This window comes from Eubacterium multiforme (genome assembly GCF_030813415.1).
GTDB classification, from domain to species: domain Bacteria; phylum Bacillota; class Clostridia; order Clostridiales; family Clostridiaceae; genus Clostridium; species Clostridium multiforme.
The window spans coordinates 115,344-173,014 of the sequence record NZ_JAUSUF010000005.1; the positions used below are offsets into that span (position 1 = coordinate 115,344).

58 protein-coding genes, 1 tRNA gene, 3 riboswitches and 1 other annotated feature (1 of these 63 only partly in view) are annotated in these 57,671 nt (G+C 27.6%); of the genes, 50 read left to right on the top strand and 9 right to left on the bottom strand.

The window, feature by feature from the left end; translation table 11 throughout:
* Position 1: 1 nt before the first annotated feature.
* The 32 genes from J2S18_RS09015 to J2S18_RS09170 all read left to right on the top strand — a co-directional run bounded on the left by J2S18_RS09015 (position 2) and on the right by J2S18_RS09170 (position 28,280).
* Positions 2–1,162, top strand: a complete 1,161-nt coding sequence (locus J2S18_RS09015) for a flagellin N-terminal helical domain-containing protein (protein ID WP_307485973.1) — start codon at positions 2–4, stop codon at positions 1,160–1,162.
* Between the two features lie 91 nt (positions 1,163–1,253).
* A complete protein-coding gene (locus tag J2S18_RS09020; RefSeq protein WP_307485976.1) occupies positions 1,254–2,408 on the top strand; it encodes a flagellin N-terminal helical domain-containing protein in 1,155 nt (384 codons plus the stop codon).
* Positions 2,409–2,471: 63 nt separating this feature from the next.
* Positions 2,472–3,635, top strand: coding sequence for a flagellin N-terminal helical domain-containing protein (locus J2S18_RS09025; RefSeq protein WP_307485979.1), 1,164 nt, complete (start codon positions 2,472–2,474; stop codon positions 3,633–3,635).
* Positions 3,636–3,709: 74 nt separating this feature from the next.
* Positions 3,710–4,873 (top strand): flagellin N-terminal helical domain-containing protein, encoded by a 1,164-nt coding sequence (locus tag J2S18_RS09030; RefSeq protein ID WP_307485982.1) that lies wholly within the window; start codon positions 3,710–3,712, stop codon positions 4,871–4,873.
* Positions 4,874–5,156: 283 nt separating this feature from the next.
* Positions 5,157–5,240, top strand: a riboswitch (cyclic di-GMP riboswitch).
* Between the two features lie 99 nt (positions 5,241–5,339).
* On the top strand, positions 5,340–5,663 hold the full coding sequence (locus J2S18_RS09035) for a flagellar basal body protein (protein WP_307485985.1): 324 nt from the start codon (positions 5,340–5,342) through the stop codon (positions 5,661–5,663).
* A gap of 5 nt (positions 5,664–5,668) precedes the next feature.
* Positions 5,669–6,073 carry a flagellar basal body rod protein FlgC gene (flgC, locus tag J2S18_RS09040; protein ID WP_307485989.1) on the top strand — a complete coding sequence of 135 codons (405 nt, stop codon included), beginning with the start codon at positions 5,669–5,671 and terminating at the stop codon, positions 6,071–6,073.
* Between the two features lie 12 nt (positions 6,074–6,085).
* On the top strand, positions 6,086–6,388 hold the full coding sequence (gene fliE / locus J2S18_RS09045) for a flagellar hook-basal body complex protein FliE (RefSeq protein WP_307485991.1): 303 nt from the start codon (positions 6,086–6,088) through the stop codon (positions 6,386–6,388).
* A gap of 25 nt (positions 6,389–6,413) precedes the next feature.
* On the top strand, positions 6,414–7,943 hold the full coding sequence (fliF, locus tag J2S18_RS09050; protein WP_307485995.1) for a flagellar basal-body MS-ring/collar protein FliF: 1,530 nt from the start codon (positions 6,414–6,416) through the stop codon (positions 7,941–7,943).
* Between the two features lie 12 nt (positions 7,944–7,955).
* On the top strand, positions 7,956–9,008 hold the full coding sequence (fliG, locus tag J2S18_RS09055) for a flagellar motor switch protein FliG (RefSeq protein ID WP_307485998.1): 1,053 nt from the start codon (positions 7,956–7,958) through the stop codon (positions 9,006–9,008).
* Entirely contained in the window at positions 9,001–9,753 is a 753-nt protein-coding gene (locus J2S18_RS09060; RefSeq protein ID WP_307486001.1) for a FliH/SctL family protein, read from the top strand. Before fliG ends, J2S18_RS09060 begins: the two co-directional genes overlap by 8 nt.
* A gap of 8 nt (positions 9,754–9,761) precedes the next feature.
* Positions 9,762–11,069, top strand: coding sequence for a flagellar protein export ATPase FliI (gene fliI / locus J2S18_RS09065; protein WP_307486003.1), 1,308 nt, complete (start codon positions 9,762–9,764; stop codon positions 11,067–11,069).
* Positions 11,070–11,082: 13 nt separating this feature from the next.
* Entirely contained in the window at positions 11,083–11,523 is a 441-nt protein-coding gene (gene fliJ / locus J2S18_RS09070) for a flagellar export protein FliJ (protein ID WP_307486006.1), read from the top strand.
* Positions 11,524–11,533: 10 nt separating this feature from the next.
* Complete coding sequence (locus J2S18_RS09075) at positions 11,534–12,979, top strand: hypothetical protein (protein ID WP_307486009.1); 1,446 nt, start codon at positions 11,534–11,536, stop codon at positions 12,977–12,979.
* 10 nt (positions 12,980–12,989) lie between these two features.
* Positions 12,990–13,460 (top strand): flagellar hook assembly protein FlgD, encoded by a 471-nt coding sequence (locus tag J2S18_RS09080; RefSeq protein WP_307486011.1) that lies wholly within the window; start codon positions 12,990–12,992, stop codon positions 13,458–13,460.
* A gap of 26 nt (positions 13,461–13,486) precedes the next feature.
* Positions 13,487–14,332, top strand: a complete 846-nt coding sequence (locus tag J2S18_RS09085) for a flagellar hook-basal body complex protein (protein WP_307486014.1) — start codon at positions 13,487–13,489, stop codon at positions 14,330–14,332.
* A gap of 16 nt (positions 14,333–14,348) precedes the next feature.
* Complete coding sequence (locus J2S18_RS09090) at positions 14,349–15,164, top strand: motility protein A (protein WP_307486017.1); 816 nt, start codon at positions 14,349–14,351, stop codon at positions 15,162–15,164.
* Positions 15,154–15,867 (top strand): OmpA/MotB family protein, encoded by a 714-nt coding sequence (locus J2S18_RS09095; protein WP_307486019.1) that lies wholly within the window; start codon positions 15,154–15,156, stop codon positions 15,865–15,867. The genes J2S18_RS09090 and J2S18_RS09095 overlap by 11 nt, the downstream gene beginning before the upstream one ends.
* A 33-nt stretch (positions 15,868–15,900) precedes the next feature.
* On the top strand, positions 15,901–16,284 hold the full coding sequence (locus J2S18_RS09100; protein ID WP_307486022.1) for a flagellar biosynthetic protein FliO: 384 nt from the start codon (positions 15,901–15,903) through the stop codon (positions 16,282–16,284).
* Positions 16,284–16,952 (top strand): flagellar type III secretion system pore protein FliP, encoded by a 669-nt coding sequence (fliP, locus tag J2S18_RS09105; protein ID WP_307486024.1) that lies wholly within the window; start codon positions 16,284–16,286, stop codon positions 16,950–16,952. Before J2S18_RS09100 ends, fliP begins: the two co-directional genes overlap by 1 nt.
* 10 nt (positions 16,953–16,962) lie before the next feature.
* Positions 16,963–17,232, top strand: coding sequence for a flagellar biosynthesis protein FliQ (gene fliQ / locus J2S18_RS09110; RefSeq protein ID WP_307486027.1), 270 nt, complete (start codon positions 16,963–16,965; stop codon positions 17,230–17,232).
* A 1-nt stretch (position 17,233) separates the two neighbouring features.
* Positions 17,234–17,986 (top strand): flagellar biosynthetic protein FliR, encoded by a 753-nt coding sequence (locus J2S18_RS09115; RefSeq protein ID WP_307486030.1) that lies wholly within the window; start codon positions 17,234–17,236, stop codon positions 17,984–17,986.
* 108 nt (positions 17,987–18,094) lie between these two features.
* Positions 18,095–19,165: a flagellar biosynthesis protein FlhB gene (flhB, locus tag J2S18_RS09120; RefSeq protein ID WP_307486031.1), complete on the top strand. Its 1,071-nt coding sequence runs from the start codon at positions 18,095–18,097 to the stop codon at positions 19,163–19,165.
* A 15-nt stretch (positions 19,166–19,180) separates the two neighbouring features.
* A complete protein-coding gene (gene flhA / locus J2S18_RS09125; RefSeq protein WP_307486034.1) occupies positions 19,181–21,235 on the top strand; it encodes a flagellar biosynthesis protein FlhA in 2,055 nt (684 codons plus the stop codon).
* A gap of 17 nt (positions 21,236–21,252) precedes the next feature.
* A complete protein-coding gene (locus J2S18_RS09130) occupies positions 21,253–21,960 on the top strand; it encodes a sigma-70 family RNA polymerase sigma factor (RefSeq protein WP_307486037.1) in 708 nt (235 codons plus the stop codon).
* A gap of 10 nt (positions 21,961–21,970) precedes the next feature.
* On the top strand, positions 21,971–22,744 hold the full coding sequence (locus J2S18_RS09135) for a flagellar hook-basal body complex protein (RefSeq protein WP_307486040.1): 774 nt from the start codon (positions 21,971–21,973) through the stop codon (positions 22,742–22,744).
* Positions 22,745–22,754: 10 nt separating this feature from the next.
* Complete coding sequence (locus J2S18_RS09140; protein WP_307486043.1) at positions 22,755–23,516, top strand: flagellar hook-basal body complex protein; 762 nt, start codon at positions 22,755–22,757, stop codon at positions 23,514–23,516.
* A 15-nt stretch (positions 23,517–23,531) separates the two neighbouring features.
* Positions 23,532–24,416, top strand: a complete 885-nt coding sequence (locus J2S18_RS09145) for a FliM/FliN family flagellar motor switch protein (RefSeq protein WP_307486045.1) — start codon at positions 23,532–23,534, stop codon at positions 24,414–24,416.
* A 3-nt stretch (positions 24,417–24,419) separates the two neighbouring features.
* The gene (fliN, locus tag J2S18_RS09150) at positions 24,420–24,683 is read left to right on the top strand and encodes a flagellar motor switch protein FliN (RefSeq protein ID WP_307486048.1); all 264 of its coding nucleotides are present in this window, start codon (positions 24,420–24,422) and stop codon (positions 24,681–24,683) included.
* A 127-nt stretch (positions 24,684–24,810) separates the two neighbouring features.
* The gene (locus J2S18_RS09155) at positions 24,811–25,638 is read left to right on the top strand and encodes an AIM24 family protein (protein WP_307486049.1); all 828 of its coding nucleotides are present in this window, start codon (positions 24,811–24,813) and stop codon (positions 25,636–25,638) included.
* Between the two features lie 87 nt (positions 25,639–25,725).
* Positions 25,726–26,022, top strand: a complete 297-nt coding sequence (locus J2S18_RS09160) for a YerC/YecD family TrpR-related protein (protein ID WP_307486052.1) — start codon at positions 25,726–25,728, stop codon at positions 26,020–26,022.
* A 97-nt stretch (positions 26,023–26,119) separates the two neighbouring features.
* Complete coding sequence (gene glmM / locus J2S18_RS09165) at positions 26,120–27,466, top strand: phosphoglucosamine mutase (protein ID WP_307486055.1); 1,347 nt, start codon at positions 26,120–26,122, stop codon at positions 27,464–27,466.
* Between the two features lie 307 nt (positions 27,467–27,773).
* A complete protein-coding gene (locus tag J2S18_RS09170) occupies positions 27,774–28,280 on the top strand; it encodes a GNAT family N-acetyltransferase (protein WP_307486057.1) in 507 nt (168 codons plus the stop codon).
* Positions 28,281–28,335: 55 nt separating this feature from the next.
* On the opposite strand, the gene thiT is transcribed toward J2S18_RS09170, so the two are convergent.
* On the bottom strand, positions 28,336–29,034 hold the full coding sequence (thiT, locus tag J2S18_RS09175; RefSeq protein WP_307486061.1) for an energy-coupled thiamine transporter ThiT: 699 nt from the start codon (positions 29,032–29,034) through the stop codon (positions 28,336–28,338).
* A 34-nt stretch (positions 29,035–29,068) separates the two neighbouring features.
* Positions 29,069–29,169, bottom strand: a riboswitch (TPP riboswitch).
* A 208-nt stretch (positions 29,170–29,377) separates the two neighbouring features.
* Between thiT and J2S18_RS09180 the strand changes: the two genes are divergently transcribed.
* From J2S18_RS09180 to J2S18_RS09190, 3 genes are read left to right on the top strand one after another with little or no spacing between them, the layout of a single operon-like run.
* Positions 29,378–30,214: a metallophosphoesterase gene (locus tag J2S18_RS09180; RefSeq protein ID WP_307486063.1), complete on the top strand. Its 837-nt coding sequence runs from the start codon at positions 29,378–29,380 to the stop codon at positions 30,212–30,214.
* A 32-nt stretch (positions 30,215–30,246) separates the two neighbouring features.
* Positions 30,247–30,870, top strand: a complete 624-nt coding sequence (locus tag J2S18_RS09185; protein ID WP_307486066.1) for an HAD family hydrolase — start codon at positions 30,247–30,249, stop codon at positions 30,868–30,870.
* A 45-nt stretch (positions 30,871–30,915) separates the two neighbouring features.
* Positions 30,916–31,548 (top strand): cyclase family protein, encoded by a 633-nt coding sequence (locus J2S18_RS09190; protein ID WP_307486069.1) that lies wholly within the window; start codon positions 30,916–30,918, stop codon positions 31,546–31,548.
* 34 nt (positions 31,549–31,582) lie between these two features.
* On the opposite strand, the gene J2S18_RS09195 is transcribed toward J2S18_RS09190, so the two are convergent.
* Positions 31,583–31,658: transfer RNA gene (locus J2S18_RS09195), tRNA-Met, on the bottom strand.
* Between the two features lie 201 nt (positions 31,659–31,859).
* On the opposite strand from J2S18_RS09195, the gene J2S18_RS09200 reads away from it, so the two are divergent.
* Positions 31,860–33,080, top strand: a complete 1,221-nt coding sequence (locus J2S18_RS09200; protein WP_307486072.1) for a collagen-like protein — start codon at positions 31,860–31,862, stop codon at positions 33,078–33,080.
* A gap of 132 nt (positions 33,081–33,212) precedes the next feature.
* On the opposite strand, the gene J2S18_RS09205 is transcribed toward J2S18_RS09200, so the two are convergent.
* From J2S18_RS09205 to J2S18_RS09215, 3 genes are read right to left on the bottom strand one after another with little or no spacing between them, the layout of a single operon-like run.
* Entirely contained in the window at positions 33,213–35,084 is a 1,872-nt protein-coding gene (locus J2S18_RS09205; protein ID WP_307486075.1) for an ABC transporter ATP-binding protein, read from the bottom strand.
* Positions 35,071–36,810, bottom strand: coding sequence for an ABC transporter ATP-binding protein (locus J2S18_RS09210; protein WP_307486078.1), 1,740 nt, complete (start codon positions 36,808–36,810; stop codon positions 35,071–35,073). Before J2S18_RS09210 ends, J2S18_RS09205 begins: the two co-directional genes overlap by 14 nt.
* 14 nt (positions 36,811–36,824) lie before the next feature.
* Positions 36,825–37,280, bottom strand: a complete 456-nt coding sequence (locus tag J2S18_RS09215) for a MarR family winged helix-turn-helix transcriptional regulator (protein ID WP_307486081.1) — start codon at positions 37,278–37,280, stop codon at positions 36,825–36,827.
* Positions 37,281–37,478: 198 nt separating this feature from the next.
* Between J2S18_RS09215 and J2S18_RS09220 the strand changes: the two genes are divergently transcribed.
* The 8 genes from J2S18_RS09220 (at position 37,479) to J2S18_RS09255 (ending at position 46,737) form a co-directional block, all read left to right on the top strand.
* Complete coding sequence (locus J2S18_RS09220) at positions 37,479–37,739, top strand: GIY-YIG nuclease family protein (protein WP_307486084.1); 261 nt, start codon at positions 37,479–37,481, stop codon at positions 37,737–37,739.
* A gap of 515 nt (positions 37,740–38,254) precedes the next feature.
* A complete protein-coding gene (glmS, locus tag J2S18_RS09225) occupies positions 38,255–40,081 on the top strand; it encodes a glutamine--fructose-6-phosphate transaminase (isomerizing) (protein WP_307486167.1) in 1,827 nt (608 codons plus the stop codon).
* Positions 40,082–40,153: 72 nt separating this feature from the next.
* Complete coding sequence (locus tag J2S18_RS09230) at positions 40,154–40,309, top strand: hypothetical protein (protein ID WP_307486088.1); 156 nt, start codon at positions 40,154–40,156, stop codon at positions 40,307–40,309.
* 184 nt (positions 40,310–40,493) lie between these two features.
* Positions 40,494–42,041, top strand: coding sequence for a leucine-rich repeat domain-containing protein (locus J2S18_RS09235; RefSeq protein WP_307486090.1), 1,548 nt, complete (start codon positions 40,494–40,496; stop codon positions 42,039–42,041).
* Between the two features lie 165 nt (positions 42,042–42,206).
* On the top strand, positions 42,207–43,622 hold the full coding sequence (locus J2S18_RS09240; protein WP_307486092.1) for a leucine-rich repeat domain-containing protein: 1,416 nt from the start codon (positions 42,207–42,209) through the stop codon (positions 43,620–43,622).
* Positions 43,623–43,822: 200 nt separating this feature from the next.
* Positions 43,823–45,355, top strand: a complete 1,533-nt coding sequence (locus tag J2S18_RS09245; protein WP_307486095.1) for an ATP-binding protein — start codon at positions 43,823–43,825, stop codon at positions 45,353–45,355.
* Between the two features lie 15 nt (positions 45,356–45,370).
* A complete protein-coding gene (locus J2S18_RS09250; RefSeq protein ID WP_307486097.1) occupies positions 45,371–46,072 on the top strand; it encodes a response regulator in 702 nt (233 codons plus the stop codon).
* Positions 46,073–46,164: 92 nt separating this feature from the next.
* Positions 46,165–46,737 (top strand): 5-formyltetrahydrofolate cyclo-ligase, encoded by a 573-nt coding sequence (locus J2S18_RS09255; RefSeq protein ID WP_307486098.1) that lies wholly within the window; start codon positions 46,165–46,167, stop codon positions 46,735–46,737.
* A gap of 41 nt (positions 46,738–46,778) precedes the next feature.
* Here the strand turns inward: J2S18_RS09255 and thrS are convergent, their stop codons facing one another.
* Positions 46,779–48,710, bottom strand: coding sequence for a threonine--tRNA ligase (gene thrS / locus J2S18_RS09260; RefSeq protein ID WP_307486101.1), 1,932 nt, complete (start codon positions 48,708–48,710; stop codon positions 46,779–46,781).
* 74 nt (positions 48,711–48,784) lie between these two features.
* Positions 48,785–48,995: a binding site (T-box leader), on the bottom strand.
* 43 nt (positions 48,996–49,038) lie between these two features.
* Positions 49,039–49,443, bottom strand: a complete 405-nt coding sequence (locus J2S18_RS09265) for an HNH endonuclease signature motif containing protein (protein WP_307486103.1) — start codon at positions 49,441–49,443, stop codon at positions 49,039–49,041.
* A 169-nt stretch (positions 49,444–49,612) separates the two neighbouring features.
* Between J2S18_RS09265 and J2S18_RS09270 the strand changes: the two genes are divergently transcribed.
* Positions 49,613–50,287 (top strand): hypothetical protein, encoded by a 675-nt coding sequence (locus J2S18_RS09270; RefSeq protein ID WP_307486105.1) that lies wholly within the window; start codon positions 49,613–49,615, stop codon positions 50,285–50,287.
* A gap of 122 nt (positions 50,288–50,409) precedes the next feature.
* A riboswitch (SAM riboswitch) is annotated at positions 50,410–50,581 on the top strand.
* 166 nt (positions 50,582–50,747) lie between these two features.
* Positions 50,748–52,073 (top strand): Na+/H+ antiporter NhaC family protein, encoded by a 1,326-nt coding sequence (locus J2S18_RS09275; RefSeq protein WP_307486107.1) that lies wholly within the window; start codon positions 50,748–50,750, stop codon positions 52,071–52,073.
* A gap of 168 nt (positions 52,074–52,241) precedes the next feature.
* Here J2S18_RS09275 and ispF read toward each other — a convergent pair whose 3' ends face one another.
* Positions 52,242–52,715, bottom strand: coding sequence for a 2-C-methyl-D-erythritol 2,4-cyclodiphosphate synthase (gene ispF / locus J2S18_RS09280; RefSeq protein ID WP_307486110.1), 474 nt, complete (start codon positions 52,713–52,715; stop codon positions 52,242–52,244).
* A 160-nt stretch (positions 52,716–52,875) separates the two neighbouring features.
* Here ispF and J2S18_RS09285 point away from each other — a divergent pair, with 160 nt between their 5' ends.
* From J2S18_RS09285 to J2S18_RS09300, 4 genes are all read left to right on the top strand, one after another.
* Positions 52,876–53,919, top strand: a complete 1,044-nt coding sequence (locus tag J2S18_RS09285; RefSeq protein ID WP_307486112.1) for an anti-sigma-I factor RsgI family protein — start codon at positions 52,876–52,878, stop codon at positions 53,917–53,919.
* Positions 53,888–54,694 (top strand): 23S rRNA pseudouridine(2604) synthase RluF, encoded by an 807-nt coding sequence (rluF, locus tag J2S18_RS09290; RefSeq protein WP_307486116.1) that lies wholly within the window; start codon positions 53,888–53,890, stop codon positions 54,692–54,694. The genes J2S18_RS09285 and rluF overlap by 32 nt, the downstream gene beginning before the upstream one ends.
* 210 nt (positions 54,695–54,904) lie before the next feature.
* On the top strand, positions 54,905–55,621 hold the full coding sequence (locus J2S18_RS09295) for a DUF3298 and DUF4163 domain-containing protein (RefSeq protein ID WP_307486118.1): 717 nt from the start codon (positions 54,905–54,907) through the stop codon (positions 55,619–55,621).
* Between the two features lie 30 nt (positions 55,622–55,651).
* A complete protein-coding gene (locus J2S18_RS09300; protein ID WP_307486121.1) occupies positions 55,652–57,028 on the top strand; it encodes an aldehyde dehydrogenase in 1,377 nt (458 codons plus the stop codon).
* An 80-nt stretch (positions 57,029–57,108) separates the two neighbouring features.
* Here J2S18_RS09300 and J2S18_RS09305 read toward each other — a convergent pair whose 3' ends face one another.
* A protein-coding gene (locus J2S18_RS09305; protein ID WP_307486123.1) for a cation-translocating P-type ATPase crosses the window boundary here: on the bottom strand, positions 57,109–57,671 show its end. The gene runs 2,077 nt beyond the window's last position; only the last 563 of its 2,640 coding nucleotides appear in the window; its start codon lies off the right edge, out of view — the gene reads right to left on this strand; it ends in the stop codon at positions 57,109–57,111.

Genomic DNA, 57,671 nt, shown 5'->3' on the forward strand with positions numbered 1-57,671 from the left:
TATGAGAATTAATACAAATATGAATGCTATGACAGCATTAAACGCAATGAGTAAAAATACAGCATTAGCTGGAACAGCAATGGGAAAAATATCTTCAGGATTAAGAATTAACAAAGCTGGAGATGATGCAGCAGGACTAGCAATATCAGAAAAGATGAGAAGTCAAATTAGAGGATTAGATCAAGCATCAAGAAATACTCAAGATGGAGTATCAATGATACAAACAGCAGAAGGTGCAACAGAAGAAATCGGAAACATTACTCAAAGAATGAGACAACTTTCAGTACAAGCATCTAATGAAACAAACTCAGGATCAGATAGAGCAAAGATCGTTGCAGAGTTAACTCAACTACATGGAGAAATAGACAGAATATCAGGTTCAACTCAATTTAATGGTAAAAACTTATTAAATGGAGAAACAAAAATTGGATCTAAAGGAAAATTCACTATAAATGATGGACATGTTATAGAAGGAATAGATGCAAGTGACATTAATAAAGCTGGAGATATTAAATTAACTTTGGCAAATGGAACATCAGGTGGTAAGAAAACTAAAGCTACTTTAACAATTAGTGGAATTGATTTTGTGAAAGATGATATTGATGTTACTACAGCAGGCAAACTTGATAAGGATATTAATATAACATTAACTTCTACAGGTGGAAAGAATATTGTACTTAAAGTAGGTAAGCAAATAGATTCAACTGGTAATATTGGAAAAACAGAATTGGTTGATGTTAAGGGAAAGCAAATCAACTTACAAGTTGGAGCTAACGAAGGACAACAATTAACAGTTCAAATTAATAATCTAGGAACAAAATCATTAGGAATAGAACAAACAGATATAGATGCAATGAAGGCTGATGGAGAAAAAGGAACTAAAGCAGCACAAAGCATGATAACTACTTTAGATAATGCTTTAGAAACAGTAAACACTTCAAGAGCTAACTTTGGAGCAGTACAAAACAGATTAGAAAGTGCTCAATCAAACCTAAGCACATCAAGTGAAAACTTAACAGCAGCTGAATCAAGAATAAGGGACGTTGATGTTGCAAAGGAAATGATGACATTATCAAAATTCAATTTATTAACACAAGCATCACAAGCAATGGCAGCACAAGCTAAAAACCAACCAGAAGGTGTAATGCAACTTTTAAGATAATTAATAGTGAAAAATAGTTATTTAAGCTAAAAATAAAATATAAAATACGGACAAGGATGTCAAATCTAAAATACTAAGGAGAGTAAAAATAATGAGAATTAACACAAACATGAATGCTATGACAGCATTAAACGCAATGGGAAGAAATACAGCATTAGCTGGAACAGCAATGGGGAAAATATCTTCAGGATTAAGAATCAATAAAGCTGGAGATGATGCAGCAGGACTAGCAATATCAGAAAAAATGAGAAGTCAAATTAGAGGATTAGATCAAGCATCAAGAAATACTCAAGATGGAGTATCAATGATACAAACAGCAGAAGGTGCAACAGAAGAAATCGGAAACATTACTCAAAGAATGAGACAACTTTCAGTACAAGCATCAAATGAAACAAACTCAGGATCAGATAGAGCAAAGATTGTTGAAGAGTTAACTCAATTACATGATGAAATTGATAGAATATCAGGTTCAACTCAATTTAATGGTAAAAACTTATTAAATGGAGAAACAAAGATTGGTACTGTTGGAACAATGACTACAAATGATGGTCATACTATAGAAGGAATAGATGTAAGTAGTATTGATAAGGCAGAAGATATTAATGCTACATTATCAGCATCTAGTAGTAATACTAAAGTAAGTATAAGTATTAATGGTATTACTTATGAGAAGGATAATGTAACTAGTAAAGCAGGAGCAGGAAAACTTGATAAGGATACAAGTGTAATATTAACTTCTAAAGATGGGAAAAATATTACATTTAAAGTAGGTACTCAATTGGATAAAACTGGAAAGGTTGCACAGATAAAAGTAAGTGATATTCTTGGAAAACAAATTAACTTACAAGTTGGAGCTAATGAAGGACAACAATTAACAGTTCAAATTAATAATCTAGGAACAAAATCACTAGGATTAGAACAAACAGATATAGATGCAATGAAGGCTGATGGAGAAAAAGGAACTGAAGCAGCACAAAAAATGATAACGACTTTAGATAAAGCTTTAGAAACAGTAAATACTTCAAGAGCTAACTTTGGAGCAGTACAAAACAGATTAGAAAGTGCACAATCAAACTTAAGCACTTCAAGTGAAAACTTAACAGCAGCTGAATCAAGAATAAGGGACGTTGATGTTGCAAAGGAAATGATGACATTATCAAAATTCAACTTATTAACACAAGCATCACAAGCAATGGCAGCACAAGCTAAGAATCAACCAGAAGGTGTAATGCAACTTTTAAGATAATAAAATTAACATAAATATAGTGACAAGGATGTCAAATTTAAAATACTAAGGAGAGTAAAAATTATGAGAATTAATACAAATATGAATGCTATGACAGCATTAAACGCAATGAGTAAAAACACAGCTTTAGCTGGGACAGCAATGGGAAAGATATCTTCAGGATTAAGAATTAACAAAGCTGGAGATGACGTAGCAGGACTTGCAATATCAGAAAAGATGAGAAGCCAAATTAGAGGATTAGATCAAGCATCAAGAAATACTCAAGATGGAGTATCAATGATACAAACAGCAGAAGGTGCAACAGAAGAAATTGGAAACATAGCTCAAAGAATGAGACAACTTTCAGTACAAGCATCTAATGAAACAAATTCAGGATCAGATAGAGCAAAGATCGTTGCAGAGTTAACTCAACTGCATGGAGAAATAGACAGAATATCAGGTTCAACTCAATTTAATGGTAAAAATTTATTAAATGGAGAAACAAAGATTGGGGAAAATGAAACTTTTGTTCCTAAATCAGATTATGTTATAAAAGGATTAAATTTAAGTGAAGTTACTAAATCAGCAGATGTAAAAATAACTTTAACAAATGGATCATCTGCTAAACAAACTACTATTACTGTAGTAGCAAATGGAAAAACTTTTACAGGAACAGATCTTGCTATGTCTGTACAAGGAACTTTTGATGCAAATAAAGAAGTAACGTTAAAAGATACAAGTGGAAATGCTATTAAACTTGAAGTAAGCAAGGCAAAAACATCAGCAGATAATGGTGAAATTATAGAATCTAAAAAAATTGATATACTTGGAAAAGAAATTAATTTACAAGTTGGAGCTAATGAGGGACAACAGTTAAAAGTTCAAATTAATAATTTAGGAACAAAGTCATTAGGAATAAATCAACCTGATATAGATAAAATGAAGGCTGATGGAAAAGAAGGAACAGCTGCAGCGCAAACAATGATAACTACTTTAGATAAAGCTTTAGAAACAGTAAATACTTCAAGAGCTAATTTTGGAGCAGTACAAAACAGATTAGAAAGTGCACAATCAAACTTAAGCACTTCAAGTGAAAACTTAACAGCAGCTGAATCAAGAATAAGGGACGTTGATGTTGCAAAGGAAATGATGACATTATCAAAATTCAACTTATTAACACAAGCATCACAAGCAATGGCAGCACAAGCTAAGAATCAACCAGAAGGTGTAATGCAACTTTTAAGATAATAAATAAAAATACTTATTTAAGCTAAAATATCGACACGGATGTCAAATTTTAAATACTAAGGAGAGTAAAAAATATGAGAATTAATACAAATATGAATGCTATGACAGCATTAAACGCAATGGGAAGAAATACAGCATTAGCTGGAACAGCAATGGGAAAGATATCTTCAGGATTAAGAATTAACAAAGCTGGAGATGACGCTGCAGGACTAGCAATATCAGAAAAGATGAGAAGCCAAATTAGAGGATTAGATCAAGCATCAAGAAATACTCAAGATGGAGTATCAATGATACAAACAGCAGAAGGTGCAACAGAAGAAATTGGAAACATAGCTCAAAGAATGAGACAACTTTCAGTACAAGCATCAAATGAAACAAATTCAGGATCAGATAGAGCAAAGATCGTTGCAGAGTTAACTCAACTACATGGAGAAATAGACAGAATATCAGGTTCAACTCAATTTAATGGTAAAAATTTATTAAATGGAGAAACAAAGATTGGCGAAAATGAAACATTTAATCTAAAAACAGGTTACACTATAAAAGGAATAGATTTAAATGATGTTACTAAGGTATCTGATGTTAAATTAACAGTAGCGAATGGAACAGGTCTTAAACAAACTAATGTCACTTTAGAAGTTTCTGGAAAAACTTATGAAGCGAAAGATTTAAGCATGACTACACAAGGAGAACTTGATGCTAAAACTGAAGTTGTATTAAAAGATAAAAATGGAAATACTGTTAAACTACAATTGGATACCAAAATGTCAGCAGGAAGTAAGAGTGATATTGTAGAATCTAAAAAAACTGATATACTTGGAAAAGAAATTAATTTACAAGTTGGAGCTAATGAAGGACAACAATTAACAGTTCAAATTAATAATCTGGGAACAAAATCATTAGGAATAGAACAAACAGATATAGATGCAATGAAGGCAGATGGAAATAAAGGAACTGAAGCAGCGCAAAAAATGATAACTATTTTAGATAATGCTTTAGAAACAGTAAATACTTCAAGAGCTAACTTTGGAGCAGCACAAAACAGATTAGAAAGTGCACAATCAAATTTAAGTACTTCAAGTGAAAACTTAACAGCAGCAGAATCAAGAATAAGAGACGTTGATGTTGCAAAGGAAATGATGACATTATCAAAATTTAACTTATTAACACAAGCATCTCAAGCAATGGCAGCACAAGCTAAAAATCAACCAGAAGGCGTAATGCAACTTTTAAGATAATATTATAAAAAATTATAAAGGATAAGGCTTCTAGCTTTATCCTTTTTTATATTAAGAAAAATATAAATTTATGGCTATGTTTTAAATCGACACTTAACTAATAAATAACGAAACATTATTTGTTAATTAGTATAACTAATTAAGTTACAGAATATTAAACATAAGTTGTTAAAATGAACAAAAAAAGAATAAAATAGTATATATATGAAGTAGAAATGTATTAAATTTAAATAATAAGTAGAAAAATGTAATTTAATAGTATATAATATACAATATAATATAATTTAATAATTAGCAAAATTAGGGAAACTTAATGACGCAAAGCTATAGGGGCTAAGATCAAATATTATGCCAGCCAGTTGCACTAACAAAATAAGAAAAATTATCTTATTTTTTTTCTTGTTTTTTTGATTTTTGGCTGCTTCCTTTGTGAGTGGTTTTTTTTTGCGGTTAAAAGGAGGAATGTATGGAGATTTATGGATTAATAAAAGCAAGTTTAGATGTGGCTAAGTTACGGGGAGAAACAATAGCAAATAATATTTCAAATGTTAATACACCAGGATATAAAAGAAAATACGTTACATTTGAAGAAAGTTTAAATGAAACAAATAAAAAGAATAATATCCAAGTTAAGGAAGATAAATCAACAAGTATGAGAGCAGACGGGAACAATGTGGATTTAGAAAGTGAAAAGGTAGATCAAGCTGCAAATACTCTTATGTATAACAGTTTGATAAGCATTACAAACATTAAATTAGCCATGGCTAAAAGTGTAATAAGTGGAAGGTAATAAAAATGAGCATATTTAGTGGAATGAGAATAAGTGCTAGTGGATTAAGTGCTGAAAGATTAAGATTAGATGTAATATCATCAAATATTGCAAATTCAAGAACAACTAGAACTAAAAATGGTGGTGCATATGTAAGAAAGGTGGCTGTCTTTTCTGAAAATTATGATAGAAAGTTAGGAATGTTAGGTGTTAAGGCAGTTAAGTTAGAAAATGATAAATCACCACTTAAAAAAGTTTATAATCCAAACCATCCTGATGCAAATAAGGATGGATATGTAGAATATCCTAATGTTGATTTATTAGTTGAGATGTCTGATTTAATAACTGCAGCTAGATCTTATGAATCTAATGTTGATTCTTTAAATGCGCAAAAAAATATGATTTCTAAAGCTTTAGAAATTGGAAAGTAATAGGGGGATAAAATGAATATAGGATCAGTAGGAGCGTTAAATTCATTAGTAAATAACTTTGATGCACAAAAAGCAGTAGAAACTAAAGAAAATAGTGGAAACTTTTCTAAAGTGTTAGGTGATGCAATAAATAAAGTAAATGAGCTTCAAGTAACTGCAGATAATAAAGCTGAAAGCCTAATTAAGGGTGAGAATGTTAATATGCATGATGTTATGTTATCAATGCAAGAAGCACAAGTATCAATGCAATTACTTATAGAAACTAGAAACAAGGTTGTTGAAGCTTATCAAGAAATAAATAGAATGCAATTATAAAAGTCTTTAATAAAAGGAAGATAGTATGCAAAATAATTTAATAGATAAAATAAAAGGTTTTTCTAAAAATTCAGTAGAAAAGGTCAAAAATTTAAAACTTGGTACTAAAGTTGCCATAGGTATTGGAATAGTAACATTAATATTAGCATTAATGTTTACTATAAATTACAGCAGAAAAAATAAATATAAAGTATTATTTTCAGGACTAGATTCTGCAGATGCTGCAAATGTCACAAAGTCTTTAGAAGATAAAAAAGTTGATACAAAAATAGAGGGAGATTCAATTCTTGTACCTAAAGATCAAGTAGATAAATTGAGAATAGAATTATCTCCAAACATAACCAATGGTTCAAAGGGATTTGAATTAATGGATAAGGGTTCAAATCTTTCTATGACAGATGAAGAATTCAAAATAGAAAAGACCAGGATGATACAAGGAGAACTAGAAAAAACTATAAAAACATTTCCTGGTGTAAATAATGCAAGAGTACATATAACCCAAGGGGAACAGTCAGTATTTAATGGAAAAGGTAAAGATGGAAAAGCGGCTGTTTATATTTCTTTAAAAGATGGAGGAACATTAGATAAAAGCCAAATAAAATCCATAATAGCATTAGTTTCAGCTAGTGGAATTAATATTCCTAAAAAAAATGTAGAGGTAATAGATCAAAATATGGATTTACTATCAGAGGGAATATATGATGAGTCTGGAAAGGTTGCTAATGCAGCTGGTTTAACAGGAACAAAAAATGCTGAAAAGCAATTAAGTGAAGAATTAAAAAAGAGAGTAAAATCAATGCTTGAACCTATTTTTGGAGAAGGTAAGGTTGAAGTTGGTATAAATGCTACTTTAAATTCTAAAACTGTAGAAAAAAATGAGCTTAAACTAGATCCTAAAAAAGTTATTTCATCTTCTACAAAGAGTGAAAATTCAGCTACTGATGAAAATACTAAAGGATCACCAGTTGATAATAATATGAATAATACTGCAAATGCAAAATCTCAAGATAATAAATCCAAAGAAGAATCAATTAAATATGAAATAGGAAAAAGTGAAACAAAAACATTAGCTCCTCCAGGAGATGTAAATCGTATAACTGCTTCTATTGCAATTGATGGAAATATTACTAATGATGTAATGAGAAATGTAGAAGATATGGTAGAGTCTGCAATTGGGATGGATGCAAAAAGAGGAGATAGCATATCTGTTGTTGGTATGAATTTTGCTAAGGGCAAAGTAGATGATATTAATGATGGAAAAGCAAAAAAATTAAATATAACTCCTATAAAGATAGCAATAGCAGTAGTACTTATAATGCTTTTAGCTGCAGGATTTATAATATTTAAGAAAAAAGGTAAGAAAACAGACATAGAAGATGAAGAAGATATGTCAAAGGAAACAGAATACTTTGCTAATTTATTAAAAACAAAAGATAAGGAAAGTGAATTAGACAATGATGATTCTGAAGAAAATATTGAAGAAGAAGTTAAGAAGTTAGCCTCAAATAATCCAGATGAAGTAAGTGAATTAATAAAGAGATGGCTAAATGATTAGGGGAGGTATTAAGTGTACAAGAACGAAGAAAAAAATCAAAAACCGTATGATTTTAAAAGTTTAAGTTTAAAAAATATTAGTGGGCCTAAAAAGGCTGCTGTTTTACTTATGACATTAGGTGCTGATATATCCTCTAATATATTAAAGAAACTATCAGATAAACAAATACAAAAGATAGGTGTAGAGATAGCTAATATAAATAATGTTACAGCTGAAGAAAGAAAAATGATATTAAAGGAATTCTTAAATGAAAGAAAAAGCAAAAATTTCTCTATAGAGGGTGGAATTGAGTATGCAAATTCTTTATTAAGAGGAGCCTTTGATGAAAATAAGGCTAATAAGCTTATGGAAGGTATAAAATATGATGCCTATAATAAAGTATTTACTACAGCAAGAAAATCTGATGCTAAAACAATAAAAGCATGTATTGCAGGAGAAAGTCCACAAACTATTGCAATAATACTTGCTTACATTCAATCAGAAAAATCTGCTGAAATATTATCTGGATTAGATGAAAACTTACAAAGGGAAGTTGCACTGAAACTTGGAACAATTTCTAAAATATCACCTATTGTAATAAGAGCTGTGGATAATGTTTTAACTAAAAAGCTTAATTCTAAGAAAAATGGTAATATGGATGAATCAACAGGGGTTGATAATCTTCTAAATATACTTCCTAAAGTTGATGGAAAAACAGAAAAGAATATTATTAATTATTTAGAAAATGAAAATAATACATTAGCTAATGAAATTAAAGCTCATATGTTTACTTTTGAAGATATAGTAAACCTTGATAAGATTTCAGTACAAAAGGTATTAAAGTATGTAAATGTAAAAGATTTATCAATAGCATTAAAAGATGCTAATGATAGCATTATAAATACTATATTAGAAAACCAATCTATTAGGGCAGCAGAGGAACTTAAAGAAGAGATTGAATTACTTGGCAAGGTAAAAGTATCACAGGTAGATGACGCTAAGAGAAAAATTGTAAATGTAGTTAGAAAGCTTGAAAAAGATGGCGTTATAAGTAGTAGAAAAGGGGAGGAAGAAACCCTTGTCTAGATTTACTGGTGTATTAAGAAGTGAAAATGTTGAAGTAAAAGGTAAGGTAATTTTAAAGGAATCTCAAGAAAATGGTTTTTTAAATGCTGAACAAAAGATGATTTTAGAAAAAGAAAATATAGAAAATAAAATTATAGAAGCAAAAAAACAATATGAAAAGATAATTATTGAAACAGAAAAGAAAAAGGACAACATAATTAAGGAAGCAAATGAAAAGTCTAAGACTATTGAGAAAAAAGCCTATGAAGAGGGCTACAATCAAGGATTAAAAAATGGCTATGAAGATGGTTATAAGGAAGCTTATGAAGAAAATATAGAAAAAGCTATTTCTGAAAGTGAAAAGATTAAGGAAGATGGATATAATACATTACTTAAAATAAATGAAAGTATAGCTAAATATATTGAAGAAAAGAAACATGATATATTAAATATTTCTATTAAAATTGCAGAACAAGTTCTTAAAGAGAAATTTGAAGAAAGTGATTCTATGAATAAGATGCTTATAAAAATAATTGAAGAATATAGCCTTAAAAAAGACTTGATAATAAAAGTTAATCCTAATTACATAGAAAAATTACAAATAAGTATAGATAAAATGATTAATGAATCAAAATCAAATCAAAAAGTATTTGTTATTCCAGATAGTAGTATAGAAAAAGGAAATGCACAGATAGATATAGGTAATGGAAAGTTAACTGTAGGACTAGATGTGGTACTAGATAAAGTGAAAAGTGAACTGTTATAGGAGGGTATATGATATCTTTAGATTTTGATAAAGAACTAATAAAAATTTCAAATATAACTCCATTTATATCAGAAGGAAAAGTTGAGAAGGTAATAGGTCTTACTATTGAAGTGTCAGGATTAAAGGCATCTGTTGGAGAACTTTGTACTATATATAATGTAAGCAACACTCCAATAAATTGTGAAGTTGTTGGATTTAAAGAATCCCAAATAATACTTATGCCTTTAGGAAATTTAGTTGGAATTGGACCAGGATGCAAAGTAATAGCAAGTGGAAATCCTTGCAGCGTTAAGTGTAGTGACAAACTTTTGGGAAAAGTAATTGATCCTTTAGGGAATCCAATAGATGGAAGCAGAATATTAGGGGGAGAATTATGCAGCTTATTTAAGACTCCACCTGATCCTATGAAGAGAAAGAGAATTAAAAATGTTATGCCAACAGGTATAAAAGCTATTGATGGATTTATTACCTGTGGTGAAGGGCAAAGAATTGGTATTTTTGCAGGAAGTGGTGTTGGTAAAAGTACAACCCTTGGAATGATAGCAAGGTCTGCAGAGGCAGAAGTTAATGTTATTGCATTAATAGGGGAAAGAGGTAGAGAAGTTCTGGATTTCATAGAAAGAGATTTAGGGGAAGAAGGAATGAAAAAGTCAGTTGTAGTTTGCGCAACATCAGATAAGCCACCTTTAGTTAGATTAAAGGGAGCATTAACTGCAACATCTATTGCAGAATACTTTAGAGATCAAGGTAAAAAAGTAATACTTATGATGGACTCTGTTACAAGATTTGCAATGGCACAAAGAGAAATTGGATTAGCTATAGGAGAGCCGCCAGCTCAAAAAGGATATACTCCATCTGTTTTTGCTGAACTACCAAAGTTAATGGAGAGAAGTGGCTTATCAGATAAAGGTTCAATAACTGCATTTTATACTGTTTTAGTTGATGGAGATGATTTTAATGAACCTATTGCAGATGCTGTAAGAGGAATATTAGATGGGCATATAGTTTTATCAAGGGATTTAGCTCACAAAAATCATTATCCCGCAATAGATATATCAAATAGTGTAAGTCGTCTTATGAATGATATATGTGATGATGAGCATAAAGCTGTAGCATCTTATGCTAGAGATTTAATAGCTACATATAAAGAGGCTGAAGATTTAATTAATATAGGAGCCTATGAAAATGGATCAAATCCTAAAATTGATAAATCTATAGAATTTATAGATGACATTAATAACTATTTAAAACAGGGAGTAAATGAAAGTAATACTTTTGATGAAAATATAAGCAGTTTAAAAAATATATTTAGATAAGAGGTAATTAGCATTGGATAATTTTAGATTTAAACTTCAAAAAGTATTAGATATAAAAATTAAAAATGAAGATGAAAGTAAAATTAAATATTCAAAAGTGCAAAATGAAAAAAGGTTTATAGAAAGAAAATTAGAGAATCTTAAAGCTAATTATGAAAAATATTCAGAGAATATAAAGTGCGAGGATACAATTTCAAGAAAAATAGTTTCTAATTATTTATATTCTTTATCAAGGTCAATTGAAGAGACTAATGAGGATTTAAATGATAAAAATAATTTATTAAAGGAAGTTAAATTAGAACTTTTAAATAGGCAAATAGAAAGAAAGTCATTAGAGAAACTTAAGGAAAATAAGCATAAAGCATTTGTAAAAGAAGAGGAACATAAGGAACAAATAGCAAATGATGAGTTTGGAATGTATGCATTTTTAAGAAATAGAGCTCAAATTGTTTAGGAGTTAGATTATGAAAATAGACATGTTAGAAATGAAAGTTAATTATAAAAATAGTGACATTGTAAAAGATTCGAAAAGTAAAGATGAATTCATATCTATTTTAGATGAAAAAGCTTTAGATAGTATAAATATTCAAGATATAAATATTCTTCATAAGGGTAAGCCTGATGAAGATGAAAAAATAGATGACAAATTAAATGAAATCCTATCTTTATTATTAAATAAACTTAACATAATTAATGGGAACATTTTACAGGAAGAAGAGAGTAAAGGTATTACTGAAGATGTTAAAGAAGATCCTAAAAAAGTTATAGATACCATAAATACAATAAAAAGTTCTTTAAATAATGATATAAAAGCTAATGAAAGTAATAAGGATTTAAAAAACATATTTAATGTTAAAAATATTAGCACATATAAACTAGATAAAATAGAAAAGATATTTGAACTAATAGAAAATAGGGATATTAAAAAAATTAGTGAATTAATAAATATAGATAATACCAACATAGAAGATTTTAAAGAAATCTCTAAAAATAAACAAAGTGATATTAGCTTAAATAATTTAAAAGATTATATTTTAAATATTTTTAATGAAGCAAAGGCTGATACTAAATTATTAAAGGATAATAAGGATTTAATGGTTAGTAGAAATATAGTTAAAGTTTCCAAAGATGATATGGATATATTAAATTATATAGCGTTAGATAAAAATAAATTTAATAAATATAACAATTTGAATTTAAACACAGAGGAAACTACTAAAGAAAATAATGTAACACCATTAAATCAAAATGGACATTTAGAAGAAGATAGGGAAATTATAAATAACAAAACCTTTAATAATGTTAATGTAACAAATAATGATTTAAATAACTTAGATTATAAAAAGGAAGATTTGAAAAGCAAAATAGATAATGGATTAGAAATAAAACCTAATAATAATCTAGATAAAAATGGGATAACTTCTAATATAACGAGCATAGAAAACAACAATTTAAATAATATATCAAATGATAATAGAACTATTGTTGTTAGGAGAGAATTTATTAAAAATGATGTTGTTCAGGGAATAAATTATCTTAAAAATCATAAGTTAGAAAAAATAAATGTAATTATGAATCCTAAAGAATTAGGAACTATGAAAATAAGTGTTATAAAGACTTTAGATAAAAGTAATTATCTTATTAATGTAACTAACAAAGATACTTTACTTATGATTAAGGATAATTTAAATGAAATAAAGAATCATCTTATTAATATGAACTTAGATAGTAGAGATGTGAATGTTGAAGTTAAATTAGGTAACTTTGAAAATAGTTTTAATGAAGATAATAATAGACAATTTAATGAAAATAATAGAGAAGAAAAAAGAGAAAAAACTTTTATTAAAGAAAATGATAGTGAATTAGAGAATACTTTTGTAGAAGATACAAATATCAATTTATTAATATAGGAGAATAAGTATGAAAATAACTAGTGTAAAAGATATAGGTAATAATAGAACTGAAAATGGAACAAAAATAGTTGAAAAGGGAAAAGAAATTAATAAAGAAATATTTCTTAAGATGTTAGTAGGTCAAATGACTAATCAAGATCCATTAAACACTCAAGATCCATCACAATATATTACTCAGTTATCACAATTTTCTTCCTTAGAACAAATGATGAGTTTAAATGATTCTATAAAAAATTTAATAAACATGAATAATGGAATTTTAATTAATAGTTCACTTCAAACAGCATCATCATTAATTGGGAAAAATGTAGAGGTAAATTCTTCAACAGAAGATGGAAGTATTAAAAAATTTGTTGGGGATATAAAAAGTGTATCTGTGGAAAATAATACAGTATTTTTAGAAGTTTCTCTAGATAATACCAAAGAAATAAAAAAGTTTAAGTATTCTGAATTAGTAAAAGTAAATTCAAGTAAATAACATAAGATTATAAGGAGGATATACAAATGTTAAAATCAATGTATTCTGGAATAAGTGGTATGAAAGCTAATCAAACTAAGATGGATGTAGTAGGAAACAATGTTGCAAATTCAGGAACTACTGCTTTTAAAAAGTCTGGAGTTAGATTTAGTGATGCATTAAATCAAACAATAATATATTCAAGTGCACCAGGAAAAAATGTAGGTGGAGTTAATCCTGGACAAGTTGGTATTGGAGTTAAAGTAGCAAGTGTAGAAAAATATATGACTCAAGGTGCTATTCAAACTACAGGAAGACCTACAGATTTAGCAATAGATGGAGATGGATTTTTTATAATTCAAATGGATAAGAAAGAAGCTGTAATTGTTGAAGGATATACTAGAGATGGTTCCTTTTCTTTAGATGCTAATGGTAATTTAGTAACATCTAAAGGATATAAAGTATTAAATACAAAGAATGAACCTATAACAATTCCAAAGGAATATGGGGCAGCACCTGATGGTGTAAAAAAGAAGGTTGTTTCTTTTAATATTTCAACAGAAGGTAATTTAACATATCTTTTAGAAGATGGAACTAAGGTAGAAAATCTTCAAACTCTTAAACTTGCAGTATTTCAAAATGATGCTGGATTAGAAGCTAAAAATGGAAACATTTATTCAGAAACTGCAAATTCAGGAAAGCCTATGTATAACACTGGAGAAAAGTCAGCAAAAATTGGACTTATAAATCAAGGAGCTATAGAAATGGCTAATATTGATTTATCAGAAGAATTTACAGATATGATAGTTGCAACAAGAGCTTTCCAAGCATCAGGTAAAGTAATAACAACTAGTGATGAATTATTACAAGAAATATTAAATCTTAAAAGATAAATAAGAGGGTAAGGATATGAAAAGACAAGATATATTAACACCTATTGGTATATTATTAGGAATAGGATTTATGATTTTTGCTATATCTCAAGGATCTGTTGGGATAAATGCATTTTATGATTTTATATCAATAATTATAACTGTAGGAGGTTCTTTTGCAGCTGTATTAATTACATTTCCATTAGATGATATTAGATTATTTCTTCGCATGAATTCAAAGTTATTTACAAATCCTTCTATGTCAAAGGTTAAAACAATTGATATGTTTAAAGATTTATCTATAAAGGCAAGAAGAGATGGGCTACTTAGTTTAGAAAATGAACTTGGAGGCATTAAAGATGACTTTCTAAAAAGTGGTTTAGAATTAGTTATTGATGGAATTGATGATAAATTAATAGAAGAAGTAATGAATAATAAAATAACAGAAATTGAAAACAGATACAATAAAGGAGCAAAAATATTTAAAACATGGGGATCATATGCTCCTGCATTTGGTATGTTAGGTACCCTTATTGGACTTATTCAAATGCTTGCAAAACTTGATAATCCAGATGTTATAGCAAGTGGAATGGCAAAGGCACTTATTACAACTTTCTATGGTGCTTTATTAGCTAATTTAATATTAAATCCTTTAGGATTTAACCTACAAAATAAGGCTGAAAAAGAAGCTGAAAATAAAGAGATGATGTTAGTAGGTATTTTATGTATTAAAAATTCTGAAACAACAAGAGTTTTAGAAGAAAAATTAATGAGTTTTTTAACAGAAAAAGAAAAGAAAAAATATATGAATGAAAAAAATAGAAATAAGAAGGTAGAGATGAATGTCGCGTAAAAAAAGAAAGACAGATGATATTAATTCAAATGGCTGGATGGATACATATGCTGATACAATAACTTTGCTTTTAACATTTTTTATATTACTATATTCCTTTTCAACAACTGATAACAAGAAACTTAAGCTTATTGCTGCTGCCTTTGAAAATAACATGCTAGGAAAGACAACTAATCAGGCAACTGGTGGAGGAAATGCTGAGGCAGCAATTAAAACAGAGTATGAAAATCTTGTAGATAAAGTAAATGAAATAATAAAGAAAAATGATTTGGAGAAAGTTATTAAGGTTAGAGAAGAAGATTCTGGAGTAGTTCTTCAGCTTAGTGATAGTATTTTATTTGATTCAGGAAGAGCAGAACTTAAAAAAGATAGCACAAAGGTATTAGATGTAATAAGTAATATTATTCCTAAGATAACCAATGAAATTAGTGTTCAAGGACATACGGATAACGTTCCAATACATAATAGTAAATATGAGTCAAACTGGGAACTATCTACAGCTAGAGCTGTAACTGTACTTCAGTATTTTATTGAGGTTAAAAAAATTAATCCTAAGAGATTCTCTGCAAATGGATATGGAGAATATAGACCATTAGTATCAAATAGTAATGATAAAAATAGATCAATTAATAGAAGAGTTGATATAGTAATTATGCAACAAAGAAATGTTAAAAAGGTAAGTGCTAAGGAATTACAGAAATAAGAAAATTAAAAAAGGGAAGGAAGTTAAGGAAATATGGATAAAACAATCATACAGTATTTAATAAATTGTATTGTATTTATACCAATTGGGGTACTATTAATGGTTATTTCTATAAGACTTAGCAAAAAAAATTTAAATAAAATAAATTCAGGTATATATGTTCAAGTTATTGAAAAATTTAATTTAAATAAAGATTTAAGTCTTTATTTTATAAAGACAGGCTCCACTGGATGTGTGCTAATAGCCTCAGCACATAATACAGAGAAAATAAAAGAGTTAGATGAAGATGAAATGGATGAAATAATGAGTATGAAAGCAAAAAGTCAAAATTCTATAAACTTATCTAAAATATCAAGTATATCTAATATAGATTTTAAGGATATTTTAAATAAAAAATTCATTGGGAAAAAAAGATAATGGATGTATTAAATAGGCTTCTTACAAATAACGCAAGTATGACACCAATGATGAAGGTGTTTTTCTTAATGACAGCTCTTATGTTTATAACAGCAATAATCTTTATGATGACAAGCTTTGTAAGAGTAATAATTACATTTTCATTTATTAAATCAGCCTTAGGAGCTCAGCAGATAATTCCAAATCAAATACTTATTGGACTTGCATTGTGTATAACTATGTTTATAATGACTCCAGTAGTTAATGATGTTGTGGATAAATCTATACAACCGTACATAAAAAATGAAATTAAGCTACCAAAGGCAGTGGAAGAGGCAAAAAAACCAATTGTAGGATTTTTATTAAAACAAACAAGAGATAAAGACTTAGAGTTATTTATAAATAACTCACCAAAAAAAATAGTTGTAAAAGATAAAAAAGATTTACCTTTAACAATAATAGTACCCGCATTTGCTATAAGTGAATTAAAAACAGCATTCCAAATAGGATTTATTATTTATATACCATTTTTAGTTATAGATTTAATAGTGTCCAGTGTGCTTATGTCTATGGGAATGTTTATGCTTCCACCGGCAATGGTATCTCTCCCATTTAAGTTATTATTATTTGTAATGGTTGACGGATGGGGATTATTGGTGAAATCTTTAATACAAAGTTTTACAGGATAGGAGAAAAGCTATGAGTGAAATGGCAATAATGACAATAGTAAAAAAAGCTCTATCAACAGGTGTTATGGTGGCAGGTCCTATTTTAGCTATATCATTAATTGTAGGATTAATAATAAGTATATTTCAAGCAACAACACAAATTCAAGAGCAAACTTTAACTTTTGTACCTAAGCTTGTTGCAATTATATTAGTTTTAATTATAGGTGGACCATGGATGTTTAATAAACTAATAATGCTAACAAATGAGCTATTTAATATTATAGCTACTATAAATAAGTAATATGTTTATTTATATAGTTATTAGAATAGCTGCCTTTTTTGTAGCTACTAATATTATATTTCCAAATGGAACGCCGCAAGTTTTTAAAGTATGTTTTTCAATATTTTTATCAATTATAATCGGAATAAATGTTGATAGTAATATTGTAGTAGAAAATGCCTTTGAATTATTAAGGCTTGGCTTTTTAGAAACAATAAATGGATTAGTGTTAGGATATATAGTTAATATATGTTTTTATAGTTTAAGGTTAGGTGGGAAATTAATAGATAACCAGTTAGGATTGTCTATGGCAAGCATATATGATCCTAATGTCCACAGCCAATCTACAATTATGGAAAATATGATGTACTTCATTGGAATAGTAGTATTTTTTGGATTAAATATACATCACATTCTAATAGGATCTATACAAAAGAGTTTTGAAATAATACCAGTTGGTCAATGTATACTAAAAAATAATTTAAGTTATATTTTAAAAATATTTTCAAGCTACTTTATTTTAGGAATTAAATTAGCTATACCAATAATAGTTGTTCTTATAATAACAGATTTAATAACTGGAATAATATCAAGAAGTATTTCAGGATTAAATGTAATGATAATTGGAATGCCTTTAAAGATGCTAGTTGGATTAGTATTCTTTTTAAGCATGTTGCCATTTATAATAAGTGGAATGCATGAGATGTTTAAAGGGTTAATAGGTGTTTTAGATGGAACATTTGGATTTAATATAACTAGTATAATTTTGATTTAAAAAAGCCTATGTTTTAGGTTAAAGCCTTATTAAGATGGGGTTATAGTTTTAGCTAAAATAAACATTAGTTTAAAAGGTAGTATAAAAATTAAAAATAAAGATTTGGAGGTGAATAATATATCTGAAAAAACCGAAAAAGCCACCCCTAAAAAAAAGAAGGATGAACGGAAAAAAGGTAATGTTGCAAAAAGTAAGGAAGCTATAAATGCATTAACACTAATAGGTTCTGTAATGTCTATATTTTATATGTCTAATTTTGCAATAGGGGAATTAAAAACATTAATAGCATCATTTTTAAGACTTGATTTTAATACAGATTTTAATAAAGAAATAGTCAAAACATTACTTAATAATGGTATAGTTATTTTTCTTAAAATATTTTTACCAATTGGACTTATTATATTGTGTATTGGAGTTATAGGAAATGTAATGCAAACAGGATTATTATTCACAAAAGAATCAATAAAACCTAAATTTTCAAAAATAAATCCAATTAACGGATTTAAAAATATGTTTTCTCAAAGAGCTTTTGTTAGCTTATTAAAAAATACACTTTTATTAATAATACTAAGTTATATAGGATATTCTTTTGTTAAAAATAATTATGGAGAAATATTAAGAACAGGAGATATTTATTTTCCAAACCTTATATATGTAATATTTTTAATAGTAAAAAAATTATTTTATATAGCTATATTAATAGCAGTTGTAATTGGAATTTTAGATTTTGCATATCAATTTTATTCTCATAATAAGAAGATGAAAATGAGTAAGCAAGAAATAAAAGATGAATTCAAACAGGCAGAAGGTGACCCACAAGTAAAGGGTCAAATAAAACAAAAGCAAAGGGAAATGGCAAATGCAAGAATGATACAAAGCACAAAAGATGCAACAGTTGTAGTAACCAACCCAACTCATTTATCTATTGCACTTAGATATGATAGGGAGATTGATTCTGCACCTGTAGTACTTGCAAAGGGTGCTGATGTTCTTGCTATGAATATAAGAAAAATAGCTAAAGAAAATGATATACCAATAATAGAAAATAAACCTTTTGCTAGATTTATATACAAAGAAGTAGAGGTTAATGAAGAAGTACCAGAAGAAATGTACTCAGCAGTTGCTGAAGTTTTAGTAGCTGTATACAAGATAAAGAATAGATACAAGAAAAATAGGTAGAGGAACTAAAAAAATATGGTAAATATGAGTAAAAAAAATAGATTTGAAATAGCTGTTGGATTTGGAGTTATTGGAATAATTTTAATGATTATAATACCACTACCTCCATTTATATTAGACATGTTATTAGTATTAAATATTAGTTTATCAGTGTTGATTTTATTAATGACACTTTTTTCAACTAATATACTTCAACTATCAATATTTCCAACTATATTATTAATAACAACTCTTTTTAGGCTAGGATTAAATATTTCCTCAACGAGGCTTATTTTAGGAGAAGGTTATGCAGGAAATGTAATTGAATCTTTTGGTAGTTTTGTTGTTAGAGGAAATTATGTTGTTGGAATAATTATTTTCTTAATTATTATAATAATTCAATTTGTAGTTATAACTAATGGTTCAGGTAGAGTTTCAGAAGTATCAGCAAGATTTACATTAGATGCTATGCCAGGAAAACAAATGAGTATTGATGCAGATTTAAATGCAGGTATGATTGATGAAATTACTGCAAAAAGAAGACGAAGAGAACTTCAACAAGAGGCAGATTTTTATGGTTCTATGGATGGTGCATCTAAGTTTGTTAAAGGTGATGCCATTGCAGGGATAATTATTACAATAATTAATATTATTGGTGGAATAATTATTGGTGTTGTAATGCTTAATATGGATTTTGTACAAGCAACTCAAACCTATGTAAGACTAACTATAGGAGATGGTCTTGTTAGTCAAATACCAGCATTATTAATATCTACATCAGCAGGTATACTTGTTACTAGAGCTGATAGTGATGAAAGTTTTGCAAGTTTAGCTGGTCAGCAGCTTACATCTATACCAAAAGCAATGATGATGACTGGAATAGTTTTATTTATTTTAGGAATTATGCCAGGGCTGCCAACATTAACCTTCTTCACTTTAGGTGTTGGACTTCTTTTAATTGGAGTTGTTTTAAGAAATAATGAAAATAAAGCTAAGGAAGAAGAGAATAAATTAGAAGAAGGAACTGAAGAGCCAGTGGCAGCAAATGATGTTGAGGATGTTACTGAACTTATTAATGTAGAAGTTTTAGAAGTTGAAATAGGATATGGTCTTATTCCCCTTGCAGATGAAAGTAGTGGAGGAGATTTACTCCAAAGAATATCTTCAATAAGAAGACAATGTGCAATTGATATGGGAATAATATTACAACCTATTAGAATAAGGGATAATCTTCAATTAGAGCCAAATGAGTATTGTATAAAAATAAGAGGTAATAAAGTAGCTACCTATGCATTAATGCCAACAATGCTTTTATGTATGGATCCTATGGGGTTAGGATTAGATATAGAAGGGATAAAAGCTGTAGAGCCAAGTTTTGGATTAGAGGCTAAATGGATAAGTAGTGATAAGGTTGAAGAAGCAGAACTTAGAGGATATACAATAGTAGATCCATCAACTATATTAGTTACACATTTATTAGAAATTATAAAAGATAAGGCTTATGAACTTATAGGAAGAGAAGAAGTAAAAGCTATAATGGATGCAACTAAAGAAAAATATGGTGTAGTTGTAGATGAATTAATACCAGATTTAATGACATTAGGAGAAGTACAAAAGGTATTTCAAAATTTACTTAGAGAAAAAGTTTCAATTAAAGATAGAGTAACTATTCTAGAAACTTTAGCAGATAACGCAATAAATACTAAAGATATTGAGCTTTTAACAGAGTATGTAAGAATGGCATTAAATAAAAGTATTTGTAATGGACTTGTAGATGAAAATAATTATATAACAGTAGCTACATTATCTAGTGATGTTGAAAATTTAATAGCAAATAATCTTCAAAAGTCTATGAATGGAACTTATCCAGCAGTAGATCCTGAGAGCACAAATAAAATATTTACAAGTATTAAAGAAATTATAGAAAGTGTAGATTTTTATAATAATATACCAGTAATTTTAGTATCTCCTAAAATAAGAGCTCCCTTTAGAAAACTTGTGGAAATGGTATTTCCTAATGTATCAATATTATCACTTAATGAAATTCCAAATGATATTCAAATAAGGGCAAGTGCAGTAGTAAATATTTAACTAGGAGGTAACTTAAAATGGATAAGGAAAAGTACATATTAGAAAATATTAACCTTGTTAGATATATTGCAGCTAAATATAAAAATAATAGTATTGGAATAGAGTATGAAGATTTAGTAAGTTATGGAACTATGGGTCTTTTGGAGGCATTTAATACTTTTGATGATACTAAGGGCTGTAAATTTTCAAGTTATGCTAGTTTAAAAATAAAAGCTGCAATAATAGATGAAATAAGAAGACAATCACCTATATCAAGAAATGATGTTACCAAAATAAATAATTATAATGATGCAGTTTTTAATTTGCAAAATAAATTATTTAGAGAGCCAACGGATATTGAAGTTTCTAAGTATTTAAATATAAATTTAGATGAAGTAAAGAAAATTGAAAATAGTATTTATAAAATGAGTATTACCTCTTTAGATAATATTATTTTTGAAGGAAATACTGATATTAGTTTAATTGATACTATAAAAGATGATGAGAAGAAAACTCCATCAAGTATTGTTGAAGATGAAGAAAAAATAGAAATTTTAGCAAAGGCTATAGATAGTTTAAAGGAACGATATAAATTAATTTTATCTTTATATTATTATGAAGAACTTACCTTAAAAGAAATAGGAAGAATATTAGAAATATCTGAATCTAGAGTATCTCAATTACATAGTAAGGCAATTGTTAATTTAAGAAATGTAATAAAGAAAATGAATTATAACATAAATTAGGAGGACTAATATGCTAAGAGGAATGTATTCATCAATATCTGCTATGCTTAACCTGCAAACAAAGCAAGAAGTATTAAGTAATAATATAGCAAATATAAAAACAACAGGTTATAAAAGCGAGGATGTTATATCAAAGGCTTTTGATGATATGGTATTAAGCAATAAAGATAGATATGTAAATGGAAAAGGTAGAAGACAAAATTTAGGAACTTTAAATCCTGGAGTTAGAGTTGATAATATAAATACTGATTATTCTCAAGGATTAATTGTTGAAACAAATAATGATACAGATTTTTCAATAGAGGGAAAAGGTTTCTTTACTATAAGAGATGAAAAGGGAAATACAAAGTATTCTAGAGATGGTGGATTTAGAATAGATAGGGATGGATATTTAGTTAATAGTTCAGGATATCAAGTTATTGGAATAAATCAAAATAACAATAATGTAGAACCAATAAGAGTTGGAAGAGCTAAAATCACTATGGATAAAAATAATAATATTTTATTAGATTCAAAGGTGAGTTATAAGTTTAATATAGTAGATTTTAATGATTATAAAACTTTAAAAAAAGCTGGACAAAACTTAATAGAAGGGGAAAATCCAACTAAAGTTAATAATTATAAAATACAAAATTGTCATAAAGAAAGATCAAATGTTGATATTATTGATGCTACAACATCATTAATGGTTAATTTAAGAGCCTTTGAAGCAAACCAAAAGGTGGTTCAAATAATGGATTCCACTTTAAGTAAAATAGCTAATGAAATAGGGAATGTCAGGTAGGTGAATTTATATGTTCGATATAATTAATATTGCTAGAAATGGTATGGGAGCAAACCAAGATAATATAGATGTAATATCAAATAATATTGTAAATGTTAATACTGTAGGTTATAAAAAGTTAGATACCAAATTTGAAGATTTAGTTAGAAAAAGTATGAAGGGAGATTCCTTTCCTATAAATGATAAAAATACAAATATAGGGACAGGTTCTAGGGCAACTGAAGGGGTTAGATGTTTTAATCAAGGAAGTGTAATTAAAACTGATAAAAGTAGTAATTTAGCAATAGACGGAAATGGACTATTTAGAGTAATTAAAAATGATAATACATATGCTTATACTAGAAATGGTAAATTTGATATAGATTCTAGTGGACAATTAGTAGATAGTAATGGAAATATATTAGATATGCAGTTTATCGGAAATAATAATTATTCTAATATAGGGCTTAAAGATAATAATTTTATTATTAATAAATTAGGAGAAGTATTTGTTAATGATAATAAGGTTGCTGATATTAATACATATAAATCTGATGGAAATATGGATTTTTTATCAATTGGTGATAATTTATATTCTCCTAAAAACGGAGCAAAAATAAGTATAGAAAAAAATCGTAATATTATGCAAGGATATACTGAAATGTCAAATGTTAATCTAGGAGAAGAAATGACTAATTTAATGACAACTCAAAGAGCATTTCAATTAACTAGTAAAAGTTTTAAGGTAGCAGATGATATGTGGTCTATGATAAATAATTTACAATCAAGATAAGAAAGAGGATAAAATATGAATGATGTACGATTATATGACTTTAAGAAAAGTGAAAAGTTTTCTATAGAAAATATAAGACATCTAGTAATGATGAATGAAGAATTTTGCAAAACTTCAAACTTACAAATAAGCTATGAAACAAAAAAAGAAGGATTTAAATTACAGTTAGAAACAAGCAATCAAGTTAGTTATGATGATTTTTTAGAAATAACAAAAAAAGATGATATTATAATTGAATATAATATTGATTCTAATGTTCAAAATTTAACTTTGTTTATAGAGAAAAGTGTTGTACTTAGTTTAGTAGACTTACTTTTAGGTGGAAGTGGTATTGTTAATGATAATGATAGAGAACCTACAAGTATAGATTTAGAACTTATAAGATACTTATTACAAAGTCTATTACAAAGAATATATTTACCATATCAATATAATAGTGTAGAAATATCAAATATATATACAACTCCAGCTCAATATCAAAGACTTACAGGTAAAGATATTGTATTTGAATCAATAATTGGAGCTACAGTTAATAATAACAATATTGGTAAAATGAAATTTTGTACACCTTATAAAAGCATGGAATCTGTTATAAATACTTTAGTAAATATAAATGTTATTTCAGAAGAGGAAGAAAACTTAAATGATATTTTTTCTAATGAAATTTTTGAGTATGTAAAAAATGTTAATATGGATATACAAGCTAAACTTGGAACTATAAATATAAATATAAGTGATTTATTAAAGCTTCAAGAAGGAGATGTAGTCCTTTTAAATCAACAAATTAATGATGATATTATAGTTAGTGTAGGTGGAGCAGATACATATAAAGCAAAGTCTGGAATAGTAGGTGTTAAAAAAGGTGTTCAAATAACTGATATTATTAGTAGGGAGAGATAAAATATGATAGATAATATAGCTAGAATACTAGATATACCAATAGAAGTAACGGCAGTATTAGGAAGAACAAAAATGTCATTAAATGAAGTTTTGTCACTTGGAAAAGGATCTATAATTGAATTAGATACTTTAGAAGATGCAGAGGTGGAAATACTTGCAAATGGTAAAAAAATAGCATATGGAAAAGTTGTAGTTTCTAAACAAAACTTTGGAATTAGAATAACTAAGGTTTTAGATTCAGAAAACTTAGTTAAAACATTAAAATAAATCATGAAGAAATTTTAAGAGCTATACATAATTAGTAATTTATTGAATAATTAAAGGAGATATGTCTATAATTTAGATATATCTTTTTTTTATACATATTAAATTAGAAATGATGAGAGGTTTTATTATGAGGACAAGCTTAAAATTTGAAAATAAATTAACAATGATTGCACAAATGACAAATGATTCAAGGTTTCAAGTTTTAGAATATGATGAATTAAAAGGAGCTACTGAAGTAGATACAGCCTTTGATTTAAATACAATAAATGAATCTGGTATTAAGCTTAAACAAATAAGAATATTATTAGATGATAGCAGAGTTAAGATAGAAAGTGGAGCCTTAAGTTATATGAAAGGTGATATTGACATAATTAATAAAACAGGAGGGGTTTTTGGTTTATCTAAAAAATTCATTTCAAGTAAATTAACAGGTGAAGAAATGTTTAAACCAACTTATTCAGGTAGGGGAGAGATATTTTTAGAACCTTCTTTTAAACATTATGCATTAGTTGAACTTGAAGATGATTGGATAATTATTGATGATGGACTTTTTTTAGCTTGTGAGAAAGGTATTGAAATTTCTCCAATTAGTCAAAAAAATATTTCATCAATGCTTTTTGGAAAGGAAGGCTTATTTCAAACTAAAATATATGGATCTGGAATAGTTGCATTAGAACTTCCTGTTCCAGAAGATGAGATTTTTAGATGTAAGTTAAATAATGATACATTAAAAGTTGATGGAAGTTTTGCAATACTTAGAAGTGGAGATATTGAATTTTCAGTTGAAAAATCAGCAACAACAATAGTTGGAAGTACAACAAGTGGAGAAGGCTTCTTGAACGTTTATAGAGGTACTGGTGATGTATGGCTTGTTCCCACTAAAGTGGTATATGACAAAATGAGAGAACTTAATATAAAGGAAAATTTTAAAGATGAAGATTTTAACGAAAAGTAATGAATGTTACAGTTATATGATAAAGAAATGAATTAATAAAGTAAAAATGATATAATGTTAATAGAATATATCATGGAGGATTTTATTATGAACTCAGTTAATTCAAAGATAAAGAGCAAAGAGATGGATATTCTTTTTGAAGCTATTTTAAAATTGGAAAATAAAGAGGAGTGCTATAAGTTTTTTGAGGATGTTGCAACAATAACAGAAGTTAAGGCTTTAGCTCAAAGAATGTATGTAGCTAGACTTTTAAAGGAAAAGAAAACATATACTGAGATTGCTGAGATTACAGGAGCAAGTACGGCTACAATAAGCAGAGTTAATAGATGCTTAAATTATGGAAGTGATGGATATAATCTTGTTTTAGACAGGATTAACCTTTAAAAGTTGTCAATAAATAAATAAAATATTATACTATATAGTAGTTAAAAAAGTTAGAATTTTAAATGTAAAACGAAATAGAAGAAAGAGGTAAAATTTTATGGGTAGAATGTTTGGAACTGATGGAGTAAGGGGAGTAGCAAATACTGAACTTACAGCAGAACTTGCATATAATCTTGGAAGAGCAGGAGCATATGTATTAACAGAAGCAGCGCACAAGCCAAAGATATTAGTTGCAAAGGATACAAGAATATCAGGAGATATGTTAGAAGCTGCTTTAGTTGCAGGTATATTATCAGTTGGAGCAGAAGCTGTTATTTTAGGAGTAATACCAACTCCAGCAGTAGCACATTTAACTAGAGAATATGGAGCAGATGCAGGAGTTATGATTTCAGCATCACACAATCCTGTAGAATATAATGGAATAAAATTTTTCAATAGTAATGGATACAAACTTTCAGATGATTTAGAAGATGAAATACAAAGAGTAATAGAAACAAACTTTGAGGGAGTACCAAGTCCAACAGGTGTGGATCTTGGAAGAGAAGTAGTTGAAGTTTCAGCATTAGATGATTATATTGAATTTGCAAAAAACACAACATCAACAAGCTTAAAGGGAATGAAAATAGCTCTAGATTGTGCAAATGGTGCATCTTATGAAGCATCAGTTAAGGCATTTAGAGATTTAGGTGCTGATGTATATGTAATAAATGATAATCCAGATGGTACTAATATTAATGAAAAATGTGGATCAACTCATCCAGAAGAATTAATGGACTATGTAGTTAAAAAAGGCTGCGATTTAGGTTTTGCCTTTGATGGAGATGCTGACAGATGTTTAGCTGTAGATGAAAAAGGAAACTTAATTAATGGAGATTTTATATTAGCATTATGTGCAAAACATCTTAAAGATATTGGAAGACTAAAAGATGATACTTTAGTTGTTACAGTAATGAGTAATTTAGGATTAAATATTGCATGTGAAAAATTAGGAATTAAAACTTTAAAAACTAAAGTTGGAGATAGATATGTACTAGAAGAAATGAGAAATGGTGGCTATGTTCTTGGTGGAGAACAATCAGGTCATATAATATTCTTAGAATGTAACTCAACAGGAGATGGGTTAGTTACTGCACTTCAAGTTGCATCAATAGTTAAGAGAAATAATAAAACTTTAAGTGAATTATGCTCAATAATGAAAGAACTTCCACAAGTATTAGTAAATGCTAAAGTTCCTAATGAAATGAAGGATATTTATTTAAAGGATAAAGAAATAATAGAAGAAATTGAAAGAATGGAAAAATTAATGGATGGAAAAGGAAGAGTTTTAATAAGACCTTCAGGTACAGAACCATTAGTTAGAGTTATGCTAGAGGGAGAAGATCAAGAGGAAATTGATAAATTAGCTCATAATCTAGCAAATATGATATTAGAAAAATGTAAGTAATTTTTTATAATAAGGACTACTAATAAGTGAAATAATCATTTATTAGTAGTCTTTTTTTGCAAAAAATATAATAAGAAATTATTTTTGTAAATAAAATCAATTTAATTACATTTAATTCATTTTTATTGATTTTTATTACAGCTATAAGATAAATGTAGGTAAACAAAGATAAAATGAGATAAACCTTATTAAATTATATGGATTAGGATTGAATTAATTACAAAATTTAACTGAAAGGTTACAATAAAAAAGGTTGAGTTTTTTTGAAGATTAATTAAAACTACTATAAATTTAAGAGGTGAAACAAATGAAGGGGAACAATATATCATTAAGGCAGGAAGTTTTTAGGAATGATGCATTAATGATTGTTGATTGGTTAAATGATTTTGAAATTATTAGATATTTAAATGAAGAAAGCCAAATTTGTAGGCATATTAAAAATATGGTTGAAAGTTGTAATAATCCAGTTCTTACTCCAATTTTTAATCAAAGAGGAAGTTTTTTTATGATTGATAAAAGAGAAGAACCAATAGGATTTTTAAAGCTAGTTCCTAAAGGAGATAAGGCAGAGATAGTAATTGCAATAGGAAATAAAGAGGAATGGGGAAAGGGTATAGGTCCAAATGCAGTACTTCAAGGATTAAAAACTGCATTTTTTGATTGGAGAGTTGATGAAGTTATAGCTAAAGTTAAGTATGATAATAATAGATCTAGGAGAGTATTTGAAAAGATAGGTTTTGAATTGGAGAAAAATTTAGATAAAGAAGTACAGTATAATTTAACTATGATGGACTTTTTCAAACAGATAGCTTAGATTTAAAAGTAAATAAATTAAAAAATCCCCTAAAAAGGGGATTTTTATTTTAAGTTTAAGCACTTACAGGCTTAAAACTAACATAGTCTGGATTTACCATTCTAATGATTCTTTCTGTTGGTATTAATTTTAGTATAACCATACAAATAACCATTTCTGCTCCAATTAATGGAAGATTTACTGAAAGTGAATAAAGCACAACTCCCATTCCAGCAGGAGCATAGGAACCAAAGAATACAACTCCTGAAATAAAGTGACATAAAAATTTAGCAAAAAATGCTACAAATACACCAAGCATCCTTCTATTTTTGAAAAACTTAAATCCAGCTAGTCCCATTGCTAATGATGGTAGTGGATAGTCAAATAACATTTGTAATGGATGGATTATAAATGGGTCTGTTAATAAATTTATTAATCCATACAAAAATCCAGTTAAAAATCCAATTTCTTTACCATAAGCAAAGGCTATAATTAATATTGGAACCATACAACCTAAAGTAATGCTACCTCCTTGAGGGAATCTATAAAGTCTAAATACATTAAGTATAGTTGCAAGGGCTAGTGCAATTCCAATATGAGTTATAATTCTAGCATTAAGTTTAATTTTTTTAATTTTAAATAATGCAATAAATATAACTAAACAAGCTATTATTGTAAGTATTGTCATAGGATCCTTAATAATAGTTTCAAATTTCTTTGGGAGATTAGTATATAATTTACTAAATCTTGCACCCCAGTCTGTAAAAAATTCCATAAAAAAAACCTCCTATACTGTGCTAGAAGGACGTATGAAAACTTAATTGCTTTCCTACGCTGGTATTAACCAGATCAGGTTAAAGGGTTAATGCTTAAAGCATCTCTCAGCCAAATGGCACCCCTAGCACATTTATAAATTAATATTATATTTTATATTATCTATTGTAGTCTTAATATATTAAAGTGTCAATAAATTGAAATTATGTAAAGACAAAATTTTAAATTTAAAAATAAAATATATAGTTTATTATTGAATAAAATATAAGTATTGGAATTTATATTATAAAATTTAACTTATAATGATAGTATTATAAGGAGAAGATATCTTTAGGGGGAATTAAATGGGGTATTATAAAAGTGAAACGAAGGTGAAAAAAGTGATTTATATTTTAATATTTATAATAATGTTAATAATAGTTTTTCTATATACTCAAAATAATTGGTTATCTATAAATGAAATAGATATAAAAGAACATAAATTAGAATTAAATAAAGATTATAAAATTGTGCATTTAAGTGATTTACACAATAAAATGTTTGGGAAAAATCAAAAAAGATTAGTTAAGAAAATAGAACAATTAAAACCAGATATTATAGTTTATACTGGGGATATTGTAGATAGTTATGATTATAATGAAGAGCCAGCTTTTATACTGATGGAAGAGATATCTAAGATTGCACCAGTTTATTATGTAAGTGGTAATCATGAAATTAGAATAGGGAATTATGATTACTTAAAAAAGGAATTAATAAAAAGAGGAATTAATGTACTTGATGATGAATTAGTTAAATTAAAGATAGGGAAAAATACTGTAGATTTAATTGGGTTAAAAGATGATATGATTTATAATCTTCCTGTTAATCTTAAAAGTATATTAGAAAATAATATTAGTGATAATTATAAAATTTTACTTTGTCACAAACCAGAAATTTATAAGTTTTACGATAATAGTAATGTAGATTTAGTTTTTACAGGTCATGCCCATGGCGGTCAGATAAGAATACCATTTGTAGGAGGGATAATTGCACCAGAGCAAGGTCTTTTCCCTAAATATACAGAAGGTGCTCATAAGTTTAAAGACACAACTCTTGTTATTAGTAGAGGACTTGGAAATAGTGCATTTCCTTTTAGAATATTTAATAGACCAGAAATAGTATTAGTAAATTTAAAGGCATAGAAATAAATTGTGTATAGATGGGGGAGAGTAATTTGAAGAAGTATAAATATATAATATTTGATATAGATGGTACTATATTAGATACAGAAAAGATGAATTTAATTCCACTTCAAAGATTAATTAAAGATGTTAAAGGAATTGATATAAAATATGAGGATTTAATTTTTGCATTAGGACTTCCAGGAATTAAGACTTTAGAAAAATTAAATTTTGACAATATTGAAGATAATTATTCAAAGTGGGTTCAGTATGTAAATGAGTATGAGTTAGGAGCAGAGCTTTATAAAAATATTGATAATGTAATAAGTAAACTATATAAAAATAAAATTAAAATGGCAATTGTAAGTTCAAAGACTAAAGAGCAATATGATATAGATTTTATGGATAAGGGCTTACATGATTTTATGGAATCAGTAGTATTAGCTGATGATACAAAAAATCATAAGCCAAATCCAGAACCAATATTAAAGGCAATAGATGAGCTACATGCTAAAAAGGAAGAGTGTATTTATATTGGAGATACATTTTCAGATTATATGTGTTCAAAAAATGCTAATATTGATTTTGGACTAGCTTTGTGGGGATGTAAAAATAAAGATGGAATAGATGAAGCAATAGAACTTAAAGAGTCTGAGGATTTATTAAAATTAATATAAATATATTTTCATAAATAAATAGTAACTCTTAGAGGAGAATGTAAAATGGATATTTTTGATTTAACTCATTTTATAGAAGATAAGATGACTGCTTATTCAGAAGAAGAAAAAGCAAAAATAACAACTTTGGCAACTATAAAAGAAGATGGATATAATGTATTAAAGATTAAATTAGCAACTCATACAGGAACTCATATAGATTTGCCAAAACATATATTTGAGGATGGAATTGGACTAGATGAAGTTAATTTAGAAAAATTTATAGGTAGAGCTATTATTATTGACTGCAGAAATGTAAAAGTTATAGATAAAGAGTTTTTGATTAATTATATAAAAGAAATAGAAAATGTAGAATATTTAATATTAAAGACAGGATGGGAAAAATATTGGAATAAAAATGAGTATTTTAGTGAATATCCTATATTAAGTGTTGAAGGAGCCAATTTCCTAGGAAATATTGAAAGTTTATGTGGAATTGGAGTAGATTGTATATCAATAGATGAAGAAAATAATGAAGAACTAATAAATCATAAAATATTATTATCTAAAGGGAAAATAATAATAGAAAATTTATGTTCATTAAATAAAATAAATTCTAAGTTTAAAATAATATTAGCGCCATTAAAATTAAAAAATGTTGATGGTTCACCAACAAGAGTATATGGAATTGTAGAATAAAAAAAAGATAGTTTAAAAAAACTATCTTTTTTTATGGTTGCGGGAGCAGGACTTGAACCTACGACCTTCGGGTTATGAGCCCGACGAGCTACCAACTGCTCCATCCCGCGATATTATATTGTGCTTTTTGCCATGAGTTAACTATACTCTTAATAAATATCTTTGTCAACTTAATTAATAAAATAATTGTTAATTATATTTTATTAATCTATTTAAAGAGGGTGTATTTTTATATTCTTGTCAACCTTATATTAATCTTTTTATATATTAATAATAAGATATTAACTTTAAGATGAATAAGGAGGGTAACTATGAAGATTAAAGTCACACCCATTGAAGAGAGACAGTTTTTAAATGGAGATAGTAAAGAAATATGTGACAGATTAGTAGTTTGCAATTGTAATAATAGATGTAATTGTAATTCAACCAAATGCTGCTTTTTATTGAGATTTGATATAGATAAAAAATTTTCATGTATTGATAGAAATTTAATTAGACTTTATTTGTTTTTTGATAATTTAAGATTTGTAAGAAGTATGCTAATTAAATTACGTGTAAGAATTTTAGATGAAAGGAAAGCTGTTATAGTTGAGAGATGTGTTAGAAGTAGAATAAATGAATTTGATGAAGGAAGATATATATCTATAGATTTATCAGAATTATTTAGAGATAGTTGTATTAATAGAATTGATGAAATTCTAATAGATGTATCAGCTGATAGCAATGGTGTTGCTATATTTAGTTCTAGCAATACTCGTCATAAACCATTCTTATATTTAAGAGATTTGTGTTGCTCAACAGGACCAACAGGACCAACAGGGGCAACAGGAGCGACAGGAGCAACAGGAGCAACAGGGCCAACAGGAGCAACAGGAGAAACAGGAGCAACAGGAGAAACAGGAGCAACAGGACCGACAGGAGTAACGGGATTAACAGGGCCAACAGGAGCAACAGGGGCAACAGGAGTAACAGGAGCAACAGGAGAAACAGGACCGACGGGACCAACAGGACCGACAGGAGCAACAGGACCAACAGGAGTAACAGGACCGACAGGACCAACAGGAGCGACAGGGCCAACAGGAGCAACAGGACCAACAGGAGCAACAGGAGCGACAGGAGCAACTGGAGAAAATGATCCTGCTGAATTTGCTTCTTATGTTAAGCGAAGTAGCATTAGACAAGTAAATGGAAAATTAGAACTTTTTAATGATATAGTAGTTAATAATTCATCAATTATAACTAATACAAATAATACCTTAACTGTAAGTGAAGCAGGGGATTATAGAATAACTTTTAGTATTATAATTCCTCAATGTGTGCTGCTTTCTTTCTTAAGAATAAATGGAATAGAAGAAGGAAATATTATACCTTTATTTGGTAGAATGAATTTTCCATATACAGCTGTATTTGATAGGATTGTAAGGTTAGAAGCTGGGACAGTAATATCAGTTACTATGAGTAATCAGGTAACTTTAAATCTTCCAGTAGCAGGAGAAAATATAGCTTATTTTTCAATTATTAAAGTTGTATAAGAAGATTTTAGGTAGTCTAATATAAAAAATAAAAGAGTGCCGAAATTTTATAGGCACTCTTTTTGTTGCTAAGTAAGTCTTAATAGATAGGTAAAATCATCACTTACTAAAATATAGGATTACATCTAAATATTAAGCCGTAATTTCATCTTGAGAAAACTGGCTATTATAAAGATCTGCATAAAAACCATTTTCTTTAAGTAATTCATCATGGGTACCTTGTTCTATAACATTACCATGATTCATAACTAAAATTAGATCTGCATCTTTAATTGTTGAAAGCCTATGGGCAATAACAAAGTTTGTTCTACCTTTCATAAGTCTTGTCATAGCATTTTGAATATAAGTTTCTGTTCTTGTATCAACAGAACTTGTTGCTTCATCTAATATTAATACTTTTGGATTAGCAAGTATTGCTCTAGCAATAGTTAATAATTGTTTTTGTCCTTGAGATATATTTGAAGCTTCTTCATTTAATATTGTGTCATATCCATTAGGTAATGTTCTTATGAAGTGGTCTGCATGAGCAGCTTTTGCAGCTCTAACAATTTCTTCAAAGGTAGCATCTTCTTTACCATAGCCAATATTATCTTTAATGCTTCCATTAAATAGCCAAGTATCTTGAAGAACCATACCAAACATACTTCTTAAATATCCACGACTGAATTTTGTTATATCAACACCATCAAAAGTTATTTCTCCACCATTTAATTCATAAAATCTCATCATAAGATTTATTAAAGTTGTTTTACCAGCACCTGTTGGACCAACAATTGCAATTGTTTGACCTTCTTTAGCAGATACTTGCATATCTTTCATTAAAATTTGATCTTTTTCATAACCAAATTTAACATGTTTAAAATCAACATTTCCTTTAGGGTTATCAAGAGTTAATGGATTAATAGGATCACTAACTACCTCTTCTTCATCTAATATTTCTAATACTCTTTCAGTTGAAGCCATTGTTGATTGTAGGATATTTGCAATGTTTGCAGTTTGATTAATCATTTGAGTAAACTGTCTTGAGTATTGAATAAATGATTGAATATATCCAACACTTAACTTATTTTTAGTAACTAATATACTACCAACAACTGCAATAATTACATAACCTATATTATTAATTAAATTCATTAAAGGCATAATTAAACCTGACATAAATTGTGCCTTCCAAGAGGAACTATATAGTTTATCATTAATTTCATCAAATTCTTTAATTGCTTTCTTTTCATGACCAAAAGCTTTAATTACAGTATGACCAGTATAAACTTCTTCAACGTGTCCATTAAGTTTACCAAGTTCCCTTTGTTGATTTGTAAAGAATTTTTGTGATTTACCAATTATAGGTCTAGTTGCAATAACACAAATAGGAAGAGTTAAAACACATATTAATGTTAATAAAGGACTTATTGTAAGCATCATAATTGTAATACCAATCATTGATATTATAGCTGTAATTAATTGAGTTAAACTTTGTTGAAGAGTACTACTTATATTATCAACATCATTTGTAACTCTACTTAATATATCTCCCTTAGAATTAGAATCAAAATATTTCATTGGAAGCCTATTTAACTTTTCATCAACATCACGTCTCATGTCTCTAACAGTATTTTGAGCAACTCCAGCCATTATATATTGTTGTAAATACATAAATGTAGCACTTAATATATAAAAGAATAAAAGTAGTAAGATATAATGTGTTAATTTTGAAAAATCAATTGAAGCTCCAGGAATTCCTTTAAATTTAGCAATCATACCTTCAAGTATTACATTAATAGTTTCTCCAAGTAATTTTGGACTAAATACAGTAAAGGCTGTACTTATTATAGCCATAAAAATTACAGAAATTAATTTAATTTTATGAGGTTTTAAATATTTTAAAAGTCTTATACCTGTTCCTTTGAAGTCTTTGGCTTTTTCGCCACCCATTGCTACTCTGTGGCCACCACCATTTCCTCCCATAAAGCCAGGTTGTTTTTTATTATTTTTATCTATGCTCATTTGAAAGTTCCTCCTCTGAAAGTTGTGATGAGGCAATTTCTTGATAAATTGCACAGTTTTTAAGTAATTCTTTGTGAGTACCTATACCAACAATTTTACCTTCGTCTAAAACTAATATTCTATCTGCATCCATTATTGTACTTACTCTTTGAGCTACTATAATAACAGCAGAATTTTTAGTTTCACTTTTTAAGGCAGCTCTAAGTTTTGAATCTGTCTTAAAATCTAATGCTGAGAAGCTATCATCAAAAAGATAAACTTCAGGTTTTCTAACTAAAGCACGGGCTATAGCAAGTCTTTGTTTTTGACCACCTGAGAAATTTTTACCACCTTGTTCAACTATTGAGTCAAATCCATTTTCCTTTTCAGAAATAAATTCATAAGCTTGGGCTATTTTAGCTGCGTGAATTAAATCTTCATTTGTTGCATCTTCTTTACCATATTTTAAATTCTCACTAATGGTTCCAGAAAATAGCATAGCCTTTTGAGGAACAAATCCAATTTTACTTCTAAGAGTATCTTGAGACATATTTTTTATATTAATTCCATCTACTAATATTTCTCCCTTTGAAACATCATAAAATCTTGTTATAAGATTTAATATAGTAGATTTTCCAGAGCCTGTACCACCAATAATTGCAGTAGTTTCACCTGGATTAGTTTTAAAGGATATATTACTTAATGCTGGATTTTCAGCACCAGGATAGAAGTAAGATACATCTTTAAATTCAACATATCCATTTTCAGTACTTTCATTTATTAGGTTATTAGAATCATTAATGCTAGGTTCCATTTTTAAAACTTCATTTATTCTTTCAGCAGAAGCAGAAGCTCTAGGAATCATTATAAATAGCATACTTACCATTATAAGTGAGAACATTATTTGCATTACATATTGCAAGAAGGCCATAAGATTACCAACTTCCATAACACCGCTATTTATTCTATTTGCACCAAACCAAAGTATTGCAACAGAGGTTAAGTTTAATATAAGCATTAATAAAGGCATTAGTAATGCAGTTATCTTATTTACTTTTATTGCATTATTAGTAAAATCATCATTTGCTTCATCGAATCTCTTCTTTTCAAAGGATTGTTTATTAAAAGCTCTTATAACTCTTATACCAGTAAGGTTTTCTCTTAAAATTTTATTTATTTTATCAAGTTTAACTTGCATTGCTTTAAATAGTGGCATACCTTTTTTACCTATAAATAGTATTGTAATAATAACAATAGGCATTGAAACTAAAAGTATTAATGAAAGTTTTTTATTAACTGAAACTGCCATTATAATACCACCAATACATGTAAGTGGAGCAGTTACCATCATTCTAAGAATCATAATAACAACCTGCTGTACTTGGTTAACATCATTTGTTGTTCTAGTAATAAGGGATGCAGTACCAATTGTATCAATTTCATTTAATGAAAAAGTTTCTGCTTTAGTAAATATATTTCTTCTTAAATCTCTACCAAGTCCCATTGAAACTTTAGATGAAATAAAACTAGCAAATATTGTACAGATACTTCCTATGAAAGCTATACCAATCATAATTCCACCAATTTTTAGTATATAGTTAACATCTCCATTTATTATGCCTGTATCTACAATTTTTGATAATAAGGTTGGAAGATATAATTGAGCCATAGTTTGAATAAATAAAAGTATTAATATAAATACTAATTGCTTGCTATAAGGCTTTAAATGTTTAAATAATTTCAACATATAAAATTCACTCCTTAAGTAATATTTTGTGTCTTTTCTTTATGATTTTTTAAGTTGTTTTTTACCTTATTTAATAGCTCCTTTAAAGAGTCTATTTCTTTTTCTGTAAAGTCGTTTAAGCAAATATTATCAATATCAGTGACTATAGCTTTAAGTTCAACACAAGCGTGTCTTCCTTTTTCAGTTAAATGTATCCTTGAAATTCTCTGATCATTCTCATCTGAAGTTCTTTTTATAAAGCCTGATTTTTCTAACCTTTTAATCATTACAGTTATAGTAGCAGGTTTTAAATTTAAATTTTTTGCTAGCTCTTTTTGACTTAAGCCATCATTAGCATATAATGCATATAAAAGAGGTGGTTGCCCAGGATATAAGCCTTCCTTTTCTAATGTTGTATGGCTTAAAGAAAAATGTAATCTTATTACTTCCCCTAGTAGTTTATGGAAAGAAAAATCAATTTTAGAATTCATAATAATACTCCTTTCTAAATTAGTTAGTCGTCTAATCATTTATTTATTGTAGTACTATTTTTTAGAAAAAACAAGTAGTAATTTTATGAATTTTATCTTATTAAATTTTATATTTACATATGTAAGACATTATCGACTTAAAAAAGTTTTTATGTTTTAATTTTAATAAAGAAATATTTATAAAAGGTGATAAAGTAAATGAATTATGTTTATATTATAAAGTGCAAGGATAACTCATTATATACAGGGTGGACTAATAATTTAGAAGAAAGATTTAAGGCCCATTCAGAAGGTAGAGGTGCAAAGTATACTAGAGGTAGAGGCCCATTAGAGTTAGTTTATTTTGAGGAATATGAAAATAAAATTGATGCAATGAAAAGGGAATTTAAAATTAAAAAATTAAATAGAAAAGATAAACTTATTTTAATTAATAATTTTAATAAAAGTGGAAAAAAATAATAGATTTTGTATCAATATCTCAATGACAAAATATTTTAATTATATAGACAAAGAAAAAAATTATGATAAAATAATCATAGGTATAAAGTTTTATAGAAAAAGGAAGTGAATGTTATAGAAATAAATTTTTAAAAAATAAAAAAGCGCCAGAACTTAAGTGGTTCCCTTAAGCAAATGGAAGATTTGAAGGGGAGTTAAAGAGGAAACTTAAAAAGAAAGCTATCGCATTCTTTTTGAGTAAGTTCATCTAGCCAAATCGAAGATTTGGAGACTCACTTAAGTTGACGAGGTTGGGAGTTATCGAAACTTTTCGGCGGGTGCCCCACGGTATCGCACTACCGTTAACAGCTAGCAAAACTATGAAGCAATTTATAGCACAAATCTAGCTTGGTGTTAAAACCTTCATTTTAAGGTTTTTATAGTCCTAGGATTATTGTACCTATTTTTACTTTAGCTAGGAGAAAACTTTAAAGAAGATGAAAATTAAATATTTAGATACGGAAGGAAGATTTTTTATGTGCGGAATAGTAGGATATGTTGGTAAAGGACAAGCAACAAATTTTTTAGTAGAAGGACTATCAAAGCTGGAGTATAGAGGATATGATTCAGCAGGAGTAGCTGTTATAGAAAATGGAGAAATTCAAATTAGAAAGCAAAAAGGACGTCTTGCTAATTTAGAAGGAAGCCTAAAGGAAAATCCTATGGAAGGAAGTATTGGAATTGGTCATACTAGATGGGCAACTCATGGAGAACCATCAGATGTTAATTCTCATCCACATTTAAGTTCAAAGGGAGATATTGCTGTTGTTCACAATGGTATTATTGAAAATTATATTGAACTTAGAGAATTCTTAAAAGGTAAGGGATGTAAATTTATTTCTGAAACAGATACTGAGGTTATACCAAACCTTATAGAGTACTACTATGAAGGAGACTTATTTAAAGCAGTAGTTAGAGCTTCAAAGGACTTACAAGGAAGTTTTGCAATAGGAGTTATTTCAAATAATGAACCTAACAAACTTGTAGCTGTAAGAAAAGATAGTCCATTAATAGTTGGATTAAAAGAAGATGAAAACTTTATTGCATCAGATATACCAGCAGTTTTAAATTATACTAAAGATGTTTATCTTTTAGAAGATAATGAATTTGTGGTTATTACAGAAGAAGGAGTAAAACTTCTTGATGAGAATGGCAATAATATAGATAAAGAAGTATTTAAGGTAACATGGAATGCAGATGCCGCTGAAAAAGGTGGATTTGATTCATTTATGTTAAAGGAAATTCATGAGCAACCAAGAGCTATTAAGGATACTATGACTTCTAGAGTATCAATGGAACATGGCATTTCTTTTGATGATTTTAAAATATCAAAAGAAGAATTAGAAAACATTGATAGAATTTATATGGTAGCTTGTGGAACTGCATATCATGCATGTCTTATGGGTAAAGCTTCAATAGAAAAGTTAGCTAGAATACCAGTAGAAGTTGATATAGCATCAGAATTTAGATATAGAGATCCAATAGTTACAAATAAATCACTTGTAATTGTTCTAAGTCAATCAGGAGAAACAGCTGATACTTTAGCAGTTCTTAGAGATTGCAACAAAATGGGAGCTAAAACTTTAGCTGTTACAAATGTTGTAGGAAGTACAATTTCAAGAGAAGCAGATCATGTTATATATACTATGGCAGGACCTGAAATATCAGTAGCTTCAACAAAGGCATACACTACACAAGTTGTTGTAATGCATACAATAGCAATGTACTTTGGAGAATTACTTGGAAAGATAAATAAAGAAGAAATAAATAACTTAAAGAAGGAATTATTATTAATTCCTGAAAAGGTTGAGGAAGTATTAAAAGATACAGAAAAAGTTAAAGAAATTGCAGAAGAAATAAAAGACGAAGATGATATATTTTTCTTAGGAAGAGGAATGGATTTTGCTCTTGCATTAGAAGGATCATTAAAATTAAAAGAAATATCATATATACACTCAGAAGCTTATGCAGGAGGAGAACTAAAACATGGACCAATTGCTTTAATAGAAAGTGGTACAAAGGTTGTTTCAGTTCTTACTCAAAAGAACCTAATTGACAAAATGATTAGCAATGTTGTTGAAATAAAATCAAGAGGAGCAATTAACTTTGGAATAACTTTTAAAGGTATGGAAAAGGTTCAAGAAGTTTTGGATAGAGTATTATTTATACCTGAAACTATTGATATGTTTGCTCCAATTCTTGCAGCTATACAGTTACAATTATTAGCTTATTATGTTGCAAGCCTTAAAGGATTTGATATAGATAAGCCAAGAAACTTAGCAAAATCAGTAACAGTTGAATAAAATCTAAAATTTAGTGGTATAATAAAAGTGTTGAATAGTAAAAATTACCATATAGGTTAGGAGATGTTTTTTGTGAGAGAGAAATTGATGAAGCTTATAAATGAGTATAAAGAAACAGGTGACAGTCTTAATAGTGGGTTAGAGTGGATGCCTGATAATGATTCAGCAAGGTCAAAAATCGAAGTCATCAACATGATTGTTGAAGATTTAGAAAATATAATAAAATAAATTATTTGAGATTTAAGCTTATACATTTTAATTAAAATGTATAAGCTTTTTTGTTTTTTACAAAAGTAAAATATTGATGAAATATATTAAAATAAAATATTAAAGAATTTTATGAACAAAATATTGTCTGAAAAATTTTTATATGTAAAATAGTAATTACTTTAAAAGATATTGGAGGATTAAAATGAATAAAAGAATAAAAGCAATTATATTAAGTGTTACTATGGTGAGTGTAATGGTTATTCCTAGTATTAAAGGATATGCAGATGAAATAAGAAATACTTCAACTAGTGTTTCAAGAGAAGCCAATATAGATTCAGTAACTAACACAGATATTAATTTAAGAAATAAATTAAATAGTATATTAAGACAACCTGAAGGGGCAAATATAACTAAAGCTCAATTAGCAAGTATAAAAGAATTAAATTTAAATAATTCTAATATAACTAGCTTAAATGGATTACAACATTGTACAAATTTGAAAAAGTTAGATATTAGTGATAATAAAATTTCAGATTTAACACCATTAGCAGGTTTAAAAAATTTAGAAGAAATATCAGGAGAATATAATAAAATTTCAGATTTAAATCCATTAAAGGGATTAACTAATTTAAAATTCTTATATTTAACTGGTAATAAAATAGAGAATGTTGATGCATTAAAAGGATTAAATAAACTTATAAATGTACATTTAATTTATAATAACATTAAGGATATTTCACCATTAAAAGGATTAAAAAATATAGGTGTTTTATATTTAAATGATAATAAGATAGAAAACATAGAAGCTTTAAGAAATTTAAAAGGTTTATCAACTTTAGAATTGAGTAGCAATAAGATAAAAAATGTAGAACCTTTAAAAGAATTAAAAGGTGTATATGTATTAAATCTAGCAAATAATGAAATAAGCGATGTTAGTCCACTTAGAGATTTAAATAAATTAGGTAGACTAGAGTTAAATAATAATAAAATTAGTGATTTTTCACCTCTTGAAGGAATGGATATAAAAACAAAGAATTTTTCAAATCAAAAGGTAGAAGCAGTTGTAAAACCAGTAGAAAAGAAGCCAGAAGCACCAAAGGAAACTAAGCCAACTACTCCTGTAGAAAAGAAAGAAGAAACACCAAAGGTAGTTGCAGAAGAGCCTAAAGTGGAAACTAATAAAGTAACTGAAACAGCACCAAAGGTAGAAAAAGAAGTTGTTAAGCCAGTAGTACCAGCGACTACAACAGAAAAGAAGGAAGATTCAAAGCCAGCTATAAAGCCTGTAGAAAATAAGGAAGAATCAAAGATAGTTGAATCACCAAAGACAGAAGACCCATCAATAAGCATAAAAGAAGAAAAATCAGAATCAAAAGTAGAGATCAAAAAAGAAGAAGTTAAAAAAGAAATTAAATCAGAAAAAGATAAAAATGGTGAAGTAGTACAAGGTAAAGAGGAAATTAAGAAAGAATTTTCATCAGTAAGAGAAGGCTATGAAGAATATAACTATGAAATTATAGATGAAAATGATGCACAAGAAGTTAAGGCAATAAAGGCTGAAAAGAAGAATGAAGCAGTTAAAACTGAAGTTAAGAAAAAAGAAGTTAAAAATGCTTCTGAAACATCAAAAAACAAGGAAAAGGAAGCAATAAAGTTACCAGCTACAGGAAAGATGTACAACACAGCTATTATAGGAGTTAGTGGATTATTAGCTCTAATAGGTGGAATGTTATTAAAGAAGAGAATGTAGTTAAGTTAAAATTAAATTTTAGAAAGACTAATGAAAATTAGTCTTTTTTTTATAAAATTTTAAATTTATATTAAAGATTTTAAAGATTTTTATGAACAAAATATTGTTTGAAAAAATTTTATATGCAAAAATATTAATTACTTTAAGATATATTGGAGGATTAAAATGCATAAAAGAATTAAAGCAATTATATTAAGTGTTACTATGGTAAGTGTAATGGTTATTCCTAGTATTAAGGGATATGCAGATGAAATAAGAAATACTGCAACTAGTGTTTCAAGTGAAGTGAATATAGATTCAGTAACTAATACAGATATTAATTTAAGAAATAAATTAAATAGTATATTAGGACAAGCACAAGGTGCAAAGATAACTAAAGCTCAATTAGCTAAGATAACAAAATTAGATTTAAGAAATTCTAATATAACTAGTTTAAATGGATTACAACATTGTATAAACTTAAAAAAATTAAATATTGATGGTAATTATATTTCAGATTTAACACCATTAAGAAATTTAAAAAATTTAGAAGATTTATCAGCAGAATATAATAAAATAAAGGATTTAACACCATTAAAGGGATTAACAAATATAAAATTCTTGTATTTAACTGGTAATAATATAAGTAATATTAATCCAATAAAAGGATTAAAAAAATTAATAAATTTACAATTAATGTACAATGAAATCTCTGATATTTCTGCATTGAAGGAAATAGGAAGTTTAGGTGTTTTATATTTAAATAGTAATAAGATAACAAATGTAGAAGCTTTAAGAAATTTAAAAGAGTTATCAATTTTAGAATTAGATAACAATAAAATAAAAAATATAGAACCTCTAAAAGGGTTAAAAGAAATATATGTACTAAGCTTACGTAGAAACCAAATAAGTGATATTAGTGCCGTTAGTGGATTAACTAAATTAACAAGATTAGACTTAGAAGAAAATAGAATAAAAGATTTTTCACCTATTCAAAATATGAATATAAGAGAGACATATTGTACAAAACAAATTGTATCTTTAAAGGAAACACCTATAAAAGAAAATAATGTAGCAACTATTAAACCAGTAGAAAATGTTTCAACAAAGCCAAAGACAGAAGAGAAAAAAGAAGTTGTTAAACCAGCTAAACCATCTAAGAACGTAGTTAAAGAAACTACTAAACCAGTAGTTGCTCCTGTAGAAAACAAGGAAGAGTCAAAAGTTGTAGAGACTCCAAAGACAGAAACAGAAAGCTCAGTAGTAAATGTAAAAGAAGAAGCTAAGAAAGAATTATCATCAGTAAAAGAAGAATATAATTATGAAATAATAAATGATAATGTTAACTTAGATGATGAAAATGATGCACAAGAAATTAAAGAAATCAAAGCTGAAAATAATAAAGAAGTAGTTAAAGCTGAAACTAAGAAGAAGGAAGCACAAAAGAAAGAAACTAAAAATACTTCTGAAGTATCAAAAAATAATAATAAAAAGAAAGCTATAAAGTTACCAGCTACAGGTAAGATGCAAAATGGAGCTATTATAGGAATTAGTGGATTACTAGCTTTAATAGGTGGAATCTTATTAAAGAAGAGAATGTAATAAACTTAAAATTAAATTATTATTTACAATAATGGAGAAAGACTAAATTTATTTAGTCTTTCTTTTTGTTAATTAAATATTATATAATAATAAAATAATAGAAATAGATTGAAAATAAATTAAAGTATTGTCAGAATATAAGATATAAAGTTATATAATTAAAAAAGGATGTGATTTTAAAGACTAAGAGTCTTTTTATTATGAAGTTAAGTAAAAAAATACGAATATTAACAGTGGTAATAGTATTAGGCATATTAGGTTTTTTAAGTGTTGCTTCAATAAATTATGTTGAAGATGAATTAAAAAGCCAAAAAACAAAAAGCTTAATAAAAATTGCTAATATAATATCTGTAAATAAAAGAATAGGTAATTATTTAGATACAGGAAATAAGAAAGAATTAAAGAAAACTTTAGAGGTTATAAAATCTAAAATAAAAGTGCAATTTATAATAATTACAAATAGCAAAGGAATAATACAAACCCATCCTTCAGGTTCTAAGATAGGTATAAAATCAAATTGCAAGGATATTGATAAAGTATTAAAAGATAAAAAAAGTATTATTTCAGAATGGAATAATGAATTTGGTAATTCATTAGTAGCCTTTGAACCAATATATAAAGAAAATAAATTTTTAGGGATTGCATGTGTAGGAATATCTATAAATGATTTAAAAAATGAGTTGTCAGACTTTTTAATTAATATATTACCAGTTTTCATAATGACAATAGTTCTAGCAGTTATAGGATCAGAGCTTATAGCAAGAAACATTAAAAAATCAATATTTGGATTAGAGCCTAATGAAATAGCTTTATTATTAAAGCAAAAAGAGTTAATAATAAATAATATTTATGATGGATTAATAGCTGTAAATGAAGTTGGTGATATAACATTAATAAATGATAGAGCAAAGGATATATTAAAGATAGAGAATGAAAGTGAAGTATATTTTAAGATTAAAGAATTATTAATGGAAGTATTAAGTAAGAAAAAGAATATACTTAATTTAGAAATGAGATTACCAAAGGGAATAACTATAATGAGTAACTTCTCCAGTATATTGGATGGAAAAGATAATTTACTTGGTGCAATTGTAACATTCCAAGACTTAACAATAGTTACTCAAATGGCAGAGGAACTTACAGGAGTTAAAGAACTTACTTGGGATTTAAGGGCACAGAATCATGAGTTTTTAAACAAGCTTCAAACTATTGCAGGGCTTATTCAATTAGATGAAGCAGATAAGGCTTTAGAGTATATATTTCATACAGTTGAGGTTCAAGATGATTTAATAAAGATTTTAAGAAGAATAGATAATACATCACTTCAAGGATTAATTTTAGCAAAATATAATTCTGCAGTAGAAGGTAAGATAAACTTTGAATTAAGCAATAGGTCATACATGAAAGAATTACCTAATAATATAAATGTTCAAGATTTATTATGTATAGTTGGAAATCTTCTTGAAAATTCTATTGAAGAAGTTAAAGGGAACAAGGATTCTTTTATATCATTAGAAATAACCCAAATAGATAAGCTAGTTATAGTTGTAAAAAATAATGGCTCTAGAATATCAGAAGATATAATAGAAAAAATATTTGAGAGAGGATTTACAACTAAAAAAGGTGAAAGAGGATTTGGGCTTTACTCAATAAAGGAAATTATAGAAAGTTCTAATGGAAAATTATTTCTAAGTTCAGATGATGATGTTACAGAGTGGAAAATTGAAATTTAAAAAGGAGGATATAATATGATTAAGGTTATGCTAGTTGAAGATGATAAAATGGTTAGGGAAGTAAATAATAAACTTTTAATGAAAATAGATGGTTTTGAAATTATTTCAGAAGCAGGTAGTATCAAAGAGGCTAAAGAAAACATATTGAAAAGGGTACCTGATTTAATACTTTTAGATATATTTTTACCTGACGGAAAAGGTGTAGATTTATTAAAGTGGATAAGAAAAGAAGAATTAAAAATAGATGCAATACTTATATCTGCTGATAATTCATTAAGTACTGTTGATGAAGCTTTTAAATTAGGAGCAGTTGATTATTTAGTAAAGCCTTTTATTTTTGAAAGATTTGAAAAGACATTAGTGAAATATAGAAATAGATTTAGAGAGTTTAAAGAGAAAGATATACTTAATCAAAAAATTATAGATAATTATATATTAAATAATGTAGAAGATAATGATACAAAAAGTACAAATAATTATTATGAAGTAACTAAAGGAATAAATGAGAACACATATAATAAAATATGGAAATGTGTAATGTTAAATAAAGATAAAAAGTTTACATCAGATGATTTATCTTCCCAAACAGGACTTGCCAGGGTAACAGTTAGAAGATATTTAGAGCATATGTGTAATGAAAAGAAATTAAAATTAACTCTTGAATATGGGAAAATAGGACGACCAGTTCATTACTATAAATTATTTGAAGATAAATAATTTAATATATAGCTAGTTATTTAGTAATATATTCTTTAGGTTATAATTAAAATTCACTTAAAAATAACCTTATAAAAGATAGGGGGTTATTTATGAATATCAAGGAATTAAAAAAAGAAATTAGAAAAAATATTATTGAAAAACGTAATAAAATAAAAATTAAAGATAAAGTTTCTATGGATAGGAAGATTATTGATGTACTTAAAGAAGAAGAATCCTATAAAAAAGCAAGAGGGATTTTTGTTTATATTGGGTTTGGTTCAGAAATAAATACAAAAATAATAATAGAAGATGCTCTTAAAAAAGGAAAAGAGGTATATGTACCAAAAGTCAAAGGAAAAGAAATGCTTCTAATAAAAATAGACTCTTTAGAAAATTTAGTCACAAGTAGTTATGGAATATTAGAGCCAACTGGGGATAATAACGATTTTGATGTGGATAAGTTAGATCTTATTATTATGCCTGGAGTTGCTTTTGACAATAGAGGAAATAGAATAGGTTATGGGGGAGGATATTATGATAGGTTTTTAGAAAAAAATAAAATCTATTCAGAAAAAATAGCTTTAGCCTATGAATTTCAGATTTTAAAATCAATTACTAGTGAAAAACATGATATTAAGGTAGATAAAATAATAACAGAAGAAAGAATAATTAATATACTATAAATAAAAGGTACGTATAGCATTTATACGTACCTTTTATAATATTAAAGTGCTTTATCAGCGATTTCTTTAAGTAATCTAGCCTTGAAGTCTTCAAAGTTAATTGAACCTTCATCGTCATTCTTTCTGCTTCTAACTGAAACAGCATTATCATTCATTTCTTTTTCACCAACAACTAGGATGTAAGGAATTCTTTCAAGTCTTGCTTCTCTAATTTTATATCCAAGTTTTTCAGCTCTATAGTCAGCTTCAACTCTTACACCATTATTTTTTAAATCTTTAACGATTTTTTCAGCGTAATCATTGTATTTGTCTGATAGAGGAAGAACCTTTGCTTGAACTGGTGCAAGCCAAGTTGGGAATGCTCCTGCAAATTTTTCAATAAGCATAGCAAGTGTTCTTTCATAACATCCAATTGATGATCTATGGATAATATATGGACGTTTCTTTTCTCCATTTTTATCTATATAAGTCATATCAAATCTTTCAGCTAGAGCAAAGTCTATTTGAACAGTTATGATTGTATCTTCTTTTCCATGAACATTCTTAAATTGAATATCAAGTTTTGGTCCATAGAATGCTGCTTCATCATCAGCTTCAACATAATCTATCTTTAAGTGGTCTAAAATATTTTTCATTATAACTTGAGTCTTTTCCCAAGCTTCTGGATTATCAATATATTTTTCTTTATTCTTTGGATCCCATTTTGAGAATCTATAAGAAATATCATCTGCAATTCCTAAAGTATTCATTATATAGTCAATTAAACTTACAACGCCTCTAAATTCTTCTTCTAATTGTTCTGGAGTAACAATTAAGTGACCATCAGCTAAAGTAAATTGTCTAACTCTTATAAGTCCATGCATTTCTCCTGATGATTCATTTCTAAATAGAGTAGAAGTTTCAGCATATCTTATTGGAAGATCTCTGTAACTATGTTGTTCTGAATTATAAATTGCATATTGGAATGGGCAAGTCATAGGTCTTAAAGCAAAAACTTCATCGTCCTTTTCTTCATCTCCTAAAACAAACATTCCATCTTTATAGTGATCCCAGTGTCCTGAAATTTTATAAAGGTCACTCTTTGCCATATAAGGAGTTTTAGTTAATACATAACCACGTTTTTCTTCTTCATCTTCAATCCATCTTTGAAGTGTTTGAATTATTTTAGCTCCTTTTGGCATTATTAAAGGAAGTCCTTGACCTACATTTTCATCAGTAGTGAATAATTTTAATTCTCTACCAAGTTTGTTGTGGTCTCTCTTTTTAGCTTCTTCAATAGCTACTAAATGTTCTTCTAAATCTTTATTTTTTAAGAATGCAGTACCATATATTCTAGTAAGCATCTTATTCTTTTCGTCGCCTCTCCAATAAGCACCAGCACTTCTTAAAAGTTTTATAGCTTTCATTGGTTTAAGTGACATTATATGAGGACCTGCACATAGGTCTACGAAATCACCAAGCTTGTAGAATGAAATAACTTCATCTTCTCCTAAGTCATTTATAAGTTCAACCTTGTAAGGTTCATCCTTCATAAGTTCTAAAGCTTCATTTCTTGGAAGTTCAAATCTTTCAATTGCAGGGTTTTCCTTAACTATTTTTTTCATTTCTGCTTCAATTTTAGCTAAGTCTTCAGTAGTAAAAGCACCTTCTTTATCAAAATCGTAATAGAAACCATCTTCAATTGAAGGTCCTATAGCAATTTTAACATCTGGGAATAATCTTTTAACTGCATAAGCTAATACATGTGATGCAGTATGTCTTAAAGCATCTTTTCCTTCTTTTGAGTCAAAAGTACAAATTTCAATTTCTGCATCCTCATTAACTTTGTGACGTAAATCAACAACCTCTCCATTTACTAAACCGCAAAAAGCATTTCTAGCAAGGCCTTCGCTTATACCTTTTGCTATATCTAAAACTGATACGCCTTTTTCAAATTCTTTTACTGAACCATCTTTTAAACTAATTTTAATCATTTAAAAAACTCCTTTCTTTCGTGTATATAAACTAAAAAATATTATCTAAAATAAAAAAACTCCGTCTCTAAAAATATAGAGACGAAGTATAACATCCGTGGTTCCACTCTAGTTATCCTTAAAAAATTAAGAATCACTTTGGCTTGTCGTAACGTGACAATAACGGACTGGATTGGAGTCACTCCGAGGTAGTTTTCTGTTAAGCTCATATAAAAATACTTACAGCTAATGTATTTTCTCTCTGAAAATGAGGATTTAACATACTCTTCTCATCAACGTATTTATCTTCTTAAGTTATTTTATATTATAATCATACAAATTTCATATGTCAATAAATGCTTTCATAAAGTTTTTGAAGTTTTATATTTTCTAGTAATTCTTCTGAATAATAACTTTTCCCCATAAGAATAAATATAATATCTTCTTTCCTGTAACCTTCTTTATATAATTTTAAATCTTTTACAATACGTTTAATTGTATTACAGGAAGCTTCAAGGATATTACAAAGTTCTTTGATGGAATAAAACTCCTTATCTAATAATTTGTATAATTTTTTTTGTAATTTAATTTTATAAAGAATATCTGTTTCTAAACAATGGTGAGGTCCTTTTTTGCCCCTATGATGTTCCTCGCATAAATACATATAATTTAATTTTATATCAAAGCCACCTTCACTTCTATGAATAATATGATGAATATCAGCTTTTTCATTACAAATTTCACAAAAATACAAATAATATCCCCCTTGCTAATATTTAAAATTATAGACAAAAAAGTTAATAAAATCAATTTCAAAAAAAATATTTAATAAAAATTAGTTTTAAAAAATAGGGGTAAATGTAATAAAAGATGGTATAATATACTATATAGTATATTATATTTAAAGAGGAAAGGTGATATGTATGAAAGACAATTATAATTCATTTGAATTTTGGACTAGTAATGTAAACGAACACAAAAATATAAGAGGACATGCGTTTACTGAAAATTTACCAACTAATAAATCTGTGTACGTGCATTCCCTTATATTTTCAAATAAGAATGGAATAGAGAATGTATATTCATATTTTCCAAATGTTAAAGCACTATTAGGATATATTCAACATTCATTTTTACAAAAAGCATTTTATAATTGGGCTTATGGAACAAAAGAATTAATAATGAAAATTCCACCTAAGCCAACAGCTGAATTAATAAATAGTATTTTTTCTGATAATAAGATTGATAAAGATGAATTAAAAGCTATGAAAAAGCAGTATGGAATTTTAAATAATTTGTGGGATAAAGATGATAATGAAATTATTAGAACATTAATAAAGTTTTGTAGAGAATTCAATAAAGTTTGGGTTGGAGATAACACAAAATTTTTATATATAAAAATATTTAAATCAGCAAAAGATTTAGGAGAGTTTGTTGCAGAGTCAATTGAAATGACTAAGAAAGAACAAGAGTTTAAAGATGATATAGGGGTTTCAATAAAGGATTGGAGAAAATTATGTTCAGAGGTAGGAACTAATAAAGAGATATCTAAAGCTTTTAGAAAAATTTTATTAAATAAATTATCTGAAACTCTTTAGGAAAAATTGTACTTAGGGAAATAACCTAAAGAATAATTAGGTTATTTCCTTTTTGATAAATTTTAAGGTATTGACAGTTTAATTTAACACTGTTACAATTAATAGTAATAAAATTTAAAAAAGTCTTATCAAGAGTGGTGGAGGGACTGGCCCTATGAAACCCGGCAACCTACTAATAATTATTGTAGGAATGACTATAAGAAATCAATGTATAAAGTAAGTGCATTGATTATTTGTCGTTTTTAATTATTAAGTGTGGTGCTAATTCCAGCAGTATTAACTGATAGATAAGTGGTGTTTATAGAGTATATAAAGCTTCTGATTTCTGTCAGAAGCTTTTTTATTTTATAGATTATGTTTTAAATTAGTATTTATTTTAGTTAAGTATTAATGGCTGAATTAAAATAAATACTCAGCTAAAATATAGCCTGACTATAAATTATAAGGAGGAGAAAGGGAAATGAATGAAACAAAGAAAGGAAATTGGTGGGCACTTATACCATTAGTTGTATTTATAGTAGTGTATGTGGGGATTGCTATAGTGGCTAAAAACTTTTATGCTGTTTCAGTAATAATACCATTTTTAATTGCAGCAGTTACAGCACTTCTTATGAATAATAAAGTTAAATTTGAAGAAAAATTACAGATTTTTTGTAAGGGTGCAGGAGATTCTAATATAATATTAATGATTTTAATTTTTGTACTAGCAGGTGCGTTTGCTTCAGTAGCTAAATCAATGGGAGCAGTTGATTCAACTGTTAACTTAGGGCTTTCAATATTACCACCAAATTTATTAATAGCTGGAATATTTATAGTAGCTTGTTTTATAGCTTTATCAGTTGGAACTTCAATGGGAACAATAGTTGCACTTGTACCAATAGCTCTTGGAATATCAGAAAAAACTGGAATAGCTGTGGCATTAGTAGTTGGTGCAGTTGTAAGTGGAGCTATGTTTGGGGATAATTTATCAATAATATCAGATACAACAATAGCAGCAACTAGGACACAAGGTTGTGATATGAGGGATAAATTTAAGATGAACTTTAAAATAGTTCTCCCAGCAGCAATTATAACTGGAATTATATTTATGTTAATAACTAGTGGAACTGAAACTTATAGTTTAGGTAGTTATAATTATAGTTTAATAAAAATAGTGCCTTATATAGGAGTTTTAGTAGCTGCACTTTTAGGTATTAACGTTATATTTGTTTTAGGTTCTGGAATAGTACTTTCAGGAATTATAGGAATTTTTACTGGAAGTTTTGGAGTTATAGATCTTTTTAAGAGTATGGCAGAAGGGATTTCTGGAATGAGTGAGTTAATAATAATTTCCTTATTAATATCTGGAATGGTTGCTCTTATAAAATATAATGGAGGAATTGATTTTATCCTTTATAAGGGACTTAAGAAATTTAAAACAAGAAGAGGTGCAGAACTTGGAATTGGTGCATTAGTAAGCTTAGTTGATATTTGTACTGCAAATAATACAATAGCTATTGTTACAGTTGGACCTATTGCTAAAGATGTATCAAATGAATTTGATTTGGAGCCAAAGAGAGTAGCAGGAATTATGGACATGTTTTCCTGTGCATTTCAAGGGATTATACCTTATGGTGCACAACTTATTTCAGCAGCAGGACTTGCAGCTATTTCACCTTTTGAAATAATGCAATATTTATATTATCCGTATTTAATGGGGATATCAGCTGTAATTGCAATAGTAGTTTATTGGAGTAGAAATAAAGAAGAGAATGTGGTGGAATTAACTTATAATACAAATATTTAAGGTAATATTATAAAAATCTTATAAATTCAATGAAAAAAGCAAAATAATAAATTAACTGGAAAAATTTTTTATAAATAATGGCTATGTTTTAAAATAGTGTTGATTTTAGATAGAACTGAAGGACTATCTAAAATCAACAATCACTTAAAACATAGCCTAAATTTTTAATTAAATTTTGTTTACTAAAGCTATACATTGAGAAGAAATTCCAAGCCCTTTCCCTGTAAAGCCAAGGCCTTCTTCAGTAGTAGCCTTTACATTTACTCTATCAAAATCTATGTCTAAGGCCTTTGCTATATTTTCTCTCATTTTTGTTATATGAGGAGCCATTTTAGGAGCCTGTGCAATTATAGTTGCATCTAAGTTTCCTATTTTGTAGTTATTTTCTTTTAAAAGTCTGCTAACTTCTTTAAGAAGTTTTATACTAGAAATTCCTTTGTATTTTGGATCAGTATCAGGAAAATGTTTGCCTATATCACCTAAGGCAGTAGCTCCTAATAGTGAATCCATTATTGCATGTGTAAGTACATCAGCATCAGAGTGACCAAGTAATCCAAGGTTATAAGGAATAGTTACTCCTCCAAGGATTAAATCTCTATTTTCAACTAATCGATGTACATCATAACCTAAACCAATACGCATATTTTTTCACCTCTAATAAATAATTCTTTTATAAGTTTACCATAAAAATAATTATTAATTTGTAATTTGATTTAAAAAAAACCTATATTTAGGTATAATTAAGTAGAATAATAATAGCATATGAGAAAAATAGTATTAAATAAAGGGGAGAAATGTAAAGTTGGAGATATTTGATAGAAATAAGTATAGATTTTCAAGCCAGCCAAATTTGGTAGAAATAAGTGAAGAGGTAAACAAGTTAAGGGCAGAGCAAATATCTTCACTAGAAGAAGAACTTTATTCTTATAAAGTTTTATTTAAAGATTTGCTTTCGGCAACTCCAAGTTATAAGGACAGGAATACAATTTTAAGTATGACATTCTTTATAATAGAAAATGTGGATTTATTAGAATATATACAAGATAAAAAGAAATTACCACCAAATATATTAGCTAAAAAAACTATGCAGCCAAGAGGGTTTATAGAGAAATGGAATGATTATATACTTTCATATGTAATTATATTTTCAAATCCTAATTATAAACTTATACAAGACTACATGAAATATGAAGAAATAGATGAAGAAAAAGAAGAGGAAAATAAAGAAAATACAAGTCTTGTTCCAATTAATATAGAAACAGACAATTCATTAAGAGGATTACTTATAAGAAAGTTTAAATTTAGTGGTTGTATCTTAACTAGCATGGGAGAATTTAAAAAAGTAAAAGTTGAAGCCGATATGAATGATGGGGAAGAGATTAATACAACACCTAAAAAAAGTTTAAAAGATTATAAGTTATACATTGCAATTGCAGTAGTTATCCTTATATTAATTGGTGGAGGATTTTTTAGGCAATATTATAAAATAGATAGAAGTATTTTAATAAATACAACATCACAAGTAAAGTTAGATGTTAATTCCTTTGGTAATGTAATAAGTTCATATTCACCAACAACTAAAGGTGAAGAAATGCTTAAAAACTTAAAAATTAATAATAAGAAATTAGATAAAGCACTTGAAGAAATATTAAGTTACTCTAAGGATAATAAAATGATTCCAGAAGGAAGAATTATAGTAACTATTACTGGGAATCCTTTAAAATATGGAACATTAGAAAAAACAGGGGAATTTGTATCAAAAAACAATATAAACCTATTGGTTAATAATGTTGGAAAGGAACAAAAGTTATTTAATGCAACACAGAAACAAAAAGAAAAAAAATAATAATATAAAAAATAATTCAGAAAATATAATTAGTCATTCAGATAGAGGAAATGAAATAAGACTTAATAAATATATAAGTGAAACAGGGGTATGTTCTAGGAGAGAAGCTGACAAGATAATAGAAGCTGGAAGAGTTACTATTAACGGAAAGAAAGCTGAAATGGGAACTAAAGTAACTAAAGGACAAATAGTAAAGATAGATGGAAGAAAAATATCTAAAGAAGAAGAGGTTGTATATATAGTTTTAAATAAACCAACTGGAATTACCTGTACAACTGAAAAAAAGGTTAAAGGAAATATAGTTGATTTTGTTTCCCACGAAAAAAGAATATTCCCAATAGGAAGATTAGATAAAGACTCACAAGGATTAATACTTTTAACTAATGATGGGGATATAGTAAATAAAATTTTAAGGGCAGGAAACAATCATGAAAAAGAATACATAGTAACTGTAAATAAAAAGATAACAGATGAATTTATTGAAAAAATGGGTTCAGGAGTTAGAATACTTGGAACAGTTACTAAGGAGTGTTTTGTTAAAAAAGAAGGAGATCGTACCTTTAGAATAATTTTAACTCAAGGAATGAACAGACAGATAAGAAGAATGAGCGAAGCTTTAGGATATGAAGTAAAAAAACTAAAAAGAATTAGAATAATGAATATAAATTTAGGAGATTTACCTATAGGAAAATGGAGAGATTTAACTAAAAAAGAGCTTAAAGGCTTAAATGATTTAATTCAAGATTCTAAGAAAACAAAGGAAATAGATAAATAATTTAAATAGGCATTTGTAACATTTTAAGTGTTATGAGTGCCTATTTTTTTATGAAATTCAAAATATTACTAACATAATCCACATGTCCTTGTGGATAAGTTGTTATAAACTTGTTGATATACCTGTAGATAATTTCTTGTATTTTGAAGAATACTATTAAAAAAGGAGATTTTTCAAAAAAAATTGTTGTAAAAGGTAGGAGAATATATTTTGAAGATTAGATTTTTAAAGACTTTAGCTATATTGTGGATAACTTTTATAAGTATAAGTTTTGCACAGAGGTTGTGGATAAGTGATATTAGAACTATAAATGAAAGTGTACTTATTGAAAACAAGCAAATAAATAAAAAAGATAATTGTATTGAAATTGATGTAAGTTATCCTAAAATATCAAATGAAAAATTTAATAATATAAATAATGAAATATTTAATTGGACAGATAATTGGATTAAAGAAGTTGAAGGAGTTTTAGAAGACTATAAAAAGAGTGGATATATATGCAATATTAAGTATCAGCTTTATTCAAGATATTATTTAACTAAAGAAGGAAATAATATTTTAAGCTTTTATATAGATTATTATCAATTTACTGGTGGAGCACATGGAATCACAATGAGAAAGGCCTATTCAGTTGATAAAAATAGCGGAAAAAATTTAAAACTTAATGAGTTATTTAAGAAAGGATATAATTATAAACAGATTATTGATGAGGAAATTAGAAAAGAGATAAATAAGAATAAAGAAAATTATTTTGATAATGGTAGTTCTTTTAAAGGAATAGAGGATAATACTAAATTTTATATAAATGATGATAATTTAGTTATTTATTATGAACAATATGAAATAGCACCATATGCAGCAGGCTTGCCAGAGTTTAATATATCTTTAAATAAGTTTAATGGAAATCTAGTATATGATAAAATCTAAGTAAATAGAAAAACTAGAGGTGACCAAAAAATGGGGGAACTAGAAAAAGTATTACAAAAGCAAAAAGAGTTTTATAGAAGAGGAAAAACAAAGGATATTAATTTTAGATTAGATAATCTAAAAAAGTTAAAGGAAGTTATAAAAAGAAATGAAGAGGATATTCTTGAAGCTTTAAAGAAAGATTTAAGCAAGTCTTTTTTTGAAGGATATTCTACAGAGGTTGGTATAGTATATGATGAAATAAACTATCAACTAAAGCATTTAAGAAAGTTTATGAAAAGAGAAAGAGAAAAGAGTTCAATAATTTACTTTCCAAGTAAAACTTATATATATAAAGAACCTTACGGAGTGAGTTTAATTATAGGTCCTTTTAATTATCCATTTCAACTTATATTAGCTCCTTTAGTTGGAGCAATAGCAGCTGGGAATTGTGCTATAATAAAGCCTTCTGAATACTCAATAAATACATCAAAAGTTCTAGAAAAAATATTAAATGAAGCCTTTAATGAAGAGTATATAAAAGTTGTTGAACCTGAAGGTGGAAGGGAAACAGTAAGTGAATTACTAACATTAAACTTTGATTATATTTTCTTTACAGGTAGTGTTATGGTAGGAAAAATAGTAATGGAAGCAGCTTCAAAAAAATTAATTCCAGTAACATTAGAACTTGGTGGAAAAAGTCCTTGTATTATTGATGAAGATGCTAATCTAGAATTAAGTGCAAAGAGAATAGTATGGGGAAAATTATTAAATGCAGGACAAACTTGCGTTGCACCAGATTATTTGTTTGTAAATAAAAAAATAAAGGAAAAGTTCTTAAAGCTTTTAGTTAAAGAGATTAAAGATCAATATGGAGAAGATATAAAGAAAAATTGTGAATATCCAAGAATTATTAGAGAAAGAGATATTGAAAGATTAAGTGGATATTTAAAAGATGGAAATATTTATTTTGGTGGAGAATTTAATATAGAGGAAAAATATATGATGCCAACTATTCTTACAGATGTGAGTGTAGATAGTAAAGTTATGACTGATGAAATTTTTGGACCTATATTTCCTGTACTAGAATTTGATGACTTAAAAAATGTTATTAATTTTGTAAATGATAGAGATAAGCCATTAGCTTTATATTATTTCTCAGAAAGTAAAGAAAAAATAGAATATGTTCTTAATAATACAACTTCAGGAGGAGTTACAATTAATGATACAGTGTTACAAGCTGCATCTAAATATGCTCCCTTTGGAGGTGTTGGATGTAGTGGAATGGGAGCGTATCATGGAAAGGCAAGTTTTTATACTTTTACCCACAGAAAAACTGTTATAAAGAGGGGAACATTTATAGAATTTCCACTTAGGTTTGCACCCTTTGGAGATAGAATAAATTTAGTCAGAAAAATTATGAAATAATAATTAGGGAGGTATATAAAAGTAAATTTTATATACCTCCCATTTATTTTAAATTATTTATACTGTAGCCTAATTTTTATCTAAGCATGATGTACTTCTTCTTCCTCTTTAGAATCCTTTGAGAAAGCTTCTTTAAATACTTTTATACCTTGTATTATAACAGTTGGTAGGAAAGCTAAAAGGTAAATTAGTCCCATTTGAGTGTGTGAAAGTTTAGAGACTGCAAATAATCTTTGTAGTGGTGGTACAAATAATACTAAAGTTAAAAGTACTGCACCAGTTAAAAATGCATAGATTGAATATTTATTTGTAGTTAATCCAAGTTTAAATATTGAAGATTTACTACGACAATTAAATCCATGGAATAATCTACCTAAGCAAAGAGTTGCAAAAGCCATAGTGCTTGCAACAGCGGCACTAGTTTCAAGTCCTATATGGAATGCAACTAATGTAAATATCGCAATTATTAAACCTTCAAGACCTATATCAAAAACAAAATCTTTAGTTAAAATAGATTCTTTACTATCTCTTGGCTTGTCTTTTAAAAGATCTTTAGTAGGTTTTTCTACACCAATTGCAATAGCAGGTAAACTATCAGTTAAAAGATTTATAAACAATAAGTGTACTGGCATAAATGGTACTG

Excerpts from the sequence above, each read along its gene's own strand:
- J2S18_RS09085 (WP_307486014.1), top strand. The coding sequence starts at position 13,487 with ATGTTAAAATCAATGTATTCTGGAATAAGTGGTATGAAAGCTAATCAA.
- J2S18_RS09035 (WP_307485985.1), top strand. The coding sequence starts at position 5,340 with ATGGAGATTTATGGATTAATAAAAGCAAGTTTAGATGTGGCTAAGTTA.
- glmS (WP_307486167.1), top strand. The coding sequence starts at position 38,255 with ATGTGCGGAATAGTAGGATATGTTGGTAAAGGACAAGCAACAAATTTT.
- J2S18_RS09145 (WP_307486045.1), top strand. The coding sequence starts at position 23,532 with ATGAATGATGTACGATTATATGACTTTAAGAAAAGTGAAAAGTTTTCT.
- J2S18_RS09155 (WP_307486049.1), top strand. The coding sequence starts at position 24,811 with ATGAGGACAAGCTTAAAATTTGAAAATAAATTAACAATGATTGCACAA.
- J2S18_RS09205 (WP_307486075.1), bottom strand. The coding sequence starts at position 35,084 with ATGAGCATAGATAAAAATAATAAAAAACAACCTGGCTTTATGGGAGGA.
- J2S18_RS09220 (WP_307486084.1), top strand. The coding sequence starts at position 37,479 with ATGAATTATGTTTATATTATAAAGTGCAAGGATAACTCATTATATACA.
- fliN (WP_307486048.1), top strand. The coding sequence starts at position 24,420 with ATGATAGATAATATAGCTAGAATACTAGATATACCAATAGAAGTAACG.
- J2S18_RS09025 (WP_307485979.1), top strand. The coding sequence starts at position 2,472 with ATGAGAATTAATACAAATATGAATGCTATGACAGCATTAAACGCAATG.
- J2S18_RS09190 (WP_307486069.1), top strand. The coding sequence starts at position 30,916 with ATGGATATTTTTGATTTAACTCATTTTATAGAAGATAAGATGACTGCT.
- J2S18_RS09030 (WP_307485982.1), top strand. The coding sequence starts at position 3,710 with ATGAGAATTAATACAAATATGAATGCTATGACAGCATTAAACGCAATG.
- J2S18_RS09200 (WP_307486072.1), top strand. The coding sequence starts at position 31,860 with ATGAAGATTAAAGTCACACCCATTGAAGAGAGACAGTTTTTAAATGGA.
- J2S18_RS09275 (WP_307486107.1), top strand. The coding sequence starts at position 50,748 with ATGAATGAAACAAAGAAAGGAAATTGGTGGGCACTTATACCATTAGTT.
- ispF (WP_307486110.1), bottom strand. The coding sequence starts at position 52,715 with ATGCGTATTGGTTTAGGTTATGATGTACATCGATTAGTTGAAAATAGA.
- glmM (WP_307486055.1), top strand. The coding sequence starts at position 26,120 with ATGGGTAGAATGTTTGGAACTGATGGAGTAAGGGGAGTAGCAAATACT.
- J2S18_RS09170 (WP_307486057.1), top strand. The coding sequence starts at position 27,774 with ATGAAGGGGAACAATATATCATTAAGGCAGGAAGTTTTTAGGAATGAT.
- flhA (WP_307486034.1), top strand. The coding sequence starts at position 19,181 with ATGGTAAATATGAGTAAAAAAAATAGATTTGAAATAGCTGTTGGATTT.
- fliI (WP_307486003.1), top strand. The coding sequence starts at position 9,762 with ATGATATCTTTAGATTTTGATAAAGAACTAATAAAAATTTCAAATATA.
- J2S18_RS09180 (WP_307486063.1), top strand. The coding sequence starts at position 29,378 with ATGGGGTATTATAAAAGTGAAACGAAGGTGAAAAAAGTGATTTATATT.
- J2S18_RS09080 (WP_307486011.1), top strand. The coding sequence starts at position 12,990 with ATGAAAATAACTAGTGTAAAAGATATAGGTAATAATAGAACTGAAAAT.
- J2S18_RS09130 (WP_307486037.1), top strand. The coding sequence starts at position 21,253 with ATGGATAAGGAAAAGTACATATTAGAAAATATTAACCTTGTTAGATAT.
- fliP (WP_307486024.1), top strand. The coding sequence starts at position 16,284 with ATGGATGTATTAAATAGGCTTCTTACAAATAACGCAAGTATGACACCA.
- J2S18_RS09135 (WP_307486040.1), top strand. The coding sequence starts at position 21,971 with ATGCTAAGAGGAATGTATTCATCAATATCTGCTATGCTTAACCTGCAA.
- J2S18_RS09020 (WP_307485976.1), top strand. The coding sequence starts at position 1,254 with ATGAGAATTAACACAAACATGAATGCTATGACAGCATTAAACGCAATG.
- thrS (WP_307486101.1), bottom strand. The coding sequence starts at position 48,710 with ATGATTAAAATTAGTTTAAAAGATGGTTCAGTAAAAGAATTTGAAAAA.
- flgC (WP_307485989.1), top strand. The coding sequence starts at position 5,669 with ATGAGCATATTTAGTGGAATGAGAATAAGTGCTAGTGGATTAAGTGCT.
- J2S18_RS09300 (WP_307486121.1), top strand. The coding sequence starts at position 55,652 with ATGGGGGAACTAGAAAAAGTATTACAAAAGCAAAAAGAGTTTTATAGA.
- J2S18_RS09210 (WP_307486078.1), bottom strand. The coding sequence starts at position 36,810 with ATGTTGAAATTATTTAAACATTTAAAGCCTTATAGCAAGCAATTAGTA.
- J2S18_RS09270 (WP_307486105.1), top strand. The coding sequence starts at position 49,613 with ATGAAAGACAATTATAATTCATTTGAATTTTGGACTAGTAATGTAAAC.
- J2S18_RS09215 (WP_307486081.1), bottom strand. The coding sequence starts at position 37,280 with ATGAATTCTAAAATTGATTTTTCTTTCCATAAACTACTAGGGGAAGTA.
- J2S18_RS09015 (WP_307485973.1), top strand. The coding sequence starts at position 2 with ATGAGAATTAATACAAATATGAATGCTATGACAGCATTAAACGCAATG.
- J2S18_RS09095 (WP_307486019.1), top strand. The coding sequence starts at position 15,154 with ATGTCGCGTAAAAAAAGAAAGACAGATGATATTAATTCAAATGGCTGG.
- fliQ (WP_307486027.1), top strand. The coding sequence starts at position 16,963 with ATGAGTGAAATGGCAATAATGACAATAGTAAAAAAAGCTCTATCAACA.
- J2S18_RS09240 (WP_307486092.1), top strand. The coding sequence starts at position 42,207 with ATGCATAAAAGAATTAAAGCAATTATATTAAGTGTTACTATGGTAAGT.
- J2S18_RS09255 (WP_307486098.1), top strand. The coding sequence starts at position 46,165 with ATGAATATCAAGGAATTAAAAAAAGAAATTAGAAAAAATATTATTGAA.
- fliF (WP_307485995.1), top strand. The coding sequence starts at position 6,414 with ATGCAAAATAATTTAATAGATAAAATAAAAGGTTTTTCTAAAAATTCA.
- fliE (WP_307485991.1), top strand. The coding sequence starts at position 6,086 with ATGAATATAGGATCAGTAGGAGCGTTAAATTCATTAGTAAATAACTTT.
- J2S18_RS09100 (WP_307486022.1), top strand. The coding sequence starts at position 15,901 with ATGGATAAAACAATCATACAGTATTTAATAAATTGTATTGTATTTATA.
- J2S18_RS09235 (WP_307486090.1), top strand. The coding sequence starts at position 40,494 with ATGAATAAAAGAATAAAAGCAATTATATTAAGTGTTACTATGGTGAGT.
- J2S18_RS09115 (WP_307486030.1), top strand. The coding sequence starts at position 17,234 with ATGTTTATTTATATAGTTATTAGAATAGCTGCCTTTTTTGTAGCTACT.
- J2S18_RS09090 (WP_307486017.1), top strand. The coding sequence starts at position 14,349 with ATGAAAAGACAAGATATATTAACACCTATTGGTATATTATTAGGAATA.
- J2S18_RS09250 (WP_307486097.1), top strand. The coding sequence starts at position 45,371 with ATGATTAAGGTTATGCTAGTTGAAGATGATAAAATGGTTAGGGAAGTA.
- thiT (WP_307486061.1), bottom strand. The coding sequence starts at position 29,034 with ATGGAATTTTTTACAGACTGGGGTGCAAGATTTAGTAAATTATATACT.
- J2S18_RS09245 (WP_307486095.1), top strand. The coding sequence starts at position 43,823 with ATGAAGTTAAGTAAAAAAATACGAATATTAACAGTGGTAATAGTATTA.
- J2S18_RS09075 (WP_307486009.1), top strand. The coding sequence starts at position 11,534 with ATGAAAATAGACATGTTAGAAATGAAAGTTAATTATAAAAATAGTGAC.
- rluF (WP_307486116.1), top strand. The coding sequence starts at position 53,888 with ATGCAACACAGAAACAAAAAGAAAAAAAATAATAATATAAAAAATAAT.
- J2S18_RS09140 (WP_307486043.1), top strand. The coding sequence starts at position 22,755 with ATGTTCGATATAATTAATATTGCTAGAAATGGTATGGGAGCAAACCAA.
- J2S18_RS09160 (WP_307486052.1), top strand. The coding sequence starts at position 25,726 with ATGAACTCAGTTAATTCAAAGATAAAGAGCAAAGAGATGGATATTCTT.